Origin of the sequence: Photobacterium arenosum, assembly GCF_014841115.1 — a bacterium.
GTDB classification, from domain to species: Bacteria; Pseudomonadota; Gammaproteobacteria; order Enterobacterales; family Vibrionaceae; genus Photobacterium; species Photobacterium arenosum.
On the sequence record NZ_JACYTP010000001.1, the window covers coordinates 1 to 57,671 of the forward strand.

At 49.0% G+C, this 57,671-nt stretch carries 39 protein-coding genes and 1 pseudogene (1 of these 40 running past the window's edge); 28 read left to right on the top strand and 12 right to left on the bottom strand.

What is annotated here, in order from left to right; genetic code table 11:
- Positions 1–321 precede the first annotated feature (321 nt).
- A complete protein-coding gene (locus IFO68_RS00005) occupies positions 322–507 on the bottom strand; it encodes a hypothetical protein (protein ID WP_027251572.1) in 186 nt (61 codons plus the stop codon).
- A gap of 253 nt (positions 508–760) precedes the next feature.
- Positions 761–1,870: a maltose/maltodextrin ABC transporter ATP-binding protein MalK gene (malK, locus tag IFO68_RS00010; protein ID WP_192013541.1), complete on the bottom strand. Its 1,110-nt coding sequence runs from the start codon at positions 1,868–1,870 to the stop codon at positions 761–763.
- A gap of 602 nt (positions 1,871–2,472) precedes the next feature.
- Between malK and malE the strand changes: the two genes are divergently transcribed.
- The 9 genes from malE (at position 2,473) to IFO68_RS00055 (ending at position 24,260) form a co-directional block, all read left to right on the top strand.
- On the top strand, positions 2,473–3,654 hold the full coding sequence (malE, locus tag IFO68_RS00015; RefSeq protein WP_192013546.1) for a maltose/maltodextrin ABC transporter substrate-binding protein MalE: 1,182 nt from the start codon (positions 2,473–2,475) through the stop codon (positions 3,652–3,654).
- 106 nt (positions 3,655–3,760) lie between these two features.
- Positions 3,761–5,302 carry a maltose ABC transporter permease MalF gene (gene malF, locus IFO68_RS00020; RefSeq protein ID WP_192014510.1) on the top strand — a complete coding sequence of 514 codons (1,542 nt, stop codon included), beginning with the start codon at positions 3,761–3,763 and terminating at the stop codon, positions 5,300–5,302.
- An 11-nt stretch (positions 5,303–5,313) separates the two neighbouring features.
- Entirely contained in the window at positions 5,314–6,204 is an 891-nt protein-coding gene (gene malG, locus IFO68_RS00025) for a maltose ABC transporter permease MalG (protein ID WP_192013548.1), read from the top strand.
- A gap of 465 nt (positions 6,205–6,669) precedes the next feature.
- Complete coding sequence (locus IFO68_RS00030; protein ID WP_192013550.1) at positions 6,670–17,925, top strand: T1SS-143 repeat domain-containing protein; 11,256 nt, start codon at positions 6,670–6,672, stop codon at positions 17,923–17,925.
- Positions 17,926–17,933: 8 nt separating this feature from the next.
- Complete coding sequence (locus tag IFO68_RS00035) at positions 17,934–20,081, top strand: type I secretion system permease/ATPase (RefSeq protein ID WP_192014511.1); 2,148 nt, start codon at positions 17,934–17,936, stop codon at positions 20,079–20,081.
- Positions 20,074–21,393: an HlyD family type I secretion periplasmic adaptor subunit gene (locus tag IFO68_RS00040; protein ID WP_192013552.1), complete on the top strand. Its 1,320-nt coding sequence runs from the start codon at positions 20,074–20,076 to the stop codon at positions 21,391–21,393. Before IFO68_RS00035 ends, IFO68_RS00040 begins: the two co-directional genes overlap by 8 nt.
- A gap of 23 nt (positions 21,394–21,416) precedes the next feature.
- A complete protein-coding gene (locus IFO68_RS00045) occupies positions 21,417–22,751 on the top strand; it encodes a TolC family outer membrane protein (protein ID WP_192013554.1) in 1,335 nt (444 codons plus the stop codon).
- On the top strand, positions 22,748–23,338 hold the full coding sequence (locus IFO68_RS00050; protein WP_192013556.1) for an OmpA family protein: 591 nt from the start codon (positions 22,748–22,750) through the stop codon (positions 23,336–23,338). The genes IFO68_RS00045 and IFO68_RS00050 overlap by 4 nt, the downstream gene beginning before the upstream one ends.
- Before the next feature lie 16 nt (positions 23,339–23,354).
- On the top strand, positions 23,355–24,260 hold the full coding sequence (locus IFO68_RS00055; RefSeq protein ID WP_192013558.1) for a PstS family phosphate ABC transporter substrate-binding protein: 906 nt from the start codon (positions 23,355–23,357) through the stop codon (positions 24,258–24,260).
- An 83-nt stretch (positions 24,261–24,343) separates the two neighbouring features.
- Here IFO68_RS00055 and IFO68_RS00060 read toward each other — a convergent pair whose 3' ends face one another.
- From IFO68_RS00060 to IFO68_RS00070, 3 genes are all read right to left on the bottom strand, one after another.
- Positions 24,344–25,582: a GGDEF domain-containing protein gene (locus IFO68_RS00060; RefSeq protein WP_192013560.1), complete on the bottom strand. Its 1,239-nt coding sequence runs from the start codon at positions 25,580–25,582 to the stop codon at positions 24,344–24,346.
- 149 nt (positions 25,583–25,731) lie between these two features.
- Complete coding sequence (locus IFO68_RS00065; RefSeq protein ID WP_192013562.1) at positions 25,732–26,277, bottom strand: DUF1415 domain-containing protein; 546 nt, start codon at positions 26,275–26,277, stop codon at positions 25,732–25,734.
- Between the two features lie 81 nt (positions 26,278–26,358).
- Positions 26,359–28,368, bottom strand: coding sequence for an exoribonuclease II (locus IFO68_RS00070; RefSeq protein ID WP_192013564.1), 2,010 nt, complete (start codon positions 28,366–28,368; stop codon positions 26,359–26,361).
- A 411-nt stretch (positions 28,369–28,779) separates the two neighbouring features.
- On the opposite strand from IFO68_RS00070, the gene IFO68_RS00075 reads away from it, so the two are divergent.
- Both IFO68_RS00075 and IFO68_RS00080 read left to right on the top strand, forming a co-directional pair.
- Positions 28,780–30,468, top strand: coding sequence for a sensor domain-containing diguanylate cyclase (locus IFO68_RS00075; RefSeq protein WP_192013567.1), 1,689 nt, complete (start codon positions 28,780–28,782; stop codon positions 30,466–30,468).
- A 214-nt stretch (positions 30,469–30,682) separates the two neighbouring features.
- The gene (locus tag IFO68_RS00080) at positions 30,683–32,563 is read left to right on the top strand and encodes a DEAD/DEAH box helicase (RefSeq protein WP_192013569.1); all 1,881 of its coding nucleotides are present in this window, start codon (positions 30,683–30,685) and stop codon (positions 32,561–32,563) included.
- Between the two features lie 99 nt (positions 32,564–32,662).
- Here IFO68_RS00080 and IFO68_RS00085 read toward each other — a convergent pair whose 3' ends face one another.
- Complete coding sequence (locus IFO68_RS00085; protein ID WP_192013571.1) at positions 32,663–33,619, bottom strand: LysR family transcriptional regulator; 957 nt, start codon at positions 33,617–33,619, stop codon at positions 32,663–32,665.
- Positions 33,620–34,015: 396 nt separating this feature from the next.
- Here IFO68_RS00085 and fabG point away from each other — a divergent pair, with 396 nt between their 5' ends.
- The 3 genes from fabG to IFO68_RS00100 all read left to right on the top strand — a co-directional run bounded on the left by fabG (position 34,016) and on the right by IFO68_RS00100 (position 36,304).
- Complete coding sequence (fabG, locus tag IFO68_RS00090) at positions 34,016–34,750, top strand: 3-oxoacyl-ACP reductase FabG (RefSeq protein ID WP_192013573.1); 735 nt, start codon at positions 34,016–34,018, stop codon at positions 34,748–34,750.
- A gap of 223 nt (positions 34,751–34,973) precedes the next feature.
- Entirely contained in the window at positions 34,974–35,213 is a 240-nt protein-coding gene (locus IFO68_RS00095; RefSeq protein ID WP_192013575.1) for a hypothetical protein, read from the top strand.
- Between the two features lie 155 nt (positions 35,214–35,368).
- The gene (locus tag IFO68_RS00100; protein ID WP_192013577.1) at positions 35,369–36,304 is read left to right on the top strand and encodes a DUF4382 domain-containing protein; all 936 of its coding nucleotides are present in this window, start codon (positions 35,369–35,371) and stop codon (positions 36,302–36,304) included.
- A 40-nt stretch (positions 36,305–36,344) separates the two neighbouring features.
- Here the strand turns inward: IFO68_RS00100 and IFO68_RS00105 are convergent, their stop codons facing one another.
- A complete protein-coding gene (locus tag IFO68_RS00105; protein ID WP_192013579.1) occupies positions 36,345–36,677 on the bottom strand; it encodes a DUF3392 domain-containing protein in 333 nt (110 codons plus the stop codon).
- 202 nt (positions 36,678–36,879) lie between these two features.
- On the opposite strand from IFO68_RS00105, the gene arfB reads away from it, so the two are divergent.
- Together arfB and IFO68_RS00115 are read left to right on the top strand one after the other, a co-directional pair.
- The gene (arfB, locus tag IFO68_RS00110; RefSeq protein WP_192013581.1) at positions 36,880–37,293 is read left to right on the top strand and encodes an alternative ribosome rescue aminoacyl-tRNA hydrolase ArfB; all 414 of its coding nucleotides are present in this window, start codon (positions 36,880–36,882) and stop codon (positions 37,291–37,293) included.
- A gap of 116 nt (positions 37,294–37,409) precedes the next feature.
- Positions 37,410–38,294, top strand: a complete 885-nt coding sequence (locus tag IFO68_RS00115) for an aspartoacylase (protein ID WP_192013583.1) — start codon at positions 37,410–37,412, stop codon at positions 38,292–38,294.
- Here the strand turns inward: IFO68_RS00115 and IFO68_RS00120 are convergent.
- Complete coding sequence (locus tag IFO68_RS00120; RefSeq protein ID WP_192013585.1) at positions 38,257–38,607, bottom strand: DOPA 4,5-dioxygenase family protein; 351 nt, start codon at positions 38,605–38,607, stop codon at positions 38,257–38,259. The two genes, IFO68_RS00115 and IFO68_RS00120, sit on opposite strands and share 38 nt — an antisense overlap.
- 228 nt (positions 38,608–38,835) lie before the next feature.
- Here IFO68_RS00120 and IFO68_RS00125 point away from each other — a divergent pair, with 228 nt between their 5' ends.
- On the top strand, positions 38,836–39,372 hold the full coding sequence (locus IFO68_RS00125) for a cysteine hydrolase family protein (RefSeq protein ID WP_192013587.1): 537 nt from the start codon (positions 38,836–38,838) through the stop codon (positions 39,370–39,372).
- Between the two features lie 68 nt (positions 39,373–39,440).
- Here the strand turns inward: IFO68_RS00125 and malT are convergent, their stop codons facing one another.
- Positions 39,441–42,158 carry an HTH-type transcriptional regulator MalT gene (gene malT, locus IFO68_RS00130; RefSeq protein ID WP_192013588.1) on the bottom strand — a complete coding sequence of 906 codons (2,718 nt, stop codon included), beginning with the start codon at positions 42,156–42,158 and terminating at the stop codon, positions 39,441–39,443.
- Positions 42,159–42,543: 385 nt separating this feature from the next.
- On the opposite strand from malT, the gene IFO68_RS00135 reads away from it, so the two are divergent.
- The 3 genes and pseudogenes from IFO68_RS00135 to glgB all read left to right on the top strand — a co-directional run.
- Positions 42,544–45,006 (top strand): glycogen/starch/alpha-glucan phosphorylase, encoded by a 2,463-nt coding sequence (locus IFO68_RS00135; RefSeq protein ID WP_192013590.1) that lies wholly within the window; start codon positions 42,544–42,546, stop codon positions 45,004–45,006.
- Between the two features lie 103 nt (positions 45,007–45,109).
- A complete protein-coding gene (gene malQ / locus IFO68_RS00140) occupies positions 45,110–47,293 on the top strand; it encodes a 4-alpha-glucanotransferase (RefSeq protein WP_192013592.1) in 2,184 nt (727 codons plus the stop codon).
- A gap of 51 nt (positions 47,294–47,344) precedes the next feature.
- Positions 47,345–49,201 (top strand): annotated as a pseudogene (gene glgB, locus IFO68_RS00145) (1,4-alpha-glucan branching protein GlgB); the annotation flags it as partial.
- A gap of 99 nt (positions 49,202–49,300) precedes the next feature.
- Here glgB and IFO68_RS00150 read toward each other — a convergent pair.
- Complete coding sequence (locus IFO68_RS00150) at positions 49,301–49,819, bottom strand: RNA methyltransferase (protein WP_192013594.1); 519 nt, start codon at positions 49,817–49,819, stop codon at positions 49,301–49,303.
- A gap of 459 nt (positions 49,820–50,278) precedes the next feature.
- Between IFO68_RS00150 and IFO68_RS00155 the strand changes: the two genes are divergently transcribed.
- From IFO68_RS00155 to IFO68_RS00185, 7 genes are all read left to right on the top strand, one after another.
- Positions 50,279–51,429 (top strand): IS3 family transposase gene (locus tag IFO68_RS00155; RefSeq protein ID WP_192013596.1). Its coding sequence is split into 2 segments (ribosomal slippage): positions 50,279–50,522 and positions 50,522–51,429, totalling 1,152 coding nucleotides; the frame shifts between segments, so codons are not numbered across the junction.
- A gap of 202 nt (positions 51,430–51,631) precedes the next feature.
- Positions 51,632–51,913 carry a barstar family protein gene (locus tag IFO68_RS00160; RefSeq protein ID WP_192013598.1) on the top strand — a complete coding sequence of 94 codons (282 nt, stop codon included), beginning with the start codon at positions 51,632–51,634 and terminating at the stop codon, positions 51,911–51,913.
- A gap of 82 nt (positions 51,914–51,995) precedes the next feature.
- Positions 51,996–52,346: an SMI1/KNR4 family protein gene (locus tag IFO68_RS00165; RefSeq protein WP_192013600.1), complete on the top strand. Its 351-nt coding sequence runs from the start codon at positions 51,996–51,998 to the stop codon at positions 52,344–52,346.
- Between the two features lie 120 nt (positions 52,347–52,466).
- Complete coding sequence (locus IFO68_RS00170; protein WP_192014513.1) at positions 52,467–52,955, top strand: GNAT family N-acetyltransferase; 489 nt, start codon at positions 52,467–52,469, stop codon at positions 52,953–52,955.
- A 242-nt stretch (positions 52,956–53,197) separates the two neighbouring features.
- Complete coding sequence (locus IFO68_RS00175) at positions 53,198–53,455, top strand: type II toxin-antitoxin system Phd/YefM family antitoxin (protein WP_192013602.1); 258 nt, start codon at positions 53,198–53,200, stop codon at positions 53,453–53,455.
- Positions 53,443–53,742: a type II toxin-antitoxin system RelE/ParE family toxin gene (locus IFO68_RS00180; protein WP_192013604.1), complete on the top strand. Its 300-nt coding sequence runs from the start codon at positions 53,443–53,445 to the stop codon at positions 53,740–53,742. The genes IFO68_RS00175 and IFO68_RS00180 overlap by 13 nt, the downstream gene beginning before the upstream one ends.
- 108 nt (positions 53,743–53,850) lie before the next feature.
- Positions 53,851–54,402: an AAA family ATPase gene (locus IFO68_RS00185; RefSeq protein WP_192013606.1), complete on the top strand. Its 552-nt coding sequence runs from the start codon at positions 53,851–53,853 to the stop codon at positions 54,400–54,402.
- A gap of 407 nt (positions 54,403–54,809) precedes the next feature.
- Here the strand turns inward: IFO68_RS00185 and IFO68_RS00190 are convergent, their stop codons facing one another.
- Complete coding sequence (locus IFO68_RS00190; RefSeq protein WP_192013608.1) at positions 54,810–55,178, bottom strand: hypothetical protein; 369 nt, start codon at positions 55,176–55,178, stop codon at positions 54,810–54,812.
- Between the two features lie 287 nt (positions 55,179–55,465).
- Between IFO68_RS00190 and IFO68_RS00195 the strand changes: the two genes are divergently transcribed.
- Complete coding sequence (locus IFO68_RS00195) at positions 55,466–56,686, top strand: autotransporter outer membrane beta-barrel domain-containing protein (RefSeq protein WP_192013610.1); 1,221 nt, start codon at positions 55,466–55,468, stop codon at positions 56,684–56,686.
- 93 nt (positions 56,687–56,779) lie between these two features.
- Here the strand turns inward: IFO68_RS00195 and IFO68_RS00200 are convergent, their stop codons facing one another.
- Positions 56,780–57,671 carry the 3' portion of a LysR family transcriptional regulator gene (locus IFO68_RS00200; protein ID WP_192013612.1) on the bottom strand. It continues 8 nt past the right edge of the window, so only the last 892 of its 900 coding nucleotides appear in the window; its start codon lies beyond the right edge, outside the window; it ends in the stop codon at positions 56,780–56,782.

Below are 57,671 nucleotides of genomic sequence, written 5' to 3' on the forward strand. Positions count from 1 at the left end.
CAACTGCTGATAATTCATGGTAGTACTGCTTGTTTCTTTGGCGAGAAGAGCGTACCACTTTTAGCAGTTGGCTTCCTCTTCTACACCTTCCCATGAATGTCGCACTTATTATCTGAAATCGGGTTTCATTTTATACATAGAGTCGTCTGTTGGCATGGAGATAATTTGTTATTTTCAAACCTTAGAGATTGATTTTAACAATCCGTAAACTTTCTGTTCCACGAGGGGAGCTGGAGTTGGAAGCGATTACCTCATGAAAGACACTGAAATCTCAGCCCGGCCATAATCAGGCCGGGCTGAGGAATATCTTACTGGTGGTAATTACTCTCCATCATCGGGATAGAAGCGACCTTCCGGGGTGTAAGGTTCTTTATCATCCACAATACTGCGCTGGCCACGAATTTCTCTCAGTTGGTGTTCAAGCATTCTTACCTGCTGATAATCTCCCTCCTGATAAGCGGCTGTGAGGCGTAGTTCAATGTCTTCAATGCGTTCTCGGATACTCATTGTGACCTCCGGCTCAATAGCTGTGACACAGTGCCAGTCAGTGTCTTCCTGACACGTTCCACTAACAAGCATACTGTAAAAAAGCCGACCTGTTTATTCCTATAAGAGGCAGGTTGTACTGTGTATTAGATGTATTAGAAATAAAGAAACCGGAAAGCCAGATTGGCTCCCCGGTTATTGAGATGAAAATGGAGTAGATTCAGCTTTATAGCTAAATGGCAGGCGACTAAACTGATGCCCGGACGGATTGAGATTACACCCCAAATTCCTGGAAGAGTCTGCGGCAAGCCAGGCCGTCGCGATGGAACAGGTGACAGCGATGCGCCGGAATACCAACTTTGAGCACCTGGCCTGCATCGACATCCAGTATGTCTGGCTGACGGTACACGAAATCGGCATCAACCCCTTTAAGGTTCAGATAAACCTGAGTTTCGTTGCCCAGCTTTTCTACCACCTGAATATCACCTTCTACTGTGGCGTCACCTTCATCACCTGAGAGCAGGTGTTCAGGACGAATGCCCAGCGACATGCGGTCCCCGCGGGTGACTGTGGTGCCATCAACAGGGATCCAGAAAGTGGTGCCGTTAGCAAGCTGAACCATCACGCGATCTTTTTCAACCTGCTCGACAAACACGCTGATGAAATTCATTTTAGGCGAACCAATGAAGCCGGCAACAAACCGGTTCTCTGGGTAATGGTATAACTCAAGAGGCTTACCAACCTGAGAGACGAAACCGCCATCAAGCACGACAATCTTATCAGCCATCGTCATGGCTTCTACCTGATCATGGGTCACGTAGATCATGGTGCAACCGAGTTGTTTATGCAGTTTGGCGATTTCAATCCGCATTTGGACACGAAGCGAAGCGTCGAGATTGGACAAAGGCTCATCGAGCAGGAAGACATTCGGTTGCGCGACCAGTGTACGGCCAATAGCGACACGCTGACGCTGACCGCCTGACAAAGACTTGGGCTTGCGGTCTAAAAGGTGGCCTAACTGAAGGATGTCGGCGGCGTTTTCTACCCGCTTACGAATTTCTGCTTTATCGGCTTTCGCCAGTTTCATTCCGAACGACATATTGTCGAACAGGTTCAGGTGCGGATACAGCGCATAAGACTGAAAGACCATACCCACACCGCGCTGGGCAGGTGGGATATCATTCATACGCTGTTCACCTATGTATAAATCACCTGAGGTAATGTCTTCCAGGCCAGCAATACAGCGCAACAGAGTGGATTTACCGCAGCCTGATGGCCCGACAAACACCACAAATTCTCCTTCAGCGATATCCAGATTGACGTTTTTTGAAATCAGGTTATCGCCATAAGCTTTACTAACATTGCGTAAAGTGACACTCGCCATCTGGCTTCCCTCTATATTTTGTCTCTGGCCCGCACAATGGTAGATGTCATTAGGCGTGCCAGTAAAGTCGGTGTAGAAAAAACAGGGTAGCGCCCAAAGTACAGCGGCATTGGAGTGGCTGCTACCCGTAAACTGCGAAAATGACTTCCCCAACATTCTCGCAGGTGTGACGATGCCAAGTGGTGGACATCAATGTTGCTTCATGCAGCAACAATCAACAATAAAAAGACAGTTTACCGTTGAACACGCTCAAGCCTTGTTGAGGTTGATGTCATTGTGCGGAAAACACCTTAATACAACATCCTCCCTGCACTATTCTTCTCAGGGGGATGAGTGGGGGAGGAGTATTCAGATCACATTTTCTCAGACGTCGTGCTGCCTGTTGAAATCATTGCAAGTAGTATGTGCTCTCTGTCACGAATGGTCGTTGTTTTTTGAACTTGGTCACCTCCGTAAATGATAAGGATCACGATTTCCACTCTGCGCTATGGGGGGCGTAGCGTCTGGGATGATGCTTCATAGGGATGACTGATAGATGATAGAGGCTGGAAAATGTGTTGCCGATTGAAAACGCAACGATAACCATCTGGAAGGATATAACAATGAAGAAAGTCCTCAGTACTGTCGCACTCTGTACCCTTGCCGCACTCAGTTCTGTTTCAGCGCATGCTGCTATTGAAGAAGGTCAGATCACTATCTGGATTAATGGTGATAAAGGCTATACTGGCCTGGCCGAAGTGGGCAAAAAGTTTGAAGCTGACACGGGCATCAAAGTCACGGTTGAACATCCTGATAAGTTGGAGGAGAAATTCCCTCAGCTGGCATCAACCGGTGATGGTCCGGATATCGTACTCTGGGCACACGACCGTTTTGGTGGCTACGCTCAGGCAGGCCTGCTGACAGAAGTGAAACCTTCTGATGCGTATCGTAGCAAGTTTGCTGATTTTACCTGGGATGCCGTGTCGTACAACGGTAAATACGTAGGTTATCCGGTTGCGGTAGAAGCATTATCATTGATTTATAACAAAGATTTACTGCCTGATCCGCCAAAGAACTGGGAAGACGTGGTTGCTCTGGATGCTGAGCTGAAAAAGCAAGGTAAACGCGCCATTATGTGGAACCTGCAAGAACCCTTCTTTACCTGGCCACTGCTTGCAGCTGACGGCGGTTATGCCTTTAAATTCACCGCTTCCGGCTATGACGCGAAAGATGTTGGCGTAAACAACGAGGGCGCAAAGCGTTCCATGAGCTTTGTGAAGAGCCTGGTTGATAAAGGTGTGATTGCCCCTGACGTCGATTATGCCATCGCTGAGGCTGGTTTTAACAAAGGTGATGTGGCTATGACAATCAATGGCCCCTGGTCTTGGGCGAACATTGATAAAGCGGGCATTAATTATGGCGTGGCCATGCTGCCTAAGTTGAATGGCAATCCGTCCAAGCCATTTGTTGGCGTACTGACTGCAGGTATCAGCTCTGCTTCGCCAAACAAAGATCTGGCCGTTGAGTTTATTGAGAACTATCTGCTGACTAACGATGGTCTGCGGACTGTCAACAATGACACCCCGCTGGGTGCGGTTGCGTTGAATTCGTTTCAGGAAGAGCTGAGCTCGGATGCCCGTATTTCTGCGACGATGGGGAATGCGATGAACGGTGAAGTCATGCCGAATATTCCTCAGATGTCTTCTTTCTGGTATGCAGAGAAAGCAGCGATTAACAATGTGGTTAACGGGCGTCAGTCTGTGGAAGACGCATTAAATACTGTTGCTGATCGAATGACCAAGTAAACTTACCTATCGGAGCAAGCACCTGCTTGCTCCTTCCTCAGACGTACTGCGAGGAACGCTGATGCAGTCTCATCATGTTGCCGAACTGGCCCTTGACGCTACCGATATGACAATGAACTCAAAAAACAAACCTGCCCTGCGAACCTGGCTCAAGTGGGCCGCGCTGGGCGGAGTGAGCGCCATTAACGGTTATGCCACCATACTTATGTATGCACGTGCTGAATATGCGTTTGCATTACTGACCCTTATTCTGACAGCTCTGGGCGTTTATGTGTTTGCCCGCAAGAGTACCTATGCGCATCGTTATATTTATCCGGGTGTCGCCGGGATGATTCTGTTTATCATCTTTCCTCTCGTGTATACCGTTGGCCTCTCCTTCACAAACTACAGCGGGAGCAACCAGCTTAGCTTTCAGCGCGCCCAGTCAGTGTTAATGGAACAGTCCTTTCAGACAGGTGAAAGCTATAGCTTTTCTCTGTATGGCGAGGAGGGGCGCTATCAGTTAGCACTCAATACTCAGGATGGCTGGTATCTGAGTGAACCCATTGACCTGAAGGCATTGCCTGAATCGTTAAGCTTGTCTCTGTCCCAACAGCCGTCGACAGATGCGGCGCCACTAAAAACAGTGATTCAGAACCGTCAGCAGTTGAGCGCTCTGGTCGTCAGCTTGCCAAACGGCGAAAAACTGACAATGTCAGGCTTGCGTAAGTTTGCCGCCAGCCAGTCGCTTTTTGCACTGCAGAATGATGGTGAAACGCTGATCAACCAACAGACCAAGCAGGTGTACAAACCCAATTGGGAAACGGGTTATTATCAGGAAGTCAACGAGGCAGGGCAGTTTATCGGCGAGTCGATGTCGCCGGGCTTTATCGTCAACAGCGGCTGGGACAACTTCACCCGGATATTTACCGATCCTGGTATTCAGGGGCCATTTGTCAGTATTTTTATCTGGACCATAGTGTTCTCGGCCCTGACTGTTGTGTTCACTCTGGCGGTTGGTGTCGTACTGGCACAGGTGGTGTCCTGGGAGGCATTGAAAGGACGTGGCCTTTACCGCGTGCTGCTCATTTTGCCTTATGCCGTACCTGCCTTTATTTCGATTCTTATATTCAAAGGCCTGTTTAATCAGAGTTTTGGCGAAATTAATCAGGTATTACAAGGTCTGTTTGGCTTGAGTCCATCATGGTTCACCGATCCGTTTCTGGCTAAAACCATGATTCTGATTGTGAACACCTGGCTGGGATACCCTTATATGATGATTCTGGCAATGGGCCTGCTGAAAGCCATTCCTGATGATTTGTATGAAGCTTCCGCCATGGATGGGGCTGGCCCGTTGGATAACTTCTTCCGCATTACGCTGCCCATGCTGGTGAAACCGATGGTGCCACTCTTGATTGCCAGTTTTGCCTTTAACTTTAATAACTTTGTATTGATTCAACTGCTGACAAACGGCGCGCCGGATATGCTGGGTACCAGCGTACCTGCCGGTCATACGGATCTTCTGGTGAGTTATACCTATCGCATTGCTTTTGAAGGTGCGGGCGGACAGGATTTTGGTTTGGCTGGTGCGATTGCCACATTGATATTCTTGCTGGTAGGCGGATTGTCGTTACTGAATATGAAATTCACAAAACTGGATGCTGAGTAAGGGGAAGACTCATGGCGATGGTACAACCAAAATCTTTGAAATATCGCGTTTGGGCGACGCATATAGCAATGTGGTGCTTTCTGGCGCTGATCATGCTGCCACTGTTGATGGTAGTCGCTATTTCCTTCCGTGAAGGGAATTATGCCTCTGGTGAACTTATCCCAAGTGATCCGTCGCTGGAACACTGGAAACTGGCGTTAGGGATTGCTGTCGAACATGCCGATGGCAGTAAAACAATGCCGCCGTTTCCGGTACTGACCTGGCTTTGGAATTCTGTGAAAGTTGCCGGGCTCACTGCCATCGGAATTGTGGCATTGTCCACAACTTGCGCTTACGCTTTTGCCAGAATGCGCTTTGCCGGTAAAAGCCAAATTCTGCGTGCTATGCTGATATTACAGATGTTTCCGCCAGTTTTGGCATTGGTAGCATTGTATGCATTGTTCGACCGCCTGGGAGCCTATGTTCCGTTTCTTGGCATGAATACTCACGGTGGTGTGATCTTTGCTTACATGGGAGGTATTGCTCTGCACGTGTGGACAATAAAAGGGTACTTTGAATCCATCGACAACTCACTGGAAGAAGCAGCAGCGTTAGATGGGGCAAGCCCATGGCAGGCATTCAGGCTGGTTTTGCTACCGTTATCTGTACCTATCCTGTCTGTAGTGTTTATTCTTTCGTTTATTGCCGCTGTAACCGAAGTTCCTGTTGCATCCTTGTTATTACGTGATGTAAATTCCTACACGTTAGCTGTTGGAATGCAGCAATATTTGTATCCGCAAAATTATCTATGGGGTGACTTCGCAGCCGCTGCTGTGTTGTCTGCATTACCGATTACTCTGGTATTTTTGCTGGCTCAGAAATTTCTTGTCGGTGGTCTGACTGCCGGAGGGGTAAAAGGATAATTATAAACAGGCCTGCTTTCACTTAGGTGCAGGCCACTCCCGAGATGAATACTTAGCTTTGGTTTGGCCGCCGATCTGTTAAGTCACTTCTCTCACATTATTGGCGTTGCTGCATAGCTGGACCTTCTCTCTGTTTTTATACAGACAGTGGTTTGATTGGTAACCATAGCCCGGTGTTTTCACCGGGCTTTTTATTATTGGAGCAATCAATACCATTACATTTCGAAGGGAGCTTCTGACGTTCGCTCATAGCCATTCCCATTAGTCCCGCCCACTTTTCCCTCTTTAAACGCCACCTGAAGAATGTGTCTTTTATTCATACAGTGAATCCTGGATATTGAACTTTTTTGCTTGCAATAATTTTACTTGTGTTTGTGGACAAAAATAATAATCTGATATGCGACTCGTTTTATTGTGAATGAGTTGGTACGGGTTAATCAGTGTTCGAAGTGCAGGGAGCAGGCAATGGATCCAATATTTTATATTGAGATTGAGGGGGTCATCTGGAAAGTGATGCCAGACGGAAGCTGGCAAAGACTGGCTCCGGATGAGCACATGGATCCAGCCATCACGCTGGTAGAAGATACCGCTCAGCTTGAGCAAGCCGTACAAGTTGGCGAGCAAGACTCCTCATCGTCGGTTCCGGCAGCTTCTGACATTGATACCCCTGCATCATCAACATCGACCTCTTCAGACGATAGCCAGGATCTCTCCAGCGACAGCGCAGGCTTTGTTACTTATATCTCGCCAGATTTACCTGAAGTGTTGCCGGAAGCCGGCTTCAACACCCAGCCGACTTCGTACCGGGCTGAAACGAATTCTCCGGCTGACGGTGTACTCAATCTGCTTAGTACAGAAGCCAGACTGACGGTACAGATTGATGACGGTGGTGATGGCTATGAAAATCGATTTGAAGTGCCTTCGGTAACGATCAGCGGTGATGCCTTTGAAATCCGGGACGGCTGGACCATTTCCGTGACTGTCACTGATGTAAACGGACAAACAGTGTCGCTGACAGCAAAAGTCAGGGATGAAAGGTACGAGATTGATAATGTTGATTTGAGCGGCCTTGCCGAAGGGCCACTGAACGTTTATGCCATTGCTACAGACGCACTGGATAATAGCGTTGATGCGACGGATGCCACCATTAAGGACACACTGGCCGAGCTCAGCGTGGACATAGACGGCAACGGCGATAACTATCTCAATCTGGCCGAAATCAGTCAGGATCAAACCAAAGTCACACTACAGCTGACTCATGTCGAAGATGGACAGGCCGTAAAAGTCGTCATTTCTGATTCTTCGGGTAACACTCTGGATTATGATGGTATCGTTTCAGGTGGCCAGGTTGTACTGGAGCAACTGGATCTGTCATCACTGTCTGATGGCCAGTTAACCGTTAGTGCTGTCACCAAAGATGTGGCGGGCAACCCGGCCTCTGGCACAGACACCATCATCAAAGATACTCAAGCTGCTATCACTGTGGGTGTATTTGGTAATGGTGATGATTACCTCAATAAAGAAGAGTCTCTGTCAAGCTGGGCTGGCGGAACCGTTACTCATGTAGAAAACGGGCAGTCTGTCTATGTCACTGTGACGGATTCAGCCGGTACAAGCATTCAGGTTGAAACCCAAGTCATCAACGGCAAGTGGCTCGCAACTGGTGATATCTCGTCGTTGGCGGACGGTGAGGTAACAGTAACGGCAGAAACCACGGATATTGCAGGTAATCCAGCGATCAGTACGGACACCATCATCAAAGATACTCAGGCCGCCGTCACAGTGGATATCGACGGGCAGGGTGATAATTTCCTCAATCAGTTTGAAGTTCCCGTCAGCGATATCACAGGCACAGTCGATAATGTCGAAGACGGCCAGACGGTGTTCGTCACCATTACAGACATCAATGGCGATACAGTGACCGCTCAAACCACGGTAGCCGGCGGAGCCTGGAGCCTGCCGGATCTGGATCTCAGCGGCTTGTCAGACGGCGAACTGAGGGTACAGGCGGACACCACAGACATCGCAGGCAACCCGGCTACCAATACAGACACCATCATTAAAGATACCCAGGCCGCTGTGACTGTCGGGGTGTTCGGTAATGGTGATAACGTTATCAACCAGGCCGAATCAGTCTCCAGCTGGGCCGGTGGTACAGTGACCCATGTTGAAGACGGTCAGACAGTGACGGTATCGGCCACTGATATCAACGGGCTGACTGTTCAGACGCAGACGACTGTGGTGGACGGTAAGTGGGTGGTGAACGGCGATGTGTCGTCGCTGGCGGACGGTGAGCTGACCATTAAAGTCGAGACAGTCGATGTGGCGGGTAACCCGGCTTCCAGCATCACCAGCATATTAAAAGATACGCAGGCGGCCATCACGGTAGATATTGACGGCAAAGGCGATAACTATCTCAACAAAGCCGAAGTTCCTGTCTCTGATATCACAGGGACAGTCAATCACGTTGAAGACGGCCAGAGCGTCACTGTCACCATCACAGACATTCATGGTGCGACTGTGACAACAGAAGCCACTGTTTCTGCAGGCGTCTGGTCTGTCGACGATCTGGATCTCAGCAGCCTGGCAGACGGCGAGCTGACGGTTCTGGCGGAAACCACAGACTTAGCAGGCAACCCGGCCTCAAACACAGATACCATCCTCAAAGACACGCAGGCGGGCCTCACAGTTACCATAGACGGCAAAGGGGATGACTTCCTCAATGCGGCTGAAGCCCCTGTCAGTGATCTTTCCGGTACGGTCGACAACGTAGAAGACGGTCAGATTGTGTCTGTCACTGTGACTGATGTTAACGGTGACACTGTCACCAAAGGCACCACAGTCTCGGGGGGTGTCTGGTCTGTCGACGATCTGGATCTCAGTAGCCTGGCGGACGGCGAGCTGACGGTGCTGGCAGAAACTACGGATATCGCAGGTAACCCGGCCGCCAATACCGATACTATCGTCAAAGATACACAGGCGGCCATTTCGGTTGAAATAGTAAGCCATGGTGATAACTATCTGAATAAGCAAGAGTCCGAGTCGAGCTGGGCTGGCGGTACGGTGTCCAATGTGGAAGACGGCCAGACTGTGCACATTACCGTCACGGATTCGTCAGGAAAGGTGGTGGAGCTGGAAACGACTGTCGTTGATGGCAAATGGACCATCAACGGCGATATCTCGTCACTGGCCGAAGGTGAACTGACAGTCAAAGCCGACACCACGGACCTGGCAGGCAACCCGGCCACATCAGCAGCCTCGGTGATAAAAGACACACTGGCCGCCGTCACAGTGGATATCGACGGGCAGGGCGATAATTTCCTCAATCAGTTTGAAGCTCCCGTCAGCGATATCACAGGCACAGTCGATAATGTCGAAGACGGCCAGACGGTGTTCGTCACCATCACAGACATCAATGGCGACACAGTGACCGCTCAAACCACGGTATCCGGCGGAGCCTGGAGCCTGCCGGATCTGGATCTCAGCGGCTTGTCAGACGGCGAACTGACGGTACAGGCGGACACCACAGACATCGCAGGCAACCCGGCCACCAACACAGACATCATCATCAAAGATACCCAGGCGACTATTACGGTTAATGTAGACAGTGGTTCTGATGGTTTTCTGAATCCGTCAGAACTGCCAGCCACGCGTTTGTCAGGCGCTGCAACTCATGTTGAAGATGGTCAGACGGTGACCATAGTCGTTACCGATAGTAATAATGTGTCGCAAAGCTTCACCGCCATTGTTAACCAGGGCATCTGGGAAACCACGCAAGATTTGTCAGCGCTGGCTGACGGCCCGCTGAGTGTCACGGTAGCCACCAGCGATCTAGCCGGTAACCCGGCCACTGCGACAGATAACACAGTGGTTATTGATACTCAGGTGACTATAGACATAGACACGCTTGACGGTCTGGGTATTTACAACTTCAAGGGCGGCAACCTGACCTCGCTACAAGGGACGACTACAGGGGCCGAAGAAGGCCAGGCCGTCACAGTGACTGTCTCTGATGGGGCGAACAGTGTGTTGCTTACCGGTCAGGTCGCGGCTGATGGCAGATGGCTGATTGAAAATATAGATATCAGCTCGCTGAACGCACAGGCAACCTGGACGATGGATGCCAGCGTGACCGATCTGGCTGGCAACCAGGCAATCGATGATATGCCGACACTGGTGCTGCCTGGCAGTGTCGTGCTGGAAGAATCTGAATTAGGTCCAAATGGTGATGGCACATCCGAAGCGGTGTCAGAGATTAATATTCAATTTGCTGAGTTCAGTATTCATGCGGATCAACCCTACCTCAATGCGCTGACGTCAAATGGCTTGTCAGCCAGTGCAGAATTGTCTGCTGATGGTCAGAGCCTGAACGTCATTCGCAGCGATGGCAAATTGATACTAAGTGCCGTGATTAACGGAGCAGGCGATGGGATAACCGTTACTTTGTATGCGCCCATCGATCAGGGGATTGGTACCGACACCACCCAAACGGCCATCATGATAGAAGGCACACAGCATGATGCGGACGGCACTACAGAAACCGTGCTCGCACCTGTTGTCACCTATATTCTCGATTCAGAGCCTGTTGCGACGGATGACTCTTTTGATGTTGTTGAAGCCTCGCTGAGTTCAGGCAATATCCTTGATAATGACTATGACCTGGATAAAGGGCTGGTGGTGCGTTTCATTCGTCACGATTTTGATGGCGATAACGTGATGCAGGATGCAGCAATTCCTGTTGGTGGAAGTGCTGTATTTACGACCGCACAGGGTGTGCTGACGATATTCAGTGATGGTCGGTGGACATTAGAGGCAGATCGTAACCTGGATAACAGTCAGGAACAGGCTGTGCGGTTTTCTTATCTGGCCGGTGACAGCGATATAGATTACGACATTGCAGATGTCGTCATCAATGTCCATGACGGCGCTGCAGGATCGATAAGCGATGATGCCGCGACGGCCACTGAAGGCAAAGTGTCAGACAGCCCCCAGTCTTTTGACGGCAGCATTCAGTTTATTGCCGGTTCTGATGATCCCGCTACAGCGACGTTTGCTTTCGACCCGGCGACGTTAGCATCATTAAATGCGCTTCAATTGACGACTGGTGCAGGTAATCAGTTTATCCAGTTTACCTTAAGCAGCGACGGCCGGGTGATCTCCGGGACCACGGCTGAGGGCGAGATCGTACTCAGTATGACAATGTCAGGCAAAGTGGTTGGCAGTGATATTGAAGGCAATATTCAGCTGACGCTGGCACGGCCGATTAATCACACGTCGTCGAATGATGCCATCACTCTGCCGGTGATCATTCTCGGTGAAGACTCGGACGGCACGACGATTCATGCCGGTGAATTTGTCTGGACGTTAAAAGATGGTGCTGATCCTCAGCTGACCTCTGTGTCAGGTGTCAACCTCAATGAAGATGATCTGGAATCCGGGGATGTTACCGGGCAGGGCAGTTTCAATCTCACTGTCGGCAGTGATGCCATTCAGAGCCTGGCATTTAATCTTGCTGATCAACCGGAATTAAGCAGCGGTGGAGAGCCGATTACCTACACGCTTTCAGCCGATGGCAGTCTGTTGACAGCCTGGGCCGGTGGTGAAGAAGTCTTTACTGTTCAATTGGGAAGCTTTCAGCCGGAAGCTGACGCCACAGTGACTTATGACATTACGCTGAAAAAAGCCATCGATCAGCTCAACGGAGATACTGCGCTGCCTCTTGTCGTGACGACGATTGACGATGACGGTGACAGTTCAACATTAACCCTTCCCATTAATGTTAATGACAGCCAGTCCGGTGGCATTACTTCCGGGGCCATATCAGTTACAGAATTACCTAAGGTTGAAGCGGCACTTGATGCAGACGCGACAGTCTCGCTCACTGTCACTGCGAACAAAGATCCGATTATCAAAATTGGCCTTCAGCTGAGCAATGGCGATCCTGTACTGGACAGTAACGGCCAGCCCGTCACCCATAATCATGAAGCCCTGATCTGGCGCGACAACGGCGATGGCAGTTACGATGCCGTTCTGCCAAATGGCCAAAGCGTGTTTACGGTTTCCTTGCCTGAAACAATCTCTGTTGCTTCAGGTACAGTGGCCAATGTTGATCTTAACTTCACTCTGCATCAGCCTGTCGACCACGGCAACTCTGGCCTGGAAGATACTCAGCTTGAGCTGAATTTACCTGTGGTAGTCACAGACAGTGATGGAACAGAGCAGCAAGCAGACACGACAGTGACCGTGTTTGACGGCAAAGATCCGGTGTTGTCTGTGGCAGGCTCCATCTCTGTGGATGAAGATGGGTTGCTGGGTGATGGCACAGAAGATGGCGTTTCTTCAACAACCCCTGTGATATCAGTCGCTAAAGGCAGTGACGACATCGCTGAAATTGTACCGGATGTGGATGCATTTAATGCCTTGGGCTATCAGAGTGGCGGCGAGGCTGTGTTACTGAGTGATAAAGATGCCAATGGCTGGTATATCGCTAAAACTCAGACATCGGGTGACGAGGTATTCAGGCTCAAACTCAACACCGATGGCACAACGGAGTTTGTGTTGGTTTCTTCACTGGATCACCCGACGGGTAACGGTGAAAACAACCTGCCGCTCAACTTTAACGTCCATGCCGTTGATATGGATGGCGACACGTCAGCCAGCGTGACGCTTACCGTGAATGTGCAGGATGCTGTGCCGGAAAGCACCGACAGTACGCTGGAACTGGTTGAGGGGGAAATCTTTTCGACCAATCTGCTTAGCGATGTTCGTATGGGCGCGGATGGCGGAGAGCTGAACCGTTTTATCTATAACGGTGTTGAATATAACTTCGAGACCGCGGGTGTGGATTATTTCGATGTCGATTTGGTCAACACTGAGAATAATGAAACCTATGGCTCATTTCGTTTGTACAAAGATGGCCGGCTGGATCTGACCACAAAGGGCTCGGTGCAGACAGATCCAACTGTAATTGATGATCTGACTTATGTGGTTCGTGATAACGACGGCGATGAAGCAACCAATACCGCAAACCTGATCCTTGGCGATAATGCCGGCAGTATAAGAACATTGAATACTGAAACGCTGGAAGATACCCAGACTGGCTCTCTGCATATCTTCGTAACCCCAGGCGATAACGATCAGGGCGAGCGGGTAGCATCAATTCAAATCAGTGAGGCGTCGTTACAGGGTGGCACCTTGTATCTCAATGGTCAGGCACTAACGGCAGAAAATGGTTATGTCACATTGACGGGCGACCAACTGAGCAGTCTTCCCGGCGAAGTGACTGTGTTTCCTAATGGTAGCCTGACGTATATCCCACCACAGAATCAGTCGAATACGACAACGACAATCTCGCTTGATGTCAGTGCTGTGATAAGCACAACGAATGGGGATAAGTTGATCGATGGCACCCTTGATGTTTCCGTCTTACCTGTCGCGGATGCCCCGGAATGGGCGGAGTCCACTTTTGCCTATGACCTGGTAGAAGATGACCCCAATGTAGTCAATGTAGACATCACAGCCAATCTGGTGGATCAGGACGGCTCAGAAAATCTGAGCTACAAACTCAGTGGCATTCCTGACGGCATTACCCTGATGCTTAACGGCAGTGTGGTTCAGGAAGGGAAAGCCTACACACAGGCGCAGTTGTCACAAATGACAATACGTACCGACGCCAACCTGGCAGGTGTTTTCACCTTCACCGTTATTGCCATTGCGACTGAGAGCGGCAATGTGTTTGCTGACAGCAGTGATAAAACAGCACAGATTACTCATGAAGTCACGGTCAATGTCAGTCCGGATGCCGATGTCCCTAAATTATCTGTTCAGGATTATAAAGGGCTTGAAGATCAAGCTATTAACCTGAATAACATTATTACGGGTCAGTTAACAGATAAAGACGGCTCAGAAACACTCTCTTACCGCATGGAAGTGCAGGACGGCTGGCTGATCGAAGGTGGTACGGCGCAGGAAATATCGACGGGTGTCTATATGGTATCCGCGGATGAAGTGGCGGCAGGGCAGATAAGATTAATTCCGAAGCAGGATATCAGCTCTGTGATGGAATCGCTGTCCATTAAAGTGACGGCAATTGCCACTGAGTCCTCGGCGGATGGGCTGGATCCGATTAATCAGACGGCAGAGAGCGATACCCAAACCATTACGATTGAACTCAAAGGTGTGGTGGATACCCCGGATGTAACAGATGGCGGGCAGGGACACTGGCAGTTTGATACTGGCACACAGGTGATCTCGGGCACCCAGTCGTTTGCCGAAGATAGCCTTATTCCTCTCGATTTCATTATCAGTACGTCGGACGATGATCAGTCTGAAGTGCTGAATTTGCTGTTAACCAATCTGCCTGATGGTTTTACCCTGGTTGACAGTGCGGGTAATCCCGTTGTGTTGCCAATTGCCAATGTCGACCCTGACACCGGTATCCAGTACCAGATATCCAGTGAACAATTACAGAATACCTACCTCAAGGCACCGCAGGATTTCAGCGGTGATATCCACCTGGATATTTTGGTGGTTTCAACAGAACCGGATGGCGACTCTGACACGTTCAATCTGGGGGTTGATATTAGCGTTTCTCCTGTGGTTGATGAACAGGATGGCACAATATTCACCGCTGACGGTATAGAGGACAGAGCCGCCAGTTTTGCCGTTTTGCCTGTTCCCGGCCAGGATGCGGATGGCAGTGAAACACTGACGGGATACAAGATTGATTCCCTTCCTGATCAGCTGACGCTCTTTTTTGATGGTGTTGAAATTCAGGTACCGGAAGGCGGGCTGGATATCAGCACGCTTGACCCGGACGCGACTCTGGCCGAACTGATCCAAAGCGGCCGGATGACTGTTCGTGCTTCGGAAGATTTGAGTGGTACCTTTACGCTACCGGTGTCTTATCAGGTCACGGACACCTCACCTGATAATGCCTCAGATACAGACGTCAAATGGATTCAGGCACAAGTGGATGTTCAGTTTCATGGTCGGGTTGAGTTGGATACGCATCTGGAATCAACGACAGAAGTGCTTGAAAGCACAGATGGCGGGCCAATAGATTTGTCAGATTCGGTCTGGTTTGTCGATGCGGATCTGGATGGTTCCGAATACCTGGATTATATCCTGATCAAGATGCCTCCCGGTTATAACTTTATTGTTGAGCATCCCAACGGGGCGACACAGGATGCCGAGGGGAACTGGGTGATCCCCGCCACAGGGCTGACCAGCGACTCCGTCAGGGAGCAGGCAGCTATGCTGCTCCAGCAGGCCACAATATCCAGTGCCTCAGATACAGACGTGGTCGAAATCATTGTCAGTGCCCGTGTCATCGACGATCAAGATGCGCGATTTATTGATACCTCATTGAATATACAAATAACGGGTCATTCAGGCGGCGGCACCTGTGATCCTGTCGGTCCACCGGACGATATTCGGGATAACAACGAGCCGGTTCATACCAAAGAAGGTGAACCGATTGATCTTTCCGGTTTACTCAATCCTGATGTTGCCAGCGATCCGGATAATGAGCTCTCCTTCTTCATTGATGCCTCAAGCTTACCTGAAGGCGTGACAATTCAGGGGCAGGGAGTGATCACTGAATACGATAACCAAGGCAATGTGATGGGTTACAGCATTCCGCCGGAAGGTTTATCAACGCTGCAGGTGGTGGGACTGGATGAAGACTGGGCGGGCAATCTGGTTCTGAATGTTGCAGTGATCGAAACCTCGGGCTGTAACGGTGACAGTGTCACGACCAATCAACAGGTCAACATAGTTGTTGAGCCGGTTGTCGATGATATTACGCTTACCGCAGATGCCACCAGCATCCAGGAAGATGTCGCAACGGATATCAATCTGGCCCTTATCCTGGGAGACAGTATTGAAACTGGCCAGAGCATAGAGGGAGAGGGGATCCCCGCTGAAGGGAAGGAAACGGTCAATACACTGACACTGACACTGACCCTGCCCGCTGACTGTGAACTGGTTGCCGATGATCCGGGACTGTTAGCTTATCAGGGCAATGGCGTATGGGTGATCAGTGATCCAGCCCGGCTTGATGAAATCACTTTAGTTCCGCCTGCTCATTTCAGTGGTGACATCACGATAACCGCGACCGCGAACATCACAGACGAAGCAACGGGCGTGGCTGTCACAGATACCGCAGACAAGTCTGCCACGATCACGATTAACGTTGCCCCCGTTACCGACTTGGCCCAACTGACGGCAGAGGATGTTGTTGGTGACGAAGACAGCTATATCGCGCTGTCTAATATCAGTGCATCTCTCATTGATACCGATGGTTCCGAGACCTTGTCCCTGTCAATTAAGGGCGTGCCTGATGGCGCGGTACTGGTGCTGAAACAGGGCGAAGAGTTCGTGCTATTACCAAACAATGGCTATGACGGAGGCACATTTAACGGCACACCGACAATGGCCTGGCAGGTGCAGCCTGATCAGTTGGCGAATATCTATATCTTACCGCCGCAGGATTTCAGTGGTGATTTACCGCTGTCGCTGGAGGCGATGACCCAAGAGATCGGCACCACAGATGTGAAATTTACCACTGAAGATTTTACCGTCGGCGTCAATCCGGTTGGTGATCATGCCCAGTTCTTTGGCGTGCCCGATACCCTGTCAGGTAGCGAAGGCGATCCGATTACTGTCCCGGTTAATATAACCAGCACTGAAACCAACAGTGATGAGTTCATTTCGTTGACAGTCACTGTAAATGCGGACTCTGACCCAACCGCCTTGATTGGGCTTGATCGCATCAAAGTCGGCGATCTTTTCGCTCGCTTCACTGTCAATGCCGATGGCAGTATGCAAGCGACTTTGATTGTCCAGGCCAATCAGATAGACAGCTTTGAGCTTTATGCCGGTGACGCATTTGGTGATCTGAACATCACTTTGACGGCCTCGACGGTTGATAACAATCAGGTGCTGGGCAATCCGGTAACAGATGTCGGCCCCGAGACCGCAGAAGACATGGTGATCTCGATAACGCCGGTTGTTGATGAGCCGGTTTTAACTGTTGAGTACCCCAGTATTATTGCTGAAGCCGATGGTCAGATACCGCTTGGATTGTCTTTGTCGCTGATTAATCCCGCCGGCAATGAGGAAGGAACACTGACCATTTCCGGATTACCGGACGGCCTGACGTTATCGGCTGGCACCAGGCAGGGCAGCGACTGGATTATTGATCAGAGCGATGTGGCCGGATTGAGTATTTCCGGTGGCTACAGCGGCAGCAGCGATTTTGAGCTGTCGATAACCCCTTCAGCAACTCTGGGTGGCGATACCGCAACCGGTATGCCGCAGAGCATTCAGGTCAGCCTGGTTGCCCCCGGCGATAACACTTTGACCGCAACCAGTGAAGCTGATCGTTTTGTTATGGATGGCGGTACAGCCGGTATTCCCTCAACCGACACTGTCATTAACTTTGATTATTCTGCCGACAGCGATGCCATTGATTTAAGTGGCATATTGGCTGGTCTGAACATCACCGACGGCGTGGCGGCAGATACTGTCATTGATTTCACGCAAAGCGCATCGGGTATCGAAATTCAGGTAAAACCGGATGAAAGCCAGATAGAGCAAATCATAGTGCTGGATAACGTCTCCCGTGATGATCTGTATGGTGGTAATGCATCGGGTGTGTCTGAAGCAGAATTGCTCCAGAAAATGATTGATGATCAAAACTTAATCGTAAATAGCTGAGCATGAAAATGTCTGAAAAACCGGGTAAAGATGAGTGGCTGGAAACGATCATCTGGTTCTGCTGTCATTACGGCCTTCGTTGTCACCCCCTGAAAGTGACAGCGGGCCTGCCATTGGAGCAAGGCCAGCTGACGGCTGAGCTGTTTATACGGGCGGCCGCACAGGTGCAACTGGAAAGTGGTGCGATAGACAAACGCCAATTAGGGCAAGCGACCTTGCCTGCTGTTGCTGTTTCGTTAACGGGCCAGCCAATGATTCTGGTTGCGAAAGAGCAAGGGCAGTACAGGGTGCACTTGCCGGGGCAAAGTATTGAAGATCAGTTATGGTCAGACACTCAGCTGTTGCAAATGATTCAGCCGGAAATCTGGCAGGTATCTGCAGTGCCGCAAAGCGACAGTCGGGTAGACGATGTCAAGCCAGCCAGACAGATGCATTGGTTTCGTGCCGTTATCAGGGAAGTGCGGCCCTGGTACAGGGATGTGTTTGTGGCATCGATTGTCATCAATTTGCTTGCTCTGGTCATGCCGCTGTTCACTATGAATGTGTATGACAGGGTTGTTCCTAATCAGGCATTTAACACACTCTGGGTGCTGTCTGTTGGTGTGCTGGTGGTGATTGTTTTTGACTGGTTGCTGCGTAGCGCCCGAAGCTCAGTTACAGATATGGCCAGCCGGTATCTGGATAACAAATTGTCGGCGCAGTTGTTTCAGCGAGTCCTGGGTATGCAACTGGAGCACAGGCCGCAGTCGGTGGGAGCGTTTGCCCGCCAGATCCAGGAGTTTGACAGCGTAAAAGACTTCTTTACGTCGATCACACTGGTTGCGCTGATCGACCTGCCTTTTACCGCCCTGTTTTTGTTGCTTATTGGCTGGCTGGGCGGGGCGATGATGTTTGTCCCGGTCACCGTCATGCTGGGTTTGCTGTTATTAAGCGCCGTGATGAAAAACAAAATAGCCGACACGTTTACGGAATCGGGCCGTTACTCAACTCAGCGTCAGGCGCAGCTGTTTGACAGCCTGAGTACTCTGACGGAAATCAAACAGAATAATGCCGAGGGGCTGGTACAAAAACGCTGGGAACAGACGGTTGTTGCACTGTCGGAATGGCAGACCCAGTCGAGATATTATTCAAATCTGGTATCGCATTCCATTATGAGCAGTCAGCAACTGGTTACCGTCTTTTTGATTGCACTGGGTGTGTATCAGATTGCGGAAGGTCACCTCAGCATGGGCGGGTTAATTGCCATTGTGATGTTAAGTGGACGAGCGGCAGGATCGGTCAATCAGTTATCTATGCTGCTCCTGCGTTATCAGCAAACCCGTTCAGCCATCGATGGCCTGAATCAGATCATGGCGTTACCACAGGAAGAGACGCCTCATCAGGTGATAGATCGCGGTGAATATAAAGGCAGTTTTGCACTGGATAATGTGAGCTTTCGGTATCCGGATTCAGAGCTGGACGTACTGGAAAATATTACATTCAGCGTAAAAGGCGGCGAGCGGATCGGTATTATTGGTAACGCAGGCTCAGGTAAATCCACACTGATGGCGCTGATCGCCAGGCAACTGCAACCGACGCACGGGCAAATGTACTATGAGCAGTTGGATGCCAATTTGTGGCCACCCAGTGTAGTACGGAATGCTGTCGGCTGGGTCGGGCAAACGCCAGGATTCATCTTTGGTACTGTTTACGAAAACATCACGTTTGGTAATGACGTCATTGATGAAAGCCGTCTGGCGAATGCGATTGAGCTATCCGGATTAAATGCCTACATGCCACGTTTGATACACGGTCTGGAAACCCAGGTAGGTGAAAACGGGCGACACCTTTCTGGCGGTCAGAAGCAGGCTGTGGCTATCGCAAGGGCATTTTATCGTCATCCTTCCCTGTTGCTGATGGATGAACCCACCACAGGTTTGGATAAACAGGCAACCACTCAGCTTTTCCAAAGTATACAAGGCTTGCCGAGGGATACTTCGATTGTCATCTGCTCGCATCAGTCGTCATTTTTGTCGCTCTGTGATCGGATATTGGTGCTGGATAAAGGCAAGCTGGTGGCCGATGGTAAGCCTCAGGACATCCTGTCACATCAGGAAGGCAGGCAAACCAGCCGAATTCGTTCGGTCAGCATAGTTAAAGGAGGCCAGCATGAGTAGTCAGATCATGTGGTCTAACAATCGGCAGGCTTACCGCTCCCGTAAGTTGATCTGGTTATGTGTGGCGTTGTGTGCGGCAACCCTGATTTGGGCCAGTTGGGCCAGGCTGGATGAAGTTGTGGTGGGTGAAGGTAAAGTTGTCCCTACCTTGTCGGTACAAAAGATACAAAGCCTCGAAGGCGGAATTATCAGGCAGGTGTTAGTGAATCAGGGCGACCGGGTGAGCAAAGGGCAGTCTTTAATGATACTGGACGATACCCGCTTTCGCGCGGCCTATCAGGAGGCTGGCCAGCAGGTACAGAGCTTGCTGGCGCAGGAGAAACGGCTGAAGGCCGAGCTGCACAGTGTAAAGGTCAATGCCAGGGCGGCAGACTGGCACCACCAGGTTACGATTGACATGCAGCCACTGGCGGTTGACCCGGCGATACCTGCGGAGCTGAATGCCAGAGCCAATTATGCTGAGCGGTTAGAGCAGCTTGCCTCCGAATTGGAACAAGCCAAGTTGCGCATCGATCAACAGGATCAGGCCTACCAGGACACGCAAAATACCATTGAGACACTCAAACGCAGTTTGGAAATCGTCGAAAAAGAGATCTCAATGCTTAGAGATGTCGTAGCAAGCGGTGCTGTGGCTGAAGTCGAACTGCTTAAATTGCGACGCGACTATGTGAAACTGATCGGGGATTTGGCCAGTGCCAACACTTTGGCACAAAAACAGAAAGCAACCTATTCCGAAGCGATTGTCGATTTTCGGGGCATTGCATTTGATTTTCGCTCCAAGGCACAAGGCCAGTTAAACGAAGTTGCAGCCAAACTGGCCCAGTTGAATGAAAGCCAGCAGGCGTTGGCCGATCAACTGAAAAGGACACAAATTTTATCCCCAGTGGAGGGCACAGTAAAAGATGTGCTTATCCGCTCGATTGGCGGCGTTGTTCGTCCGGGTGAACCCATTATGGAATTGGTGCCTTATAACAGTAGTTTGATTGTCGAGACCAAAATTTCGCCTCAGGATATCGCTTTTGTTCATGTGGGTCTCGAAGCAACGGTAAAGTTCTCCGCGTATGACTTTGTTATCTATGGCGGCAAGAAAGGAAAAGTGATCTATGTCAGTGCGGATGCATTGCAAACGGAAGAAGGGGATGCTTATTACCGGGCGCATATTCAGCTTGATGCGAACGAAGAAGTTCAGCCCTTCACCATCATTCCCGGCATGCAGACCGTTGTGGACATACTGACCGGACAGAAAACTGTTTTGAGTTACTGGCTCAAACCTTTGTTAAGAGCGAAAGAAGTTGCTCTGCGTGAACCCTAATAACAACAAGGACAGGATAGGTAATGCGATCCAAACTACTTTTGATGAGTTGTATGCTTGGTTTGACTCCGATGGGAATATCCTCAGCTTATGCGCTTTCTCTTGAAGAGTCGGTCGCTGCAGCAATTGATTACAGCCCGGACGTACTGGGGCAATATGCCAGATTCCAGTCTGTCGTCAGAGATCAGGATGAAGCCCAAGGCTTTTATTTACCCCAGGTTAACCTTTACGCCGCGGCCGGTTATGAAGAAACCCGCTACAGCAGCGGGAATAAAATTGCGCCGGATGACAGGGGGCTGACACGTACTGAAGTGGGCGTGAAAGTGTCACAGCTGATTTTCGATGGCTTGAAAACGTCCGCCAATATTGACCGGCTGGGTTATGAGGCTGAATCTGAGCGATTAACACTGATTGCCGACGCCGAAAATGTTGCACTGGATGTCGTGCGGGTCTATCTCGAATATCTGAAGTCGCAACAAATTCTTGAGTTAAGCAAACGGAATGTTATCGACCATGAAACCATTTATAACAATATTCTTGACAGGAAAAACAAAGGGCTGAGCAGTAACTCGGATCTGGCTCAAATCGCAGCCCGTGTGGCAACGGCAAAATCCACGCAGATTTCTGCCCAAAACAATCTGTACGATCAGGAAGCGCAGTTTATGCGATTGGTCGGGCTGCCAACTAAAGAGTTAGTCACGCCTGTATTTGATTACAGCTTATTGCCTCCCGATCTGGACATAGCGATTAACCAGGCTGTTGAAAATCACCCGGAAATACAGGCTGCCATTCTTGATATCAAAGCGGCCCGCGAAGAAGTCAGGCGCGAAAAAGGGGGTTATTACCCTGAGCTGAAACTGGAGGCTTATGGTAATAAAAATGAAAATATCGGGGGCGTAGAAGGGCCGGAGGAAGATGCTCGTGTCATGCTCACTTTAGATTATGACTTGTTTAACGGGGGAAGTACCAATACCCGCATCGAGTCGGCAGCATGGCGGGCAGAGCAAGCCAGATCAATCCGCTTAAGAGCTGAACGCCAGGTGCGGGAAGGTACAACACTGGCATGGAATGCCTACAACATGCTGGAGACTCAGAAGCAATTGTTGCAACAGAACGTCGATGCGGCCAAAGCAGCAGAGGATGGCTATGTGCAGCAGTTCAACGTCGGACGTCGCAGCCTGCTTGATGTACTTGATGCAAAAGTGGAAGTCTTTCTTGCCAGAAAGAACTACGTGAATGCGTCATACGATCACACCCTGGCTGCTTACCGAATGTTCAATGCTATGGGGATTCTGACTTATGCATTGCGTGTAGAGCATCCTGAAGAATGGCAGACAGAGAAGGAGAAACAAGGATGAGACATAGTCAGATTGGATTGATCACCCTGTCTTTATTAATACTGTCTGCCTGTGCTGACATGCCGGATACGGCAACAACACGTCATCAGATTGATGACCTGCGTGATGCCGATCAGGATGGTGTGATCAATCAAAGAGATATCTGTTTAGACACTCTCCGGGGCGCCCAGGTTGATGAGCATGGCTGTGCTTCCTGGCAGGTGTTTGAAAAATTAGATGTTTTATCTGTGTATTTTAACTTTGATGATGACCATATTCGGTTGGATCAGTCAGACTCATTTGATGAGCTTTTGACTATCATGAATGACAATCACGAAGCCAAAGTGATTTTAGTGGGGGATACCAGCCCGGAAGGTACCGATGAATATAATGATGCGTTGGCACAAAGGCGTACAGGTGTCATCAAAGATGCACTGGTGCTGAACGGTATTGCCCCGGAACGTATTTCTGAGCAGCGATATACGCAGATAACGTCGCTGACCCAGTTTTTAAAAGTACGTAAACGCCGCACTATTGCTGTTGTTACTAAGCAGGAAATGGCAGTGAAGCCGGCTTGGACAATTTTCAGTTCCGAGCAAACTCAGTGACAGGATAAATCACACCATGCGATTGATGACACACACCCTGATTGCAGCGGGGATCATGCTGGCCACCGGTTCAGTGCAAGCTGCGGTAGCCGTTGAAAAAGAGCTGAATGAAATGGTCAAAGAACTGGCCAATGCGCAAAATACTCCCGTTCAACTGATTGAGAAAGGCGATATTCAGGCAGCCATGATCGCCGATGAAGCCCGTCTGGGTATCAGCTCCCGCAAATGGCTGGATAGCGAAATAGCCTTGTTTGAGAACACATTCGGTTATCGTCCAGTACAGATATTTTTTACCTACGATGCGGTTTCTATTCTTGTTAATAAAGATAACCCCGTAAGAGCCATGTCGATGGGACAGCTGAAACAGATTTTTGGTTGCCAGGATACACCTCAGAAGCTGGACTGGCGTCAGCTGCCAGATCATCAGAATGACGACTTTTCTGAGGCTGTTCCTTATGCTGTCTCGGGTGAACTGGACACGCATTTAAACTTTTCTAAGCTGGTGGACTGCGGCAGTGAGCAATATCTGGCTACACAGTTTCTCCGCAGCCATGATGAAATGAATGATAAGATTCGCAGTGATATCAATGCGATTGGTTACTCGGTATTACCCGAGCTGCCTGATGAGCTGAAACGGATTGCAATTTTGGATGACAGAGGCAAAGCCTTCACCATAGATCCGGAAACCGTGCTGTCGGGGCGTTATCCATTGGCAAATGTCTATTTTCTGTCGTTGAACATCCCACCCAAGCAGCAAGGGCTGACAAGTGAGCAGCAGGTGCTGGTTGACTTAACGCTTGACCAGGAAAACCAGTCAATAATTGAAAAGCATGGTTTTCTGCCGCTGCCTGCAGAAGCGGTGCACAGAAATCAAGTCAAATTAAAGCAGGTATTGCCTATGGTTGTCGGCGGTTATAAATAGCCACTGGACAGAAAGAAATGTAACAGCCTTATCAATACGATAAGGCTGTTACGCTTTTAAACAGATTGCGAGCGACAGGTGTGTTACACAACCTGATTTCGGCCGTTTTGCTTAGCTTTATACAGTGCTTTGTCTGCCACTTTTAAAACGTTAGCGGTTCTGGAGTCTTCCAGGCTGTCTGCAACACCAATACTGACGGTAATTTGTACCACTTCGGATTGCTTGCTCTTTCCGCGTTTTCGCTTACCGTCTTCATCATCAGAAGGTCGCTTTTCGAAATCTCTGATGTGCATAGGGTAGCTGGCTATGGCTTCGCGTAATTCTTCAAGCGCATCAAGACACTGATTTTTGGTTTTTCCCTTAATTAAGATGGTGAACTCTTCGCCACCATAACGGTACACATCCGCTTTGATATTGATATTAAGGAGTAGCTGGGCAACTAAACGCAGTACATCATCGCCCGTCTTATGGCCGAATTTATCATTGAATTTCTTGAAGTGATCGACATCCAGCATTGCCAGTGTGTATGTGCGGCCAAGGTGCTTTAACTCAGTTTCCATTGCCCGGCGTCCGGGTATGCCCGTCAGCGGATCAATGAAAGCCAATTCATGCGAACAGGAAATCAGATTCAGTAAAAGCAAACTGGAAGCGGCTGTAAAGGCAACACTGGAAATATAGGGCTGCTGGAACTGAAATAGCGTTAGCCCGGTAAACAGCAGACAGATGAAGGTGGCCTGATCATAGCCTTGATTTCTTTTCAGAATAATAGAAGCGCTGGCACAAGCCAGGGCAACAATCATGATTATTAAGAGCAGAGGTAACGGTGAATACTCACCGATGGTATAAAAATACATCTGCCAGGTGGCGTTATAATGTTCAGGGTTTACATGATTGATCAGTAACCAGCCCCAGCAAAGCTGCAGGCCCAGCACGCTGAGGTAGATCAAACCAAAGCGCGAGAAAAGCCGCCTTTCAGGAATAAAGTGAAGTTGGAACAGGTTAAGTGGCAGCAGTACTGCCAGTAAAATATAGGTTACCCCGGTTTGCGACTGAGAAAGTGGCGCCTGCAGGTTTTGCTGAATCAGATAGTAGGCAAGTAGCATCAGCATTGCGCTGATTCCAGTTTTACTTTGGTTGAATGGCTGACACAACATCATTACCAGACTCAGCAGTATGTAGGGAAGCAGTAGCAAAACATCAACGTGTTGCGACATGATAGCAACGATGTCGCTATGAGCCGCAAAAGTGCCTGCCACAAGGGCCAAAGGCAGAGCGAAACGCATTTTGGCGTTTCTAAATACTGAAAATGAGAGTGTATGCATTACAATATTCCCTATCAAGGAGATATCATAGCTAACTTAATGCTTAATCCCAACACATTTGAATGTTTACACTCGATAAGGTTGGTCAATGAGTTCTTTTGATTCATAGGTCAGAGGTATGAAATTAATAAGCCCTGCATGGTTATCATTTAGGCTTTGCTAAATAAAAACGGGAAAAGACGGCGAATGTCTTTCTCGGACAATGCATTCATTTTTTCAATATTGCGCTCAGGTATTCCTTCAGGATCAGGATAGTGAGCCAGCACTTTTTCCATACTATCTTCACGAATGAGGTGAAAGATGGGGTACGGAGCCCGGTTTGTCAGGTTTTCAGCATCTTCTGGTCTAGTCCCGTAAAAATAATAATCGGGGTGAAAACTGGCAACCTGATAGATACCATCCCGGTCGCACTGTCTGATTAAGGCATCCACCATATCAAGAAACTGATTGTACTCGTCAAAATCCTGTAAAACGTTAGGGCAAACGATAAGGCTTGTATCAAGATCACACACTGGTGTCTCATCCAAACGTATTAACTCCTGATAGATACTTTCCATCAGTGTTTCGAGAGAATCCGTCTCATAAATTGCAATACGAATTTGTCCCTTTCTGCGCGGTTTTGCTGCAAACGGGCACAGATTCAAACCAATGACGACATTATCAAGCCATTGTTCAACGTTATGGAGATACGACATGGAATACCAGAGTGTGTGTATGACTATTCAGATTGGAGAGTGAAACCAGGTTGGAGAGTTCCAACCTGGTTCTTGGGATTATCACGCTTTTTCGGTTTCGGCCTGATTTTCTTCGGGTTCCTGAGCGTTAATCTCAGGGAATTGCTTAACAGGTTTGGCAACCAATTGACGTGTGGTTTCACGTACTTCTGTCAGGACAATGTCGAAGTGATCACCAAGCTGGAACTCGCGCACTTTATCGATATTAATGATGCCCAGATCACCGTTACATTCGATGCGTTGCTTATTGTCCAGAATCAGTGGCGCAGGAATAAAGGCCGAAGCACCGTTTTCAAGCAAGCGAACACGCATGCCGGCGCGATTGATATCGAACACTTCAGCGGTAAAGACTGTACCTTCCTGAACCGCGTCTTTTAGCAGGCGAACATATAGCCAGTCAGCTACATCACGTTCTGCCATACGGTGATTACGGCGATGGGTGGCAATTTCCTCACCAATATTGTCATCTGGCGTTTGAGTCGGCTCATTGCCGGAAATGACCGCTTTCAGCATCCGGTGATTGATCATATCGCCGTATTTACGAATCGGAGAAGTCCAGGTTGCGTAGACATCCAGGCCCATTGCGAAATGCGGAGCAGGCGTGTTGCCTACTTCACTGTAGGCCTGGAATTTGCGCAGTCGGTTATCCAGATAAGTGGTATCAAGCGTGTTCAGCCAACGGCGAAGGGCGCTAAAGCCTTCCAGCGTCAGCAACTGCTCTTTGTCGAATGGCGCTTCTGCATTGGTCAGGAAGTCCATGGCGGTATCGAGTTTTTCAGGATTGAAGCCAGCATGAGTGTTGTAAACACCTTTGCCGAATTTTTCCTGAAGCATACGTCCGGCACAGATATTCGCGGTGATCATGGCTTCTTCGATCATTCGGTTCGCAGTGCGACGAGGATCGGTATGTATTGCGATCACATCGTTGTCTTCGCTCAATTCGAAGCGGTAGTCCGGACGATCCGGGAACACCACGGCGTTTTTGCTGCGCCATTCGCTACGGGCATTGGCAAAAGCCTGCAGAGCCCGTACCTGCTCATCGATAACTGCAGAAGGAGACCAGTTTGCTGAGCTGCCATTTTCCAGGTAGTCGGAGACATCATCGTAGTTTAAACGGCCTTGTGAACGGATCCATGCGGCAAAGAAAGTAATGTCGTCGCCAATCACACCGTCTTTATCCACCGTTACGCGGCAACATAGGGCAGGGCGTTTTTCATTCTCCATCAGAGAACAAAGCTCATCGCTCAGCTCGCGCGGCAACATGGGGATGTTGCGGCCTGGCAGGTAGATTGTGAAGCCGCGCTCGCGAGCTTCCTTATCCATTTCATTGCCAACTTCGATGTAAGACGTCGGATCGGCAATCGCTATAGTGATTTCGAAGCTGCCATCTTCTTTCGCTACGGTATAAATGGCATCGTCCATGTCTTTGGTTGATTCGCCATCAATAGTAATGAAAGGTATTTCTGTCAGGTCTTCACGTGTCAGACCTTCGTCAAGCATGTTCCAGCTCTCTTGCGGAGCAGGTTCAGCATTAGGAAGATCATGGCGTGCCAGCGTGACCCACCATGGGGCAATTTTATCTTCGCTATCGGTAATTTTTTCTTTGATTTCACAGAAGAAAGTCTTGTTATCGCCAACAAGAGGATGGCGAGTCAGATGAGCGACAACCCAGTCACCTTCTTTCAGGGTTTCAGGGTTTAATCCCTTGACTGTACGAGCTTTGATAGCTTCTTTCAGCTGTGGATGATCCGGAACAACATTCAGGCGGTCTTTGATCAGTTTGACGCGGCCGATAAAGCGAGTCATGAACTGTTCAACCAACTCTTGCGGCTCAGCAACTTCACGCTCTTTTTCTGTACGAATAACAGCAATGACACGATCGCCGTGCATTACCTTTTTCATATAGTTAGGTGGAATGAAGATGCTTTCTTTTCCATCGACTTCCAGAAAACCAAAACCGCGGTCAGTGGCTTTGATTTGGCCTTCCTTCTTAGGAAGCGATTCTTGAATTTGTTTTTTCAATTGTGCTAAAAGCGGATTATCTTGAAACATTATGCCTGGTCCCGGATTATGAACCGTCACACTATACGTATTAACAGGCTCAAAACCAAGGGTAATCCGACTTTTCCGGCTTTCACTGTCAAGAAGGGCAGTGAGTGCTGTTGATAAAGCTATTCATTCAGCAGAAATTCTGGTTATCCAGATCTGGGTAATCATTTGTCGGAAAAGTGTCAGAACGACTTAATATACAATGATATACCTATCAATAGTCGGATAAACGCCTCTGGCGGAATAACGGACATTAATTGTTCATATTAATGATTGGTCACAAATGTTGCAGAAAGTTATCCTTCAATTTTCGAAGTGTGCATCTGAGGTCGTTATTATTTTCAATCTGGAGTATTTTGTTCTCTGTTCTACCCACGATGAAGTGATAAGACAGATAATCGCGTAAGGAAAAGCATGCCGTTTAAACTCAACGATGAGTTGGATAAACTCGTTGATACGCTTGCCCGTCAGGCAAACATGGAGCGTTGGTGCCATCGTTTGCTTTCAACGCTGCATCATATGCTGGATTTAACCTATCTGACATTGCTAGTTGAGCATGAAGGCCAATCGAAAGTGCTAGCTAGCTGGATGGGTAATGAAGAGTTTAAGTATTACCTGCATCCTTTACCCTTGTCGAACTACAATGGTGTACCAGCAGATTTACTTTTAGAATCCAAACAATCCCGTAAGGCCGTTTCTGCCCAGTCTGCAACGCCGTTCAAAGCCATCTGGACAGAACAGACAGGCGATTGGCGCCGGGTGATTTTTCCGATCATAATGCACGAAAAAGTCGTTGCCTATTTATACGCAGAAACGCCAATCCCAGAACGTCTGGATGACAACCTGAAAGCCTTCGAGCGAGTACTGTTATTGATAGCGTCTGATATCAGTGTACATATGCTGCGTGAAGAAGCACTGACACATAATATCAGCCGGCGCAGTGTTGAGGCTGAACTGGAAGTTCGTAACTACTCGCTCAGAGAATACTTATCTTTACTAAAGCAGTTACATGAGGTCACGCTGGCACTTGCAGAATCCAACGATCTGGATTGTCTGTACAGAACCGCGATAGAGCTGGGTCGGCAAAAGCTGGGGATTGATCGGTTAGCTATCTTTCTGACCGATATGCAGCAGTACACCATGCAGGGGACGTACGGTACTGATCCTCAGGGCAATGTTGTGTCTCGCCGCACTTTTGTTAACGATATTCCTGATCATCCGCTGGTCCATGAAGCACTCAGTCGCAAAGACGTGGTAGTGGTTAAGGAAAATGCGCCTCTTTATTATGGTACGCAGCAGGTCGGTACAGGCTGGAATGCCATGATATCAATGTGGAACAGTGACAACTGTATTGGCTGGATTGCAGCGGATAACCTGATCAGCCAGCGAAGCCTGACTGATCACCAGAAAGAAATCATGAAATTATTTGGCGCGGCGCTGGGCCAGCAAATCGTGATTAAGCAAAGTCATGAAGCATTAACCAAGCTGAATGCTGAACTCGAACAGCGCGTGCATTTACGCACCCAGGAATTACAGCAGACCAATAAGGCATTAGAAGACGCTAACCGGCGGCTGGAAGCCTGGTCCATGCAGGATGGCCTGACCGGCGTGGCGAACAGACGGTTTTTTGATCTGACGTTGAAGCGTTATTGGCAGGTGGCCAAACGCAAACAGTTACCGCTAAGCATTATTATTCTGGATGTGGATCATTTTAAGTCTTTTAATGATACCTATGGGCATCAGAGAGGCGATGTGTGTCTTAAGCAGGTCGCGGTGACATTAGACAATATAGTGAACCGGTATGAGAAAGCGGTATTCAGCCGTTATGGCGGTGAAGAGTTTGTCTGTCTTGTACCGGAAATGGATGCTGAGACGCTCCGGCTACTGGCAGAGGAAATGCTTGATGCCGTCAATCAGTTAAAGATCCCGCATTCTGGTACGCGTCAAGGGGTTATCAGTATCAGTATGGGGCTGTATTCCAGAATGCCGACGGAAAACATTCAGGAAGAGGTGCTGTTAGCAGGTGCTGATCAGGGGTTATATCTCGCGAAACAAGGTGGCAGGAATCAATATTTTCAATGGGATGAGAATCAGTATGCCTAGAAAACTTGTCAGAATGTACATATCGCAAGCTGTTTGAATAATAAATAATTGCTTAAGTTATAATTTGTGACAGCAATCAATTTTTTCTGGTAATTTCGACTTGAATAGCGCACAATGCGCGCCTTAGTCGAGGCCCATGCTTGTGGATACAGTTGCTGAACCGTGTTAAAGGCAAAGGGGCCCCGTTTACGTTCGATTACCTATTGGGATCCCAATGCAAGAATCTGTTACAGAATTTCGCCAGTTAGAACTGGCCGACACTCTTTTATCCGCACTTGATGCGATGGGCTTCGTGGCACCTACTCCAATTCAGGCTGCTTCCATTCCACTTCTTTTAACCGGCACCGATGCGCTGGGTCAGGCTCAGACTGGTACAGGTAAAACTGCTGCATTCTCTCTGCCTCTGCTGAACAAAATTAACCTGAAGCAACATAAGCCTCAGGCAATTGTTATGGCTCCTACTCGTGAGCTGGCTATTCAGGTTGCTGCTGAAATTAAGAACCTGGGTAAAAATATCCAGGGTCTGAAAGTATTAGAAATCTACGGCGGTGCGTCTATCGTCGATCAAATGCGTGTGCTTAAGACTGGCGCTCACATTGTTGTTGGTACCCCTGGTCGTGTGAAAGATCTGATCAGCCGTGATCGCCTGCACCTGGATGAAGTCCATACTTTCATTCTGGATGAAGCCGATGAAATGCTGAAAATGGGTTTCGTTGACGACGTTACCTGGATTCTGGAGCAAGCGCCAGAGTCAGCACAACGCGTACTTTTCTCTGCAACTATGCCACCTATGGTGAAGGAAATCGTTGACCGATTCCTGCGCGATCCTGCACGCATTGATGTTGCGGGTGAAAACCGTACCGTAGCGAAAGTAGAACAGCAATTCTGGGTCGTAAAAGGCGTAGAGAAAGACGAAGCTATGATTCGTATGCTGGAAACTGAAGAAACCGATGCATCAATCGTTTTCGTCCGTACCCGTCAGGATACTGAGCGACTGGCTGATTGGCTGTCTTCACGTGGCTTTAAAGCGGCTGCACTTCACGGTGATATTCCTCAGTCTCTGCGTGAGCGTACAGTTGATCACATCAAACGTGGCGTTATCGATATTCTGGTAGCCACTGACGTTGTTGCTCGTGGTCTTGATGTACCACGTATTACGCACGTATTTAACTACGACATCCCGTTCGATGTTGAATCTTATATCCACCGTATTGGTCGTACTGGCCGTGCAGGACGCAAAGGTAAAGCGATTCTTCTGGTTCGCACTAACCAGATCCGCATGCTGCGTACCATTGAGCGTGTAACGAAATCCCGTATGGAAGAGATTCAGCTTCCTATGCGTGATGACGTAGCTCTGGCGCGTTTGGATCGTCTGGGTAAAGAGCTGGAAGAGCAGAAAGAAAGCGCAAGCCTGGAAGCATTTGTAGAGCTGGTTGAGAAACTGCAAGGTTCAGTGGATGTTGATGCGACCACTTTGGCAGCCATTCTGCTGAAACGTCAGCAAGGTAATCGTCCTTTGTTCTATAAAGGTCCGGACCCTATGATTGCTGCGATCGAGCGTGAGAAACAACGTCGTGATCGTCGTGGTGATCGCCCTGAACGTGGCGAGCGCAGTGAACGAGGCGAGCGTCGTGAGCGCCGTCAGTCCAACAATGCCGATTGGGATACTTACCAGTTGCAAGTTGGCCGTGAACAAGGTGTTCAGGTTAAAGACATCGTTGGTGCTATCGCGAACGAGCTGGGTCTGAGCAAAGACTATATCGGTGCTATCAAACTGGCTCCTGAGCATACTTATGTTCAGTTACCTAAGAAGATGACCCCGGAAATCATCGCTCAGCTGAAGAAACTGCGTATTCGTCAGAATGACGTGAAAGCCGTGGTTGTTGAAGACAATGTTCTTCGTGAACACCGTCGTGGCGGCCGTGATGGCGCACCACGTGATGGTGCACCGCGCGGTGGACGTGATGGAAACCGTGGCCGTCGTGAAGGCGAGCGCCGTTTTGATCGCAACCGTGGTGGCGATCATCGTGGCAGCTTCCGTGGCGAGCGTAACCACGCTCCACGTCAGGAACGCAGTAAGCCAAGCGCTGAGTAATTGCTGACTGAAATGCCATGAAAGAAAAACCGGGGTTTCCCCGGTTTTTTTATGCCTGAAATTCACCGGGAACACTATGGCAGAAAATATATGACAGATTTATCCTGTTACTCGTATTCTGATGGGGTCGGGTAACCCCAGGGCTTTTTTATTTATTCTGTCCATTTCCTCAACGCGTTCAACTAAATAGTCTTTAAAATTAACACAACGTACAGGCATATACTTACGGGGTTTAAAGTAAAGATTAAGTTCAAACTGGCTACTGACATAATTTTTGAGAACAGCTTGAAGCCGGCCGTTATTTAATTCTTCACTGACAAGACTGTAAGGCAGATAAGCGATACCACCTCCGGCAAGCGCAATATTCTTCAGTATTTCGCTGTCGTCAGCTTCAACGGTTTGGGCTATTTCTACGGAATTGTACTCACCATGTTGCTCAAAAATCCATTTATTGCCACCGACCAGTGTCGTAGCGTAAAGACAAAAATGCTGCTTTAACTGTTCGGGGAGGCGCGGCTCACCGTACTGTGCGATATATTTGGGTGAACAACAGGCGATAAGTGGTTCACGGATGAGCGATCGTTTTACCAGCAGACTGTCTTTATCCTGAAAACCTCTGTAGGTTGCGTTTGCACGGATAGCGAAGTCAACTTCATGAACATGATCGACTTCAAATGCTGTTTCAAGAACAACAAAATTGATAGACGGATGGAGCTGGACATATTCACCAATAATCTGGCTGAGGTAATGCTTAGCAAACAAAGGCGTGCTGGCTATGCGTATCTGGCCTTTATCTTCATTACTCAGATTCTGAACTTCATTGAATACATCATTAATCTCACCGTTTATCAGGTTAAACCTGTCATACAAACGCTGTCCTGCCTGGGTCGGTGATATTTTCCGTGTCGTCCTTTTTAACAGGCAGACCCCCATGCTTTCTTCCAGCTCATTGAGCCAGCGGCTGCCGGCAGACGCAGAAATCCCGTATTGCTTTGCAGCTTCACTTAACGAGCCATTTCGCACTACGTGTAGAAAAAAAACTACTTTATCAAGCATGTCTGCATCTGATCCTTGCGCACTTCCCTGATACATTTATAGCAAATGCCGTCTTCATTACCAGTGAAGAGTTCATGACGAGGGAATGATAACGACTAATCCTCTGTTTTATATGGAATAGTACAGGTGACTCAAGGGAGAAATGCGGCGTGTGTAATTTAATGTCATATTGGTAACAAACTGTCTTGATAAGGTTGTGATTATCGCCCAGGTATTCAGCAGGGCGATTTGATTAATAGATTCATTAGAGTGGTCGCAAAGGTGAATTGCAGCATTGAGGGTAATCTTTTGATTTGTTTCATCTAAAATCAACATGATGGAAGTGAGCGGTGAAGCAGTGTGCCCGCACTGGATTCGATTTTCGCTTCAGTTTTTTGAACTAAGAGGGAATTAAGTATGTTGAACAATAAAGTTTGCATCGTTACGGGAGGCGCACAAGGCATAGGCCGTTGTATTGTCGAGACCTTTGCTAACCAGCAGGCTGAAGTTGTCTATGCCTGTGATATGAATGCAGCAGCAATGGCTGAACTGGAGAAAACTTACAAAAATGTAAAAGCCATTGAGTTGAATGTCTGTGACCGGGAGTCGGTTAGTCGCTTTGTTGACAACATTGTAAAAGATTATGGTCGTGTAGATGTGCTGGTAAATAATGCGGGGATCACCAGAGATAATCTGATTGATAAAATGACGGAAAATGAGTGGGATATGGTATTGGACGTGAACCTGAAAGGGGTGTTCAATATGACGCAGGCAGTGGCACCTGTGATGATGGCGTCCGGCGCAGGATCAATCATTACTATGTCATCTGTGGTAGGTACCGATGGTAATATTGGACAAAGCAATTATGCCGCCACTAAAGGCGGAGTGATAGCGATGACTAAGGGCTGGGCTAAAGAATTTTCACGAAAAGGTGCTCAGGTGCGAGCTAACTGTATCGCTCCTGGCTTTGTGGAAACGCCGCTGACCGTTAACCTGCCTGAAAAAATCCTGGAGTATATGAAATCGAAAACACCATTGCAGCGTATGGGTAAGCCAGAAGATATTGCAAACGGTGCGTTGTTTTTAGCCAGTGATAATTCCACGTTTATCACTGGGCAGACACTGAAAATTGATGGTGGCCTTGTCATTTAATTCTCAGGTTTCTGCCGTTGCTTTGTTCACAGAAGCCTTGAGAAATCGAGGCTTTTTTGTTTTTAAGTCTTTCAAGTGAGATCTCAGTCCAAAGATGCATTTATGGTCATTTGTCCTAATAATTATGCCACTCTGAGTGAATGTAAATGTGTATAAATCATCTTTAAATATTCCGTATAACACCGTATTATTCCGGTCATTGGCATATTTTTGAGGTGAGTGAGTGCTTTTGGGTTATATTGCACCAAGTTTGCTGCTTATCGTTGTAGGGTGTTTGTTCACACTTGCAATGGCATTACATAAGCAATGGCTATGGCTGACTCGTCTCTCGCTGATTGGTTTGCTGCTGGCAGCCGCGATGGTTGTTAAGTATCAATATCAGGATCTGCAGTCAGTAGGTTCCTGTCTTCATCGCCTTGAGAATCCTCGTTCTGTGCAGCATGGCTGCATACGGATGGATTAATCCCGTAACAAATAAGAAGCTTGTTTTTCATCACAGCATGCTCTGAGAGTATTTCCCTGCTCGCCATTGTCATCTTGTTGTTAACTTTCGTTGCGGATAATGCTTTGACTGCAATAACTCGTTAAGCTTGCTCAAAAAGCGAGTGGAGCAGTCAAATGAAAAAATTAATGATAGCCGCTACGGTAAGTATGCTATTGGCAGGTTGTGGCTCAGATTCAGATGACCAGTCGACGGGAAAACTTTCCCTGGCTATGTCTGACGCCCCGGTTGATGGTTTAAAGCAAGTCTGTGTGGCATTTGACAATATCACGGTTCATCACACAGGGGGCAGTGAAGCGTCTTGGGGAACAACGTCTTTTGCCGCTGCTCAAAGCTCGGCATCGTGCGTGCCAGATGGACTTTCTATTCCTGAAGATGCGAACGGGAATCCTGAGTTCATGGTGATTGACCTGCTTGATTACCAAGGTGCAAATGCCCTTCAGGTGCTGAGCGATGAAGTATTACTTGCCGGTCAATATACTCAGATGCGCCTCTCTGTATTAGAAAAGGGCACATATACTGACGGCACACCTTATTCGCATGTTGTTACTGAAAGTGATGCTGTGGAAAGTATTCGCGTCCCGAGCGGTGAACTGAAACTTGATGGATTTACTGTCGAGGCTGATTCAACCCAGGCTTATACCATTGAATTTGACTTGCGCAAAAGTATGGTACTTAATGCCAACGGCTACCAGCTGAAACCTCGTGGTGTCCGTGTGGTTGATAATACAGCAGTCGCTGCCATTGACGGCACGGTAAGCGCATCGTTGTGTAGTGGCGACTTGTCTGATGCATTTGTCTATGTGTATTCAATAGCCAATGGCGGTCAGTTTGGTGACTTAGGTTCTGACAATGAACCTGTGTCATCAGCAGCTGTTGATCCTGTCACTGGTCAGTATGAGATTGGTTACTTGCCATTAGATACTTATGACCTGAATCTCGTTTGTAACGGTAATGAAGATAATCCGGAGCAAGCCGGTGATACCCTGATTGTTGATATCACACTACTGGATCAAATACTTGGCACCGATGGTTTGACAGTGAATTTCTAATCGGTCCACTTAATAAATTAACCGCCGCAAGGCGGTTAATTTACACCTGGTTATTCCTTTGCGCCCAGCTGCCAAGAAAGATGAAAGTCCCCACTATTACGGTAAACAGCCATACATTACTCATCCCGCTCAACTGCCTGGCTAACCAGGGTGCGGCAGCAATGATCATAAAGCCATAGCCGAATGCATTCACAAAAATGAAGGCACAGGTGCGCAGGATAAAGTTCGTCCCCGACAGATAACGCCGCAGTATCATATTGATATCTGAGCCAAATACCACGAGCAGGCATGCCATCATGGCCGTTGCGATGTCGCTGATCCAAGGGCGTAAAAACTGGCCAGATTCTGCGATATACCCCAGTAAAATATTCATAACTGACTGTTGTAAAACATAATGATTGTTGATGACGACAGGATACGCTCACTCAAGGATACGATGAATCCCCCCGCAGGCGAGATGCAGAGCAGATCACATATTGAAGGTGTTATCAGCCTGGGTAATTTGGCTTTTCACTGGCATTTCATGCTTCAGGCCCAGATAATACCAGTAGGGAAGTCCAAACGATTAAGTGGTTATGTTGCAGATATCGAACACAGTACAAATAGCAGACTGGGAAATAGAAATTACCGCCATTCGCGCTCAGGGAGCGGGAGGGCAGAATGTCAATAAAGTCTCTAGTGCCATACACTTGCGTTTTGATATTAAGCGCTCCACTTTGCCTGATTTTTATAAAGAAAAGCTGTTGCAGCTCTCTGATCAGCGGATAACCAAAGAGGGTGTGATTATCATCAAGGCTCAGCAGTTCAGAACTCAGGAGCAGAATAAAGAAGATGCGCTGCAGAGGCTGCAGGCCTTGATTCAGTCAGCAACCAGGCAAGAGAAAAAACGCCAGCCCACAAAGCCGACCAAATCCTCTCAGCGGCGGCGGGTAGATAAGAAAACCCAGCGTGGGCAGGTCAAATCAATGAGAGGCAAGGTAACGCATTAAGCGTTTGAATAAATTTGCCTTGAATGCGCCTGTTTATTCGTTTGTTTGCCGCAAAGAAGGCTGGCATACTGAGATTCTCTTCAAGTTTTCTGATAATCCAAGTGGTGATGATAAGGATGAAAAGCATTAATTCTGTAGCCGTTGTGGGCGGTACTCACGGTAATGAATTCAGCGGTATTTATTTGCTGCGCAAATGGCAACAAGATGCCAGTCGCATTACCCGAGAGAGCTTCACTACGCAGACTCTGTTTGCTAATCCCAAAGCGCATGAAGAGAATAAACGCTACCTTGACAGCGATCTGAACCGTCAGTTTGCGGTAGAAGATCTGGCCAACCCTGAGCTGGCGAACTACGAGCAAAGCAGGGCAAAGGTCATGAATGCGGTTTTGGGGCCAAAAGGGGATGCCAAAACAGATTTCATCATTGATTTACACAATACAACCAGCAACATGGGGCCTACGTTAATAGTGCTGCAATCGGATGATTTCAATATTCGAATGGGCGCGTATGTTAAAGCGCAGATGCCTGAAGCTGTAGTGGTCTTTGAAGATCAAATTCCACTGGCTGAGCATAAGTTTGTCTGCTCTATTGCAGAGCAGGGTGTGATTGTTGAGATTGGCCCTCAGCCGCAATCTGTCATTCGCCAGGATGTGCTGGATTGGATGGAGACAATGACAGGTCATATCCTGGATTATGTCGATCTGTATAACAAAGGCCAATTGCCGGAACTGCCCCCGACCTATGAAGCATTCCGTTACACAGAAACCTTAAAACTGCCAGAAAACGCGCAAGGCGAGCGAATCGGCATGGTGCATAAAAATGTACAGGATAACGATTTCAGACCTCTGCATGGCGGCGATCCTATCTTTACCCTGTTTGACGGCAGTGAGATTTGCTGGGACGGCGATTATGAAGCTTACCCGCATTTCATTAATGAAGCGGCGTACTACGACAATAACCTGGCTATGTCTCTGGCGGAAAAGATTGCCGTTGAGCTGTAAAAATCTCTGTGTGCACGGGTAATTGTTTACCCAGCCAGCGAGCATGAATTGTGTGATCATTGAGCTCATTTTCTGATACCGGGTGGATCAGTACAGACAGACCTTCTCTGTGCTGATCCAGCCAATCAATAAAGCCTGTCTGGTTATCGGCAAAATGCATTTCAAACATCGGTTTGTCGTGTGGGCCTACCAAGCGTGGCACCAGCGGGTAAATCGCCAGAATATCGGCTTTTCTTTCTGTAATGATGCGCTGGCGCACCTGCTCAGCTAAATCCAATTGTGGTAAATCAAAATACACGTGAGCGTGAAACATACTGACTCCCCTTCTTGCAGCGAATGCCTTTCCCGTGCCTTCATCTTACTTTGACCATGGCGCAGTACCAGAGTGCCGAAGTGAATAGATCGTTCGAAAAAGTTGAACTAGCCGGAGGTTAATAGCGACATCAGGATTGTTAATTTATGGGTTTAACTGCATATTGTGCATTTGTTGACTGACTATCACTGACATTCTCTCCACCACACAATAATGTAAGGACACACGATGAAAACAGCCGTTCTGGTTATCGACGTACAGCGTATCTGCTTTGAACCTGAGCCTCAGCCATTTGAAGCTGATGCCGTGGTTGCACGGATTAATCAGCTCACCACATGGGCCAGAGAGAAAGCCTTGCCTGTGATTGTTGTTCAGCATGAAGAGCCTGATACTGAGATAGCCTATCAGAGCGAAGGCTGGCAGTTGCATACCGATCTGATCACCGCACAAGGCGATGTTTTTGTGCGTAAAACGACGCCGGACGCCTTCCATGATACGGTACTGAAAACCACCTTGGATCGCCTTGAAATCGAACAACTTGTCGTCTGCGGTTACGCGACGGATTTTTGTGTGGATACCACCACGCGGCGTGCGGCAGTGCTGGGTTATGAGATTGAATTAGTGTCTGATGCGCATACAACCCATGACAAGCCGTATGCTTCCGGCGAGTTGATCCGGCAGCATCATACCTTTGTGCTGCCGGCAGCCGATAGTTTTCCAACCAAGATTAAGGCGGTCACGACAGCAGATCTGCTTGAACGCTGATTGTCTGCAAAAAGAGCCGGGGATGAGTTGTGGGGGAGGAGAGCCTCCCCCTGTTTAATACCTGAGTATCAAGATGCCTGGTAACCCATCAGGCTAAGCAGTTCCTGAGCGGTTTCAATGGCTTCGCTGCGGTTAGCGATGTTGAGCTTCTGATACAGATTACGAATGTGCGTTTTTATCGTCGTAGCGGCCACGTCCAGTTCAGAAGCAATCTGCTCGTTGCTGTAACCGGTATAAATTAATCCCAGCACCTGCCATTCCCTTTGTGTCAGCGGACTGGTTCTAATCAGCTCGGGCAAGTCAGGTAAATTGAGCAACTTTTCCACAAAGGCTTCATCAAAATGGACCAGCCGATGGCGCTCTTTACTGTTCATTTCACGCAGTAACTGACGTGCCCTGTGTTGCGACAACTCGTTTAATAGTTTTTCATCAATCAGTTCTTGCAGTAAGTCCTGAATGTCTTCGGCTGCAATCAGGAAGTTGCCGACCATGCCTGTGCTGTTGGTCAGCCGTAGTGCTTCGGCAAGGTGGGTTAACGCGGCGTTGCGATCACCGGCTTTTTTCCTGATCACGGCCTGAAGGATCAGGTTACGGTTTCTGTCGGTTATCAAATGATGCTTATCGCAACTGTCCAGCAGCATGCTGAGAATATGCTGGGCCTCGTCAATCTGCCCCAGCATCAGGTGCGCCATGGCCAGATTTCGCCATTGTTGCTGCTGGAAATGGTTGCAGGCGCCTTCCGGCTGTTCTGCCTGTGATAACCAGTGGCGGACACTCTCCAGCTCTTTGGTTTGCTGCCAGTAAAGCAGATTGGCGACATCAGTATTAGCGCGCCAGTCTATGTGGAAATCCGCGGTTTCCATGAGGTCATTACAGCGTTGCAGATAACGGGCGGCTTTGTCCTGTTCACCCCGGGTGATAGCAATTCTGGCTAGCATTGAGTAAGCCTGCAGGGATTTAGTGTCATCATAGGGGGCCAGCACATCCAGGCTTTTCAGTGCTGCTTCTTCTGCTTCATCAAGCCGGTTCCAGCACCAGAGTATCTGCGACTTCAGACGCAGCAGAAATTCATGCATGGGGACTTGCTGTAATTGCTGCTCCCGGACTAACTTGAATCCTTGCTCCAGCAGCTCAAAGGCGGGCTGTACTGAGCCCTGCGCCAGCAGTATTTCACTTTGCTGCAACAAGGCCCAGAGTGCCTGATGATACACATGGTATTGGCGAGCCATTTTTTCAGTCTGCTGCATCATAGGAAGCGCACGGCTCAGATTGCCGAGGCAGTGATGGACTTCACCCACCACAGAGGTGGCGACGATGCGGCTGCGATAGGTGTTGGCCGGCAATTGTCCCAGAGCCTGCTCAGAGAGCAATAAGGCTTCCTCAGGTTTGCTTTGATTAATCGCAACCTGCGCACGTAGCGCATTGAATTCGCCCTGAAGGGCATCATTGAAACTGATGTTATTACTTTGCATTTCAGCTTCAGATTCCGCAATCAGATCGCCCACTTCGTTATACCTGTGCTGGCTTTGAACCAGCCAGAGTCTGAGCAGGATAAGGCGCGGGCTGCTAAAGAGCATGCTGCGATCTAACGTTGCTATGCATTCTTCCAGCAGTTTGAGTTCTCCGTGGTGAAACATACTCCAGCCATGATCGCTGAGAATAGAGACCATCATCGGCTGATTGTTGCTTTTTCGCACATGGTAAAGCGCTTGCTGCGGGCTGCTTTGATTCAGCCAGGCTTTCGCCGCTTTGTTATGCAAATCCTTCCGCTGTTCAGGAATATGCGAGTGACGTTTGTGGCGCAGAAATTCAGCAAAGAGGTGATGGAATCTGTACCAGTTATCTGCCCCTTCCAGCGGGGTGATAAAGAGTCCGTAGCGGTTCAGGTACTCCAGCTTCACCAGTGCATCGCTGCGCCCGGTTAAATCAATCACCAGTTCAGCGTTAAACATATCCAGCACAGAGCATTGCAGCAGGAAGGATCTCGTGTCTTCATCGAGTAAATCAAAGACCTCTTCAGCCAGATAGTCCCAAAGGTGGCTGCGATTAAAGTTGGCCAGAGACAGCGCCGATTCAATCAGATGGTTCGGCTTTTGCTGCGCATGCAGGGCAATCAGCTGCAAGGCAGAGGGCCAGCCTTCCACCTGAGCACGAAGACTGCTGAGTGCACTGGTTTCGATCTCATTGGCAACACGTTTGCTGAAAAATCGCGTGGTTTCTTCTTCATCAAAGGCCAGCCATTCATGATCGACTTCGATCAGCAGATCTCTGACCCTCAGGTTTGCTGTCCCCAATGGCGGCAGGCTGCGGCTAGTGACGACCAGAGTCAGTTCATCCGGCATGTTTTTCAGGAAGAAACGCATACCGTCATGTATGTCTTCGTTATTGATGACATGATAGTCATCCAGAACCAGATAGGTCTGGTGCGGATAATCCTGCAGTTCGGCAAATAATTCACTGAACAGGGTATTCAGACAGGCGAATTGCCGGCGCTCGGCCATCGCCCTGGTTTTCAGACAGGCGTCTTTTGTGGCTTTATTGAGGGCCTGTAACAGGTAATTCGCAAAGCGGAAGGTGTCATTATCACTGTCATCAAGGTTAATCCAGCCAGTATGCGGATGTTCATTCAGCCATTGAGAAGCCATGGTGGTTTTGCCATAGCCCGCCGGCGAACGGAAAAGCACCAGGCGGTATGAGGGGGCCTGGTGCAACAGGTCCAGCAGTCTGGGACGCATAATCGCATTGTGTAACCGTCCGGGACGGGTAAGCTTTGAAGGTATCCACATAATTCTGATTAATCTTTATTGTGATGAATGATTGTGCAGGCGTATTTATCATTACCCGAGTTACTCACTAAATCATCAGTTGTTATACCTCTCATCCCCATAAATAAGGGGTCGGTCACATTTCCATAACCTGTACAGTTATTTTTATTACTTCCCTGTACAAGCGCATTGCCAGCGATATTTGTGATAAACATCGGAACCGCAGCGGTGAAGCACCCGAAAAGTCAGCGGCTTGTCACACTATTCTCGCGAACTGATCACTACGCCCTCGTGCTCCTCCCTCTGCCTCCACAGCATGGGATGATGTTTTTCAAGTACCGCGCAGGCAGCATTAGCCTCAACAGTTTTTCCTTTTCTACAATTACAACCCGACAGCGAGAAACGAATGATGCAAACGCAAACCAAGGTGCCTACCTTTGATAAGGCGGCTTTTCAGGCTTCGGTTGAGCAACATCTTCTGGTTACCTATGCGCAGACACCAGCGACAGCGACGTCACGCCATTGGTATCTGGCCATGAGCCGTGCACTGGCAGACATAAGCACAGGCAACCTCATTGAAACCGAGCAGCAGTTATCTGACCAATCCTGCCGTAGCGTGAATTACCTCTCACTGGAATTTTTGATTGGTCGTCTGACCGGTAACAATCTGATCAGCCTGGGCTTGTATGAGCAGGTTTCCGGCGCCATGGCTGCGCTTGGTCAGAACCTGACAGATTTGCTGGAAGAAGAGCGCGATCCTGCGCTTGGTAATGGCGGACTGGGCCGGTTGGCGGCATGTTTTATGGACTCACTGGCCGCGCAGGAGTTTCCGGCTGTGGGTTATGGTTTGCACTATGAGTACGGGTTGTTCAGGCAATCCTTTGATCATGGCCGCCAGATGGAAGCCCCGGATGCATGGCGAGGTCAGGAAGGCTATCCCTGGGAAGTTTTGCGTCCGGAGCTGAACCAGAAAGTTGGCTTGTATGGTCATGTCGAGGTGTACACCGATGACGCTGGCGCTGAACGTCGCCGCTGGGTGCCTGGCATGCAAGTCGACGGGAACGCCTGGGATCTGCCGATTATCGGTTATCAGAATAACAGTGTGTATCCTCTGCGTTTATGGGAATGCCGTGCGCCGGCACCGTTTGATCTGGCGCTGTTTAACGACGGCGATTACATCGCGGCGCAGCAGGCGGCGATTCAGGCCGGTAGTGTCACGAAAGTGCTGTACCCGAATGACAATCATGAGCAGGGTAAAACCTTGCGTCTGATGCAGCAGTATTTCCACTGCGCCTGCTCGGTGGCCGATATTCTGCGTCGTCATCTGGCCGCAGGCCATGCGATTGAAGATCTGGCCAAGCTGGAAACCATTCAGCTGAATGACACCCACCCGACAATCGCGATTCCCGAACTGATGCGCATTCTGCTCGATGAGCATTTCATGAGCTGGGACGATGCCTGGTCTGTCTGTAATTCAGTCTTTGCCTATACCAACCATACCTTGCTGCCGGAAGCTCTGGAGACCTGGAGCGAATCACTGATCGCCAATCTGTTACCGCGTCACTTAGAAATCATCTTTGAGATCAACCACAGATTCATGGATCTGGTCGAGGCAAAATGGCCGGGCAATGATGAGGTGAAGCGCAAACTGTCTGTCATTCAGGAAGGCAACCAGCGAATGGTGCGCATGGCAAACCTGTGTGTGATTGGCGGTTATGCAGTGAACGGGGTGGCAGCGCTGCACTCGGAGCTGGTTAAACGTGATCTTTTCCCTGAGTTCGACGCACTGTATCCGGGTAAATTGCAGAATGTTACTAATGGTGTGACCCCGCGTCGCTGGCTGAAATTCTGTAACCCGGCACTGAGCGCACTGATAGATGAAAAAATCGGCACAGACTGGCCGGCTAAACTGGAACAGCTGTCGTCATTGGCTGACTTTGCTGATGACGCCGAGTTCCAGCACGCTTTCATGGCAGTGAAGAAGGCCAACAAACAGCGTCTGGCCGATTGGGTAGCCGACAACATGGGGATTACGCTTAACACAGATGCCATCTTCGATGTGCAGATCAAGCGACTCCATGAATATAAGCGCCAGCACCTGAACCTGGTGCATATTTTGTCGCTCTATCACCGTCTGCTCAATGATCCTAAGTTTGATATGCAGCCGCGCGTGTTCATTTTCGCGGCCAAAGCCGCGCCGGGTTACGCGCTGGCGAAAGACATCATTTTTGCCATCAACAAAGTGGCAGACAAAGTGAACAATGATTCGCGTCTTGCCGGCAAGTTGAAAGTGGTCTTCATTCCTGATTATCGTGTCAGTCTGGCGGAGATCATCATCCCGGCTGCGGATGTGTCGGAGCAAATCTCGACCGCCGGTAAAGAAGCCTCCGGCACCGGAAATATGAAACTGGCCCTGAACGGTGCGCTGACTGTCGGCACCATGGACGGCGCCAATGTTGAGATCCGTGAAGAAGTCGGTGATGACAATATCTTCATCTTTGGCTTGCTGGTGGATGAAGTCATGGAACTTGTCCAGACAGGCTATCAGCCAACCCGTTACTACGAGTCTGACAGTCTGCTGAAAGCCTCGCTGGATCTGCTGCTGGGCGATACCTTTACACCGGGTGAGCCTGACGCACTGGCAGGTATTCGACACAACCTGCTGGAAGGGGGCGATCCGTATCTGGTGCTGGCCGATTTCGCGGATTACGTTACGGCGCAGGAACGCATTGACCACGCTTACCGGGATAAAGCCGGTTGGGCGCGAAAAGCGATACTCAATACCGCGCTGGTCGGCAAGTTCAGCTCGGACCGCAGTATTCGCGATTATGTAGAGAACATTTGGCAACTAAAAGCGGTAAAACGCTGATGTTTTTGCCGGGGCTGTGTAGTCCCGGCGTTATTGTAAGTAGTGACATAGGCTGAATTTGTGGGAGAGACAGTCAGCCTTAACCGTGTCACGGAGAAGAAGAATGAGAACAGAAAAGGTTGTGAAAGAGATTGCCAGACAGGCCGGGCTGGCTGACAGCTACATCAGTGCCTGGGGGGCGGAAACATCTGTAAGTACTGAGACACTGAGCCGGTTACTGAGCGCACTGGGTTACGATACCAGCAGTGATCAGGCGCTGGAATCCTCAGCGGCCAGATTACAGCCGAGAGAAGTGCTGGCCCCGGTGAAAGTCGTCCACCGCGGTGAACCTGTGCATATCGAACTGACTTTGGGACGCAGTGCCCGTATCAGCGATTTTAGCTGGCGGCTGGAAACGGAACAGGGCGACGTCATGGAAGGCTGGCTGCAGTCGCAGTTGGTGACAGATGACCGTGAGCAGGGCGGCGGTATGACGTTTGCGCTGCCTGACCTTGCGCTGGGCTATCACAGGCTTGAGATTTTCCGTAAACGCCGTCAGTCACCCTATGAGATGACACTGATTGTCACCCCCACGGCTTGTTATAAGCAGCCGGCACTGGATAAGGGCAAGAAGCTCTGGGGCGCCAGTGTCCAGTTGTATTCAGTGCGGACCGGTCATAACTGGGGGATCGGCGATTTTGGCGATCTCAAGCATCTGGTGTCTGATATTGCCTCTCGTGGCGGCGATTTTGTCGGCCTGAACCCGATCCATTCTTTGTTTCCGGCCAATCCGGAAGGTGCCAGCCCGTACAGTCCGTCTTCCCGCCGCTGGCTGAACATTATCTACATTGATGTGTGTTCCGTCCCGGAATTTGCCCAGTGTGATGAGGCGTTGCAATTAGTGGGCAGTGACGAATTCCAGCAGCGCCTGGTGGCGGCCCGTGACAGTAACTGGGTCAATTACAGTGAAGTGGCCTGCCTGAAAATGACTGTGTTGCCAATGCTGTTTCACACCTTTCAGCAGCGTCATCTGGAATCACTGACCGCCCGTGGCCGACAGTTTCTTGATTTCGTCGAAACAGGCGGGGAGAGCCTGTTGCATCAGGCCGCGTTTGATGCACTTCACGCTGATCTGAAAAATCAGCACGATCAAACCTGGGGCTGGCCGGTTTTCCCGGAGCAGTATCGTCACTTCGATAACGCCGCGGTAAAACAGTTTATCGCTGCGCATCCAGAGCAGGTTCAGCTGTATATGTACCTCCAGTGGCTGGCAGATACCCAACTGGCTGAAGCGCAGCAACTTGCCGAAGAGAAAGGCATGGTCATGGGACTTTACCGGGATCTGGCCGTCGGCGTTTGCGATTCCGGCGCCGAAACCTGGGCAGATCATGATGCGTTGTGCCAGGGTGTCAGTGTTGGCGCGCCGCCAGATATCCTGGGCCCGCTGGGGCAGAACTGGGGTTTACCACCGTTTAACCCTCAGGCCTTGCGCAAAACCGCCTATCAGCCGTTCATTGCACTGCTGCGTGCCAATATGCGCCATTGCGGTGCGCTGCGTATCGATCATGTACTGGGACTGCTTCGCTTGTGGTGGATTCCAAAAGGCGAATCGGCCAAGCAAGGCGCGTATATGTACTATCCGGTCGATGATCTGATGGCGATTCTCGCGCTGGAAAGTCACCGTCATCAATGCACCGTGATTGGTGAAGACCTGGGTACAGTGCCTGATGAAATTGTCGATAGACTGGCGAGCGCCGGTATTCACTCTTATAAGGTATTTTTCTTCGAAACCGCTGAAGACGGTGGCTATTATTCGCCGTCGCATTATACCGCTCAGTCTATGTCGGCCCTGTGTACCCACGATATGCCGACCTTAAGAGGCTTCTGGCATTGTGACGATCTCAAGCTCGGGCGTGATCTGGGTTTGTACCCGGATGAGCAGCAACTGCAGGGATTGTTCGACAGCCGTGCCGAGAGCAAACAGCGCATTCTGGACAGCGTCAACTGGCATGGCTTCCTGCCGCACAATGTCGGCCGTGATGCTCAGTATGTGCCTATGGACCGTACTCTGGCCGAAGCGCTGCAGTTGCATCTTGCCGCGGGTTCCAGCGCATTGCTCAGCCTGCAGCTGGAAGACTGGCTGGAAATGGATAAGCCGGTCAATATTCCGGGCACGGTAGATGAGTATCCGAACTGGCGCCGCAAGCTGTCGGTGAATCTTGAAGACTTGTTTAACCGTCAGGACATCATGGATCTGACTAAGCGGTTGACGGATGTACGCCGCCAGGCTGCCGAGAAGCAGGAGTAAATCGTGAGCGCCGGACATGTAAAGATCAAAGACTGGTTGCCGGATCTGGCTGAACTGGCTCACCCCTCAAGCCAGTATCACCATATGGGTGCACAACTGTTAACGCTTGAAACCGGCGGCTCACCGATCTCCGGCGTACGTTTTCTGGTGTATGCGCCTAATGCCTCGGCGGTGAGCGTGGTGGGCGATTTTAATCACTGGGACAGTCGCAGCCACCCTTTATCCGCGCTGGAGCAAGGATACTGGGGCTGTTTTGTCGACGGTCTGGCAGCCGGTGAACGCTATAAATTTGCACTGTGCGATCAGGCGGGTAACAGCCTGCCTCACAAGGCCGATCCCTGGGGCTATCAGGCCGAGCAGTATCCGTCATTTGCATCCAGAGTCTATGATCACAGCCGTTATCACTGGCAGGACTCATCATGGCAGCAGCGTCAGGTGACAGCTAAGCATGAGCAACCGCTTTCTATTTATGAACTGCATCTGGGCTCGTGGCGGCGGCAGGTATCCGGTGAAAGCCTGAGTTACCGGCAGTTGGCGGCAGAGCTGATCCCGTACCTGACGGATATGGGATACACCCATGTTGAGCTGATGCCAGTGGCGGAACATCCCTTTTACGGCTCCTGGGGCTATCAGCCGGTGGGGCTGTTTGCCCCGACCAGCCGCTATGGCTCGCCCGATGATTTCAAGTATTTCGTCGACCAGTGCCATCAGGCCGGGTTAGGCGTGATTCTTGACTGGGTGCCGGCACATTTCCCTGCCGATGATCACGGCCTGGCCTTTTTTGACGGCACCGCCTTGTTTCACGACCCGGATCCGCGCCGCGGCTGGCATCAGGACTGGCAAAGCTATATCTACGACTATGGCCGAGAGCACGTGCGCCGTTTTCTGGTCGCCAATGCCCTGTACTGGTTTGAGCATTTTCATATCGACGGCCTGCGGGTCGATGCTGTCGCATCTATGTTGTATCTGGATTACTCCCGACAACCAGGGGAGTGGATACCCAATGCCGAAGGCGGCAATATCAACCATGACGCGGTCAGTTTATTGCGCTGGATGAATGAAGAAGTCTACCGCCTGTATCCCAATGCGATGACGATTGCGGAAGAGTCGACCAGTTTTCCCGGCGTCTCCAAGCCAACTTATGAAGGCGGGCTGGGGTTTGGGTTCAAATGGAACATGGGCTGGATGCACGACAGCCTGAGTTATATCCGGCAAGATCCGATTTACCGGCAGCACCATCACGATACGCTGACGTTTCCCTTGGTGTATGCCTTTAGCGAGAATTACGTGCTCTCGCTGTCCCACGATGAAGTCGTCTATGGCAAAGGTTCGCTGCTGAATAAAATGCCGGGCGATGAGTGGCAGCAAACGGCCAATCTGCGTGCCTACATGGCGTATATGTATGGCCAGCCCGGTAAAAAGCTGAACTTTATGGGAGCCGAGATCGCCCAGAGTGCGGAGTGGAATCACGACGGGGTGCTGGAGTGGCATTACCTGCAGTATGACCGCCATACCGGCGTACAGCGTTTAGTGCGGGCGTTAAATGCCCTGTATCAGTCAACCCCGGCTTTGTATGAACTGGATTGTGATACTTCCGGCTTTGCCTGGTGTGTGCAGAATGATGCGTCCCGCAGTGTGATCGCGCATGAGCGTTTCGCCCGCAATGGCGACAAGGTGCTGGTGGTCAGTAACTTCACCCCTGTGCCCCGGCAACGCTATCTCATTCCTGTCCCTCAGGCGGGTCAGTATCGGTTAGTGCTCAATAGTGATGACAGTCATTACTGGGGCAGCGGGATGCCGGTAGAACAAACGGTGAACACCGTCTGGGACGAGGCATCGGGTAGTGAAGTGCTGATGATTGATTTGCCGCCGCTGTCGACCTTGTTCTGGCAATGTATGCCGGGTTAAACCGCGCGACGCGTTTTTCAGAGAGTACTGCACCCCAGAGGGGGCAGATTTGACGGTTGCGATGAAACAGCAAGGGCCAGTTTATGGCCCTTTTTTACGTCAAGCGCAGCCTTTGACGGCCAGCTTGTTTTTGTTGTCACGGTTCGAGACGATTTGCTGATGATCATCAATCGTCCCCAGTGTTTTGGCTAGTCTGTCATACAAGACTACATTGACCGTTGCTGCCAGATTCATGCAGCCATTGGTAGGCACATACACAACATGATGGGCTTTATCGACCACCTCTTGTGGCAGTGAGCTGTCCTCTGGGCCAAACACATACACAGCGTTTTCCGGATGGGTAAAGCGAGGCAATGCCGTTGCGCCAACCACTAATTCAACACAGACAATTTCTACATCATCAGCTAACCCGGCCGTTAGCTCGTCCATCTCAACCAATTCAATGCGCTCATGGCTGTTATGGGTATCGGTGTGGAATTTTGCCGCGCGGTTATAGCGGGTACCGTTATAGCGCACTTCTGTCGCGTCGTAGCAGCCTGCGGCACGCATCACTGCGCCAACATTCGTCGGGCTTTTGGGGTTGTACAGTCCAATAATGACCGTTGACTGTGTTGTCATTGTGTTTGATCTACTTTTGTATTCTTTAAGGGTTGAGTGTGGGGGATTATCGCCCTAATGCAGCAGAAGTGCTATTGCGGGGTAACATTTTTTGGGATTCGGTGAGTATGTCGCGCTTGAGTTTGGTGGTTCTTTTGGCATGGTGTGATGCGCGCCAGGTACTCTTTGTTGGGGCAAAGAGTACCCAGAAACCCCTTTTTGTTCTTTGGTGTGGTCCGGGTCGGTTGTAGGCGCTCCCGGCGCCGACAACCTAAAAATTCGTCCTGAATTTTTCCCTGATTTTGTACCATCAATGTACATTATCAAGCTGTCATTCCCGCGACAGGCGGGAATCCATAAAGCGAGTGCATTTTTGGTGGCTGGGTGGGTATGTCGCGCATTGGGTTCTGTGTCTCATTGATCTGATCCAATACTTTTGGACACCGCGTTAAGTGAGTAAAATGACTTATCGAGGTGAATATGACAACCAAAAAGACCCGCAAGACCTATACCGCTGAATTCAAAACTGAAGCCCTGAAACTGGCTGAACGTGTTGGCGTTGCTGAAGCAGCCAGGCAGCTCAAAATTTATGAATCGCAAATCTATAACTGGCGTACTGCCGTTGAGAAAAAGTCCAATACCAGCCAACGGGAAGCTGAATTGGCCGCTGAAGTTGCAAAGCTCAAACGCCAACTGGCTGATCAAGCAGAGGATTTAGCCATACTAAAAAAGGCGGCCACCTACTTCGCGAAGAATCAAAAGTAAGCCGATTCAAATTCATGCTTGAGCACCAACGCCAGTTCCGCCTGAAATCCATGGCATTGGTGCTTGGTGTTACGCGAAGTGGGTATTACGCCTGGCGTAAATCAGGGAAAGCACCAAGCAAACGGCTGAAGAGCCAGCGTTGCCGAGATGAACAAATCAAAGCCGTTTTTGATACGAGCAAAGAGCGTTACGGCGCTCGCCGTATCCAGGTCGAGCTGGCAAAAAAGGGTGAAAGCGCTGACGTGAAAACCATAATAAACAGCATGACACGGCAGGATTTAGTCGCCAAAGCAGCGCGTAAATTTAAGGTCACAACCGACAGCAATCATCAGCTGCCTGTGGCTCCAAACCTACTGGAACAGAACTTTAACGCGACAGGACCGAACCAGAAATGGGTCGGTGATATCACGTATTTGATGACCAGCGAAGGTTGGCTTTATTTGGCTGTGATCATTGATTTGTACTCGCATGCCGTGGTTGGCTGGTCGATGAGCAATCGAATGACTGCCCAACTTGCTTGCGATGCCCTGAACATGGCGCTGTTCCGCCGCGGTTTTCCAAAAAACGTGATAGTTCACAGTGACAGGGGCAGCCAATATTGTTCGTATGCGTATAGAGATCTGATTGAAAAACATCAACTTACTCAAAGCATGAGCCGTAAAGCCTGCTGCTGGGACAACGCCTGTGCGGAAAGCTTTTTCCATTCACTGAAGGTTGAAGCCATCCAGTACGAGCCAATCATGGACAGGGAAACCATGCGTCAGACCGTTTTTGAATACATTGAAGTTGATTACAACAAAACCAGAAGGCATAGTTCGCTTGGCTATCTCAGCCCTGAGAATTTTGAATTGAAGAACAGTGCTTAGCTAAGTGTCCAGAGTTAGTGGATCAGATCAAACAGCTTGCCTTGGTGATCTTCACCGTGGATACTGAAGCTATGTTTGGCTAAATCAATGCCATAGACAAATGCGACTTGGTGGCCTCCGGTAATTTCGTAGTCAGACTTACCAAGTGTGGCAAAGCCTGACGAGGGAGAGCTATGTTATTCGTTATGTTTCAGGATGCATCATGGAGATAATTGTAGACTGGAAGAAAGTCGAGAGAGAAGAAGATTTCTACAACATTTTTCTCATTCAAGTAAAAGCGCCAGAGTGGCACGGTAGAAACCTTGACGCTCTTGCAGATAGCGTGGTTACTGGGGGTATAAACTCCATAGAACCTCCATATACGATCCATAGTATCAACTCAGGTAGTGTTCCTGGATATTTGGCTGAATTTCAGCAAAAAGTTCTTTCCATCTTCAATGAAGGTGTGGCAGAAAACAGAGGTATTAGAATTGTCCCAGAGTAAAAACATAACAAGCAAAGGCAGCATCGCCCAACGGGCTGGACGGGATAACGCGCACAGCTGCTTTGGGCGTTAAGAGGTAACCATGATTCCTGCATATTGGCGTAGTTTTATTTCTGTTAATGACATAATTGGTTGTGACTTTGAAGTGTCGGAAGAAGACGACTTGTCTCAGCTTGGTGCTGATATGAGAATCATGAGCATTGAGCAATGCATATCCGAAGCAACTGAATGCTATCCAGGAATCGTAGCGTTAAAAGAGGGTTATGTACCGGTTGCGATGTGTTTAGCGGGTAGTGGTGATTATTACTATATAAAAACCACCGAAGGCGAAAACGGATCGCTTTACCGTGTTTATCATGACGCGGTTGATGGAAACCATATTGCAAGCAGCGGTATTGAAAAGGTACTTAATCGCTATGTCTCCTTGCTCTAAATTCGGTCTGTTTATTGGCATTGATGACTTGATCCTAATGACACGATGCGGTTACGGTTCTTCATTCATTAAAAGGCGCTAAACATGCCCGCCGCATTCTCAGAGCATCACAGATAAGGAATATTGGTGAAACTAAAGCAAGTGAGTAAGGAATACTGTCTCGATCTCCTCTCAATTTTTATTGAGCTTGAAAAGTATTATTTCGGGGATAAAGCTGCGTCAGAGAGTGAATTGGTTAACTACTTAAGCCAGCAAGTGTTTTCTGAGCACTCTGGTGTGAAAGTGGTTGCGGCCTTTGATAACGATAAGGTTGTTGGATTCGCGACCTATGCGATGATGTTTCCCGCCCCAAAACTCTCTGGCCAGATGTATATGAAAGACCTGTTTGTTTCTGCTTCAGCGCGGGGTAAAGGTGTTGGTTTGACGTTGATGAGGCACTTGGCTTCAATTGCAGTGAGCCATGATTGTCAGCGTCTGGATTGGACTGCAGAGCGTACGAATCCGACAGCAGGCAAATTCTATGTATCTATTGGGGCCAGTTTGGTCCAGGAGAAAGAGTATTTCCGTTTTGAAGGCAAAGCGTTACGTGACTTTGCACAGTCTTTATAACAACCGGCTTCGCGGGATTGTGAAACTGTGGCATTTTCAGGATATGATTTATTAATATGCTATACAAATCATACCTTTAAATAGGTTTCGTCATGACGGGTTCCTCTAATTTCAGTATCAGGCTTGGCTGTTTTGGCAAAGACTGCTGAGGGCAGGGCATGTCATTCATCCGCCAGTATGGAGCTTGCTATACTCTAAGTGATAGAATAGTATCACTTTTGCTTTTTCTTGGAGTGGTTCGAATGAAAGTAGAACTGGTGACATCACTGAAGCGTCAAGCGACTAAGATCCTTGCTGATCTTCATGAAACAAAAGAGCCAGTGCTGATTACTGAGCACGGTAAGCCGTCAGCTTATCTCGTTGATGTTGATGATTATGAATTTATGCAAAATCGTTTAGCAATCCTTGAAGGGATCGCTCGTGGTGAGCGCGCATTAGCGGACGGTAAGACTGTGAGTCATGAAGGAGCGAAGGACAGAATGTCAAAATGGCTGAAATAATCTGGACGGAACCAGCGTTATCTGATCTTAACGAGATTGCTGAATATATAGCCCTTGAAAATACTGATGCTGCCAAAGAACTTGTTCAAACCATTTTTGCAAAAGTTGGACGCCTGGAAACCTTCCCGGAATCAGGACGTGTACCGCCTGAACTGGATTATTTAAATTACCGTGAAGTTGTGATTAATCCCTGCCGCATTTTTTACAAGTATGAGGCTGAAAAAGTGTATATCTTGTTTGTCATGCGAGTAGAAAGAGACTTACGCCGTTTCTTATTAAGAAAGTAATATCAGGAAGGAAACTGTATTGACTAGGCTGTCAGGATTACTCTGCTGGTTGACAGAGCCTGATGTGGGAGGAATCCATGTCATCTGTTAGCCGTTTTGGGAGGTTTTTTGAATAATCGGGTCGTTTTTACGGGTGGTCCTGGCTCAGGGAAAACCTCAGTGATCAAGTTTTTAGAGCAATTGGGATACCCAAGTGCGACAGAAGTTGGCCGTAAAGTTATTCAAACACAGGTTGAGCGGAATGGGGGCGCTTTACCCTGGAAAGATAAAGTGGCATTTCGTGATGCAATGGTTCTTGAAGAACTGAACAACTACAAAGTAAACGATAATACAGTTTTGACCTTCTTTGATCGGAGTATCATCGATTCATATGGTTATAGTCAGCTTGAACAAATAGCCGTTTCAGAGCTCTTGTTAAGAAGTTGTCGCGAACTGACTTATCACAAAAATGTGTTTATTTTCCCACCTTTGGAAACAATCTATAAAAATGATATCGAGCGTAAACAAGATTTTAATGAAGCGGTTGCGACATATCATGAAATGGTGAACGCATACAAAAAGTTCGGTTATGAACTGATTGAGGTTCCAAAGCTTTCTATTCGAGAAAGGGCTGAATTTATCCTTGAGGTTTGTTCTCATAGCGTTCAGAAGCCAATTTGAGTCTGGTGTTCATCTTTGTGTCATTTTGGCACGCAAACGACCAAAACTTCATGCTTCAATTAATTAAATTGAATCTGAGAGATTCGGCACAAGATATTTAAATAGTGTCTACCTAACAACGAGTTAGAAATACAATTTTTTGAAAAACGAGGGGAAAATTCAGGACGAATTTTCAGGTTGTCGGCGCCGGGAGCGCCTACAACCGTCCCGGGCCACACCACAGAACAAAAAGGGGCTTTCTGGGCACTCTTTGGCCCAACAAAGAGTGTCTGGCGCGCGTCACACAATGCTGAGAGATACACCAAACTCAAGCGCGACATACATTCAGCTTTACCGGAAATCGCTTATTTATCGTCTGCGCCAAATTGACGTAATCCCCAACCCCAGAGAAAAACTCAGATCAAACCTCAAGCCGCCGGTACTGGCGGCGCTTTCAGATCCAGCGTTTCTAACGGGTTAGGGCAATACTGCCGGGTCTTCTCCATCACCTGTTTTTGCAAGGCTTTATCAGCCTCGATCTCAGGGTACTGTTTCCTGAGATCTTCCATGCACGTCTGCGTGGCTTCCATCATCTTAGTGAGCTCGTCTTTGGAATTCATCAGGCCGGAAAGGTCATTGCCTTTATCTGTTTTCACCGCCTGTAAGGCTTTTTCAAGTTCGGCATAAGGCTGGGCGAGGCAGCCGCAGACATCTTTTGCGGCCTGGTCCAGATCATCGCCCTGAACAGGAAAAGCCGTCAGGGAGGCGATAAACAAGGGGGCTATCAGGAATTTCATCTCTACCTCCTGGCATGTCCATAAAAAAAGAAAAAGTTTGGTGCTATGCATCAGGTATAGTGTCAGAAAAGTAAATAGCCTGACTTCAACGAGTTGCTCAAGGATCCTGTACCCATTACATACTGAGGCGTAATACTTCGAATCGCAAAAAAATCGTAGTGTTATTTTTGAGACGCTGCTCAAAATTTCACCTCCCTATACTCAAGAGGAAAGCACTTGTGACGATGTATTAGATACGTCTAATGAAGGCGTGCGGATAACATAAAGCGTGTAGTTTAGGGGGCTGTATGAAGAGCGCACATCGGTGTCGCGGTGTCGGGTTGTCTGTCGTGGTTGTGGCAGTCACTTTACCATCACTTACATGGGCAGACAGCGATAAATTCAGCTTTGTCAGTTCGGTATCTGATGAGGTGATCGACTCTTTATCGTCAATGGCCAGCGACGTCAGAGTAGATAAACGCAGCAAGAAAGAATCCCTTCACCCAGCCGCCAGTCTCAATACTTCATCTTTTGCTTTATATCCCGGTGATGTCAGTACACGAACAAGCAGTGTCAGGGAAGATAACCGTCTTCGCACATTCAGTTCTTCATACTTTGGCAGTGATTACGCTAATTCATCCTATTTCGAAAATTCGCAGAGCGGTTTGGGCACCTATATGCGAGTCGATCGCTCGCAGCCGCAGCTTCATTTCAAATCGTCGCCGGTTGATCGCACTGTGCCTGTTAATGATGGTTACTCATTGACCATGGGCGGTGACTATCTGCTGAATAATAATTACCTGTTTGGTTTAGCGCTGGGTATGCCGTCGTACCGAACATCCGGTACTGAAAATGAAAGCAGCAGTGGCGTTGAAGGCTTAGTGGCATCTGGCTATTTCAGCTATTTTGAGAACGAGTGGTTTCTCGATTTTTCCGCCAGCTATGCACTGATAGACAAAGACATGAAACGTCAGGTCAATATGTATACCGATCCTGTGGTCAGCAGCATGGATGATGCCGATTCTGACGTGTGGGTATTTACTCTGGGCGGCGGCTATGTGGTTGACTATCCCTATGCGACCATTGCATTAGAAAGTTCGGTGCAGTACACCTTGTCCGATCAGGACAGGTACAACGAAAGGTTGTCGAAAGGCAATTCAAACTATGTGATTTCACAGGTTGATGATGTCAATAACTTGGAAGGGACCACCTTTATTACTGGTGCATCGATTTCAAAACCCTTCCGAACCAGCTTAGGACTTTTCCAGCCCTATGTGAAAAGCTATCTGCATTATGACTATCAGTTCGATTCAGAGCGTATTATCAGCCAGTTTAAATCTGCCTATAGCAGCAGTAATTTGCCTGTGATTACTCAGTCGGACGATCAATTTTACGGTCGGTTTCACGCCGGTGTGTCTGGTGCATTTAATGACAAATGGATCGGCTACGCTGAAGCGAGTACGCTGGTTGGGTTAAATGATATGAACCCCACTTTATACAGCATGGGCGTGATTATCCCGTTTAAATAAACTGGGATCTTCAGCTTCGCTGAAAACTGTTTCATCCTCCGGGTATTCTTGTCACCTGCAGGCTATCGCATTGATAGTCGTATCGGTTTCGCGCTACCAACTTTCAGGCAGATGGGTGCTCAGGTAATCGAGAAACAGACTGAGTTTACGGGATCGCTTACTTTTCTCCGCCGATACCAATGCTACGATATTGGCTTTAGGTAACTGATAGTCAGTCAGCACCGGGGCCAGCAGACCGGCATCAATTTCCTTCCTGACATCCCATTCAGAACGCTGAATAATTCCGTAGCCATCCAGAGCCCATTGCTTGGCAACCTGACCGACATTGCAGGATAACTTGGGTTCGATCCGAATACTGATAGTTTGCTTCGACGGAAGATTGAATTTCCACATGGTGACATCTTCGTCATTCTCTTTCAGTGCAATACACGAATGATGGTGAAGGTCTTCCGGTGTTTTCAGCGGTGGCGCGGAAGCCAGGTAACCGGGCGACGCGAGAAGAAAGCGTTTGTTCTCAACCAGGTGAATACATCGCAGCGATGAATCTTTTAGTCGCCCGATATAGATCATGGCATCCGGCTTGATAGGGTGCGACCAGCTCGGTTTGTCGGTGAGCGTTAAATCAATAATCAGATTGGGGTACTGATTCTGAAACCTGGCGATGAGTGGCGCAATGTGGGTTGTGCCAAATCCCAGCGGGGCAAGGACATTCAGTCTGCCTTCGATCATTGACTGGTTCGACAGGAGATCATTTTGAAGTGCTTCGAGTGCCAGCAGTATCTCTCTGCCTTCTCGGGCAAGCTTTTTTCCTTCCTGCGTCAGCTTGGTGGTTCTCAGATTTCTGTCTACCAAAGTGACGGACATTTTACGCTCTAATCCCTGTAGACGCTGGGTGACACTGGGTGGTGTCACATTGAGTTTTCTGGCGGCAGCCGCCAGAGAGGGACTGTCTGCAATCACACTGAAAAATTCAATATCCTGAGAA

What these genes read in the sequence shown, in the direction of transcription:
- IFO68_RS00005 (WP_027251572.1), bottom strand. Translation starts at nt 507, where the DNA reads ATGAGTATCCGAGAACGCATTGAAGACATTGAACTACGCCTCACAGCC.
- malK (WP_192013541.1), bottom strand. Translation starts at nt 1,870, where the DNA reads ATGGCGAGTGTCACTTTACGCAATGTTAGTAAAGCTTATGGCGATAAC.
- malE (WP_192013546.1), top strand. Translation starts at nt 2,473, where the DNA reads ATGAAGAAAGTCCTCAGTACTGTCGCACTCTGTACCCTTGCCGCACTC.
- malF (WP_192014510.1), top strand. Translation starts at nt 3,761, where the DNA reads ATGACAATGAACTCAAAAAACAAACCTGCCCTGCGAACCTGGCTCAAG.
- malG (WP_192013548.1), top strand. Translation starts at nt 5,314, where the DNA reads ATGGCGATGGTACAACCAAAATCTTTGAAATATCGCGTTTGGGCGACG.
- IFO68_RS00030 (WP_192013550.1), top strand. Translation starts at nt 6,670, where the DNA reads ATGGATCCAATATTTTATATTGAGATTGAGGGGGTCATCTGGAAAGTG.
- IFO68_RS00035 (WP_192014511.1), top strand. Translation starts at nt 17,934, where the DNA reads ATGTCTGAAAAACCGGGTAAAGATGAGTGGCTGGAAACGATCATCTGG.
- IFO68_RS00040 (WP_192013552.1), top strand. Translation starts at nt 20,074, where the DNA reads ATGAGTAGTCAGATCATGTGGTCTAACAATCGGCAGGCTTACCGCTCC.
- IFO68_RS00045 (WP_192013554.1), top strand. Translation starts at nt 21,417, where the DNA reads ATGCGATCCAAACTACTTTTGATGAGTTGTATGCTTGGTTTGACTCCG.
- IFO68_RS00050 (WP_192013556.1), top strand. Translation starts at nt 22,748, where the DNA reads ATGAGACATAGTCAGATTGGATTGATCACCCTGTCTTTATTAATACTG.
- IFO68_RS00055 (WP_192013558.1), top strand. Translation starts at nt 23,355, where the DNA reads ATGCGATTGATGACACACACCCTGATTGCAGCGGGGATCATGCTGGCC.
- IFO68_RS00060 (WP_192013560.1), bottom strand. Translation starts at nt 25,582, where the DNA reads ATGCATACACTCTCATTTTCAGTATTTAGAAACGCCAAAATGCGTTTC.
- IFO68_RS00065 (WP_192013562.1), bottom strand. Translation starts at nt 26,277, where the DNA reads ATGTCGTATCTCCATAACGTTGAACAATGGCTTGATAATGTCGTCATT.
- IFO68_RS00070 (WP_192013564.1), bottom strand. Translation starts at nt 28,368, where the DNA reads ATGTTTCAAGATAATCCGCTTTTAGCACAATTGAAAAAACAAATTCAA.
- IFO68_RS00075 (WP_192013567.1), top strand. Translation starts at nt 28,780, where the DNA reads ATGCCGTTTAAACTCAACGATGAGTTGGATAAACTCGTTGATACGCTT.
- IFO68_RS00080 (WP_192013569.1), top strand. Translation starts at nt 30,683, where the DNA reads ATGCAAGAATCTGTTACAGAATTTCGCCAGTTAGAACTGGCCGACACT.
- IFO68_RS00085 (WP_192013571.1), bottom strand. Translation starts at nt 33,619, where the DNA reads ATGCTTGATAAAGTAGTTTTTTTTCTACACGTAGTGCGAAATGGCTCG.
- fabG (WP_192013573.1), top strand. Translation starts at nt 34,016, where the DNA reads ATGTTGAACAATAAAGTTTGCATCGTTACGGGAGGCGCACAAGGCATA.
- IFO68_RS00100 (WP_192013577.1), top strand. Translation starts at nt 35,369, where the DNA reads ATGAAAAAATTAATGATAGCCGCTACGGTAAGTATGCTATTGGCAGGT.
- IFO68_RS00105 (WP_192013579.1), bottom strand. Translation starts at nt 36,677, where the DNA reads ATGAATATTTTACTGGGGTATATCGCAGAATCTGGCCAGTTTTTACGC.
- arfB (WP_192013581.1), top strand. Translation starts at nt 36,880, where the DNA reads ATGTTGCAGATATCGAACACAGTACAAATAGCAGACTGGGAAATAGAA.
- IFO68_RS00115 (WP_192013583.1), top strand. Translation starts at nt 37,410, where the DNA reads ATGAAAAGCATTAATTCTGTAGCCGTTGTGGGCGGTACTCACGGTAAT.
- IFO68_RS00120 (WP_192013585.1), bottom strand. Translation starts at nt 38,607, where the DNA reads ATGTTTCACGCTCACGTGTATTTTGATTTACCACAATTGGATTTAGCT.
- IFO68_RS00125 (WP_192013587.1), top strand. Translation starts at nt 38,836, where the DNA reads ATGAAAACAGCCGTTCTGGTTATCGACGTACAGCGTATCTGCTTTGAA.
- malT (WP_192013588.1), bottom strand. Translation starts at nt 42,158, where the DNA reads ATGTGGATACCTTCAAAGCTTACCCGTCCCGGACGGTTACACAATGCG.
- IFO68_RS00135 (WP_192013590.1), top strand. Translation starts at nt 42,544, where the DNA reads ATGATGCAAACGCAAACCAAGGTGCCTACCTTTGATAAGGCGGCTTTT.
- malQ (WP_192013592.1), top strand. Translation starts at nt 45,110, where the DNA reads ATGAGAACAGAAAAGGTTGTGAAAGAGATTGCCAGACAGGCCGGGCTG.
- IFO68_RS00150 (WP_192013594.1), bottom strand. Translation starts at nt 49,819, where the DNA reads ATGACAACACAGTCAACGGTCATTATTGGACTGTACAACCCCAAAAGC.
- IFO68_RS00160 (WP_192013598.1), top strand. Translation starts at nt 51,632, where the DNA reads ATGGAGATAATTGTAGACTGGAAGAAAGTCGAGAGAGAAGAAGATTTC.
- IFO68_RS00165 (WP_192013600.1), top strand. Translation starts at nt 51,996, where the DNA reads ATGATTCCTGCATATTGGCGTAGTTTTATTTCTGTTAATGACATAATT.
- IFO68_RS00175 (WP_192013602.1), top strand. Translation starts at nt 53,198, where the DNA reads ATGAAAGTAGAACTGGTGACATCACTGAAGCGTCAAGCGACTAAGATC.
- IFO68_RS00180 (WP_192013604.1), top strand. Translation starts at nt 53,443, where the DNA reads ATGGCTGAAATAATCTGGACGGAACCAGCGTTATCTGATCTTAACGAG.
- IFO68_RS00190 (WP_192013608.1), bottom strand. Translation starts at nt 55,178, where the DNA reads ATGAAATTCCTGATAGCCCCCTTGTTTATCGCCTCCCTGACGGCTTTT.
- IFO68_RS00195 (WP_192013610.1), top strand. Translation starts at nt 55,466, where the DNA reads ATGAAGAGCGCACATCGGTGTCGCGGTGTCGGGTTGTCTGTCGTGGTT.